We start from the raw sequence: 57,671 nt of genomic DNA on the forward strand, positions 1-57,671 counted from the left end.
GGTGATACCGGGCGGCGTTTGCTCCAGCACGCGGTTCAACACAGCGTGGGGGAAACCGGTTTACGCGTCTCGTGCGAAAGGGCCGCGGTTCTGGGACATCGAAGGACGCGAATTCCTCGACCTGTCCATGAGCCACGGGGCCTCGTTGCTGGGACATGCGCCGCAGGGTTCTGCGATAAAAGGCAAGGTCAGCATCTTGCTGCAAGATGCCCATTTTAAAAAAGGCTGGCCGGTTATCTCTCAACTGGAACATTTCGCACGACTGCAAGGTTTTACAAAACAGGCAGCGCGTGACGAGATTGCCGACTTGCTCAGACAACTCAACAATGCAGACTATGCCGGCAAAAATCCCGAACAATTGAGTTGGGGTCAACGCAAGCGGTTGGGGATAGTGCAGGCTTTTATCGGTCAACCGGAACTGGTTCTGCTCGACGAGCCGACCGCAGGACTTGACCCGCTGGCAGCCTATGACGTAAGAAAATTTATTCGGACATACACAGACAAATCTTCCTTTATTATCAGTTCACATAATCTATACGAGATAGAAGACATCTGTTCTGACGTCGTGATTCTGGATAAAGGCAGGCTTATTGCTTACACTAAAATAACTGAGCTTGCCGGTAAAGATAATAGCTTGAAGATAAGCCTTGATCGGGCGCCTTCAGAAGAATTACTCAATGCATTATCGCAACTACCTGAAATAATTGACCTTAAAACAGATAGCGCCAATCAGGAAAAGATAACGCTGTACTTTGCCAGTAAGCAAGCGGATAAGTTTCAGTTACAGGTACAAACACTGATCATCGATCAGGGCTTCAGTCTCGTGCATCTACATCGCGGCAAGGCGCTGGTTGACGGTGTCCTTGATCTCCTCGCTAAGCACCAGGTGTTCGGGCGTATCGCCGTCACTCAGACGGCCCTGCATGTCATATTGATCCGGTTCCTGCGGGTCCAGATCGTAATCCAGCGGTCTGCGTCTCGCGGCCACCAAGTGGTTTTTGGCGGTGTTGATCGCGATTCGGTACAGCCATGTATAGAAAGCACTATCGCCCCGAAACCTCGGCAAGGCACGATACGCCTTCAAAAAAGCTTCCTGCGCCACATCCAGCGCCTCGGAAGGATCGCGGACATAACGCATGATCACCTTGATCACCTTGTGCTGGTACTTGAGTACCAGCACATCGAATGCCTTCTTGTCGCCTTGCTGAACCTTGACGACCAGCTTCTGGTCCACTTGGCGCTCACTCACGAGGTTCGCTCCGAACCCGGGCAAGCGCTAGCGCAACCAGTGGAATAGACTCGGTCGCGGATAGAAAGTTCTGGCAAAAAGAGCATGATTTCAAGCATTTGAGCATTCGGTCACATCAGGAATGAGACAGTCTGTCGATTTCTTTGCTGCTACGCAATATCCGCCAGTTTCAAACGCACCCGGAACCGGCGAAAGCGCCTCCCGGACCGCCGGGAACGAAAAAAAAGGGCGCTCCTTTTGCTCCCGTTTTCGTCCAGCCAGCACAGCTTGACGCCCCAGAGAAAACGACAGCGGTCAGCCAGCAATACAGCGCTTAGCCAGCAGCCGGATTGAGTCCGCAACCGCCACCGGTGAGTTTCCCAACGCACCTGCCTGACCGAGCCCAGGCCCGTGCCGCTAACGTGGTGGCGCCATTCGCAGCAAAACCCCGCCAGCAGGAATCCTCCTGCCATCAGTTTCGCAATCGCCGGCATGGAACTGAATAACAAACCGGCGCCAGCCAGCAACAAACCCGCGGCTAGCCAGACCGCCATGTGCTGAACCGGTCCCGGTTCAATCGTGAGGACAGGAGAGTATCTGTTCGACGAGTTCTTTGCAGTCAGCATCGGCCGGTACCACGCCGTTGAGTAAAAAGTCCGCCAGTTGCGGGTCCGACAGATTCAGAAAATCCGAGAACACGACTTTTTCCTGGTTATCCATGGCCGCAAACCTGGATTTGAGGAATCTCTCGAGCAGGATATCCAGCTCTTTCATCCCACGGCGGCAGCGCCAACGCGATCTGGCATCATCGTGTTCTGTCATGCCAACCGGTGCCTGTTCAGTGCTGGCGTTCAATCATCATTTTCTTGATTTCGGCAATCGCCCGCGCCGGGTTGAGCCCCTTCGGGCAGGTATTCGTGCAGTTCATGATCGTATGACAGCGATAAAGCTTGAACGAATCTTCGAGTTGATCCAGCCGCTCACCGGTTGCCTCGTCACGGCTGTCGACCAGCCAGCGGTAGGCTTGCAGCAATGTTGCCGGACCGAGGAAACGATCGTCATTCCACCAGTAACTCGGGCAACCGGTCGAACAACAAGCACACAGGATACAGGCCGATGACTCGTCAATCTTTTCCTGGTCTTCCTTCGACTGCAGCCGTTCACGATCCGGCGGTGGCGGCGTGCGACTCTGCAGCCAGGGCTTGATCGATGCATATTGCGCATAGAAATTACTCATGTCCGGGATCAGGTCTTTGATTACCGGCAAATGCGGCAGCGGATAAACCTTGATGTCGCCTTTGACATCAGCTATCGCGCGCATACAGGCAAGGTCGTTAGTGCCGTCGATATTCATCGCGCAGGACCCGCAGATGCCCTCCCGGCACGAGCGGCGAAACGCCAGGCCCGGGTCGATCTCATTCTTGATTTTGATCAGCGCATCCAGGACCATCGGCCCGCAGCTGTCCATATCCACTTCGTAGCTATCCATGCGCGGGTTGTCCCGGTTGTCCGGATCGTAACGATAAACGAGCAAGCGGCGCACATTGCCGGTCGCAGCGGCCGCCGTATGGGTGTCCCCCTTGCGCACTTTTGAATTTGCCGGCAGTGTCAATTGAACCATGAATGCTCCTCGTCAGTCCCGTTTCGGTTTGATCCTTTAGTAGACCCGCGCCATCGGCGGTATCGATTCTATTTCATCGCTCAGCGTCTCGAGCTGAACGGGCCGGTAGTCCAGCCGGACCGTGCCATCGCCGGCCACCCAGCAAAGCGTGTGTTTGAGCCAATTCTCATCGTCGCGCTCGGGAAAATCTTCCCGCGCGTGGGCCCCCCGGCTCTCCTGCCGGTTGGCCGCCGACTCGATAGCCGCCTTGGCTTGCAACAGCAGGTTCTCCAGTTCCATGGTTTCAACCAGGTCGGTGTTCCAGATCAGCGAGCGATCGTGCACGCGAACATCGGCAAAACGCTGGTAAACCCGCTCCATCTTTTCGATCCCTTCCCGCAGGACCTCGCCGGTACGAAAAACCGCAGCATGATCTTGCATGGTTTTTTGCATTTCCAGGCGAATATCGGCCGTCGGCGAACTGCCATTGGCGTTGCGCAAGCGGTCCAGCCGCTCGACTATGTGGCTGCAGGATTTATCCGCCAGCGGCCGGCGCCGCGACTTTGGCTGCACGGTTTCACTGCAACGCCGGGCAGCGGCCCGTCCGAACACCACCAGGTCGAGCAGCGAATTCGAGCCCAGCCTGTTCGCCCCGTGTACCGAGACGCACGCTGCCTCACCGACCGCCATCAGGCCGGGCACCAGCGTATTGGCGTCGTCGCCCGATTTTGTTACCACCTCGCCATGCAAATTGGTGGGTATGCCACCCATGTTGTAATGCACCGTCGGCAAAACCGGGATCGGCGCACGCGTTACATCGACCCCGGCAAACACTCTTGCGGTCTCGGCGATGCCGGGGAGCTGCTCCTCGATCACCTCCGGACCGAGGTGCTCCAGGTGCAGAAAAATGTGATCCTTCTCCGGGCCTACGCCCCTGCCTTCGCGAATCTCGATGGTCATCGAGCGGCTGACCACGTCCCTGCTGGCAAGGTCCTTGGCGTTGGGGGCGTAACGCTCCATAAAGCGCTCGCCATCCGAGTTGGTCAGATAACCACCCTCGCCGCGTACGCCTTCGGTAATCAGCATGCCGGCACCGTACACGCCGGTCGGGTGGAACTGGATAAATTCAAGATCCTGCAACGGCAGACCGGCGCGCAAGACCATGCCACCGCCATCGCCGGTGCAAGTATGCGCGGATGTGCAGGAAAAGTAGGCGCGGCCATAGCCGCCGGTCGCCAGGATCGTTTGCTGGGCAATAAACCGGTGCAGAGTTCCATCGTCCAGGCACCAGGCGACCACGCCTCGGCACTCACCGTCCTCCATGATCAGGTCGATCGCAAAATACTCGATAAAAAAATCGGCGTCGTGTTTCAGCGCTTGCTGATACAGAGCGTGCAGCATCGCGTGGCCCGTTCGATCGGCGGCCGCGCAGGTACGCTGTGCCGTGCCCTTGCCAAAATGCGTGGTCATGCCGCCAAATGGCCGCTGGTAAATTCGCCCGTCTTCGGTCCTCGAAAATGGCACGCCGTAATGCTCAAGCTCGATAACGGCGTCCGCCGCCTCCTTGCACATGTATTCGATGGCATCCTGGTCGCCTAGCCAGTCCGACCCCTTGACCGTGTCATACATGTGCCAGCGCCAATCGTCTTCGCCCATGTTGCCAAGCGCCGCGCTAATCCCGCCTTGCGCCGAGACGGTGTGGCTGCGCGTCGGAAACACCTTGGTGATGCAGGCGGCAGAAAGGCCTTGTTCGACCAGGCCGAATGTAGCCCTGAGGCCTGCCCCCCCGGCCCCGACTACAACTACATCGTAATGATGATCGACGAATTCATAATCCGCACTCACGAAAGCCCTCCGACACTAATGCGCAATATGGAAATCACGCCGGCCATGGCCAGCAGCAAATGTACAAGAACGGATAACGAAAGACCGCCCGTTTTCAACCTGGGCGAACTGACATAGTCCTCGATCACGGCCTCCACACCGAGCTTCGAATGGTAGAGCAAGATCAGCACAAAGGCTGACAGCAACACGGCGTTGAGCGGACGAGCGAGCCAGGCCACTGTGCTGCCATGACCGAGATCGCCGGCAGCGGCGAGGGAAATCATGAACCAAAAGCCCAGCGGGATCAGCACGATCGCGGTGAGCCTCTGCCGCCACCAATGCCCGGTGCCCTTTTGCGCAGAGCCCGGGCCCATGACCTTGCCGAGCAGTGTACGCAGACTCACAGCAGCGCCGCCGGCAGATCGGTGACCGCGGCCCAGAAAGCGGCCCACATCAGCAAAGTGGCGATAAGGACCAGCCAGCCGGTGAGATAGGTACGCGTTAGTTCAAACCCCATACCCAGGTCCCAGAACAGGTGGCGAATACCATTGTTCAGATGATAGAAAAACGCCAGCGTGACACCCGCCAGCACGATCTGCCCGGGAACCGTGGCCAACATCCCCAGCCTCTGCAGCGCTTGCGGACCTTCCGCCAGCAACGCCAACCAGTAAACCAGGCCAACCGCCGAAACAGACAACGCGATACCGCTGAGCCGGTGGGCAAACGAGAGCAGCGAAGTCAATTGGGGTTTGTAGTGATAAAATGGTGACAGAGGCCGGTTGTCTTTCGCCATTAGCTGGTTCCTTTGCTGCTAAAATCGGCGAGTCGATGTCGCCATCTGTACACGACTAAAAATCGATGCAACGCCCCGCCTTTTCCCAGTCGCCGAAGCGCGTGGGTTCGGGGCCATCGCGACCGCCGATTTCTTTTGGCCCGGTTGCCTGCGGCTCATCGACCCGCGCCGCGCCGGTGGTTTCGCTCGCCATACCGGCAACCGGTAATTCCCCCCCCACGTCAGAATTATCAACGCTCGAAGGCCTGTCCTGGTGGCGGCTTGACATGCCCGGATTTTGCCAGAAAGCCATATTGTTTGCACCCTGCAAATGAGCCGTTAGCGACATGATATGGTTAGCTTGTTCATGATCAGGGATCGGCAAACGATGAGTCGAAAAATCAATTCAAACTGGCGCAGCCCGCTGTCCGGGACCAGCATCCTGTCGATCAGCGGCGCCGACACCGTCAGTTTTCTGCAAGGCCAGCTCAGCAACGATATGCATGCGCTGGACGACGCTCACTGCCAGCGGTCCGCTTATCACCAGCCAGACGGCCGCGTACTCGCGGTACCCCTGGTCCTGCTGCAAGGCAGCGAGGCCAGCCTGGTCCTGCCGACCGATATCGTCGAGGATATCCGCGAGCGCTTGTCGCGATACGTGTTGCGCGCCAAAGTGGAGTTCAGCGTCAGCGCCGGCCTGTGCGGCCTGAGCGGAGCGGATCTCACCGCCAAGCTGCCATCCATGCCAATACCCCAACCCGGTTGCGTGACCCGCACCGCCGGCGGACTGCTGCTCGCAGCCTACAGCAGCCAGCGGATTCTTGCCTGCGGGCCACCGGACAATGCGGACTGGCAGCTGATAGACGACGCCCTGGCCGAAGAGCCGGAAGCAGTGTGGCAACTGGCAGATATCCGCGACGGTATCCCGCAAGTGACCACCGCCAACCAGACACGCTATACCGCGCAAATGCTCAACCTCGACCTGATCGGCGCAATCAGTTTCAGCAAGGGCTGTTACGCGGGCCAGGAAATCATCGCCCGCACCCAAAACCTCGGAAAAATAAAACGCCGCCTGTGCCGCCTGGGAAGCGAAACCGAAATCGCCGGCGACGAGGTCAGTCTTGCGAACGGCAACAAGGTCGGTGAAATATTGAACCGCCAGAAATCTACCGGCAACGGCAAGCCCGCCTGGGAATACCTGGCAGTCATTCGCCTCGATCAGCGACAGGCGGGTCTATACAACGACGGCACGCCGTTAAGCCTCCTCGATCTGCCTTACGCCATACCAGACTAGAGCGGGAAAACAGCGGTCCACGAAACCCCAATCTCATGCCGACCACGTTTCCCACCACCATCATTGCCCATCGAGCGATCAAGCCTGACCAGGGCCGCCATCTGCCAGCATCGTTTTGTGGGCCGCTGTATTACCCACAGCTCGATTCGGAACGCAGTTCATCTAGCAGTGGGTAATACAGCGGCCCGCAAAACCCCCAATCTCATCCCGAAGGCGATCCACGATAATAAGCCGACTACGATTCAGGGCGCATATGCGGAAACAACACGACATCGCGAATCGATGCGGAATCGGTCAACAGCATGACCAGCCTGTCGATGCCAACGCCAAGCCCGCCAGTCGGGGGCATGCCGACCTCCAGCGCGCGGATGTAGTCACTGTCATAGAACATGGCCTCGCGGTCACCGGCATCTTTGAGCGCAACCTGCGCCTTGAATCTCGCCGCCTGCTCCTCCGGATCGTTGAGCTCGGAAAATCCATTGGCGATTTCGCGCCCGGCAATAAACAACTCGAAACGGTCCGTGAGGAACGGGTCGTTATCGTCGCAACGCGATAATGGCGATACTTCCGCCGGATATGAAGTGACAAAAGTGGGTTGTCGCAGTTTATCTTCAGCGGTCTTGTCAAAAATTTCAAACAACAGTTTGCCGGCGCCCGCTGCTTCGTCAACGGCGAGACCAAGCTCCGCGCAACGTGCCACCAGGGCATCACGGTTACGGGTCTTCGATTCGAGCAGCGGATTCTCGCCGATCACAGCCTGCTCCACGGTAATCCGCCGGAATGGCTTGCCGATCTCGATGGTCTCGCCCTGGTAGTCGATCTCCTCCTTGCCATGCAGAGCATCGGCGAGGCTGTGTATCAACGTCTCGGTCAGCGCCATGATATCTTCCCAATCGGCATAGGCCTGGTACAGCTCGAGCATCGTAAATTCCGGGTTGTGCTGCGTCGAAAGCCCCTCGTTGCGGAAATTGCGATTGACTTCGTACACCCGTTCGAAGCCGCCGACGACCAGCCTTTTCAGGTAAAGCTCAGGTGCGATCCGCAGATACAGCTCCATATCGAGCGCGTTGTGATGGGTGATAAAAGGACGCGCGACCGCCCCACCGGGGATAGCCTGCATCATCGGTGTCTCGACCTCCATGAACCCGAGGCTGTCGAGAAAATTTCGAATATGGGAGACGACCTTGGTGCGGGTCCGGAAGACCTGCCGCGACCGAGAGTTCATTACCAGGTCGAGATAGCGCTGACGGTAACGTGTCTCCTGATCCTGCAGACCATGAAATTTCTCTGGCAAGGGGCGTAAACATTTGCTGAGGATGCGGCACTCGACCGCCCGCACGCTAAGTTCGCCGGTCTTGGTCCTGAACAGCGGTCCACGGGCCGCGACTATATCGCCGAGATCCCAGCTTTTGAAATCCTGGTAGACGCCATCCGGCAATTCATCGCCCGTGAGAAAAATCTGGATCTGGCCGCTGCGGTCCTGCAGCTTGGCAAAAGAGACCTTGCCAATAACGCGTTTTGCCATCATGCGACCGGCAACAGCGACTTCGATATTTGCTTCCTTCAGTTTTTCACCATCGTGTTCGTCATACATTGCGTGCAACTGGCCGGCCAGCGCATCGCGGCGAAAATCATTCGGATAGGCGGGACCTTTTTCCCGCATCTGCTGTAACTTTCTCCGTCTCTCGGCAATCAGTTCGTGTTCGTTTTCTTCTGTCATCTATTTTGAGCCTTGGTGTTAGAGTCCTTGTTTCAAACTCGCTTCAATGAACTGGTCGAGATCGCCATCGAGCACGGCCTGAGTGTTTCCTGTTTCCACCGAGGTTCGCAAATCCTTTATCCGAGATTGATCGAGGACATAGGAGCGAATCTGGCTGCCCCAGCCGATATCCGATTTTCCGGCTTCGAGTTCTTCCGCGGCCGCGTTCTTTTTCTGCATCTCCAATTCGTAAAGCTTCGCCTTCAACTGTTTCATCGCCGTCGCCTTGTTTTTGTGCTGCGACCGGTCGTTCTGGCACTGGACAACGACTTTGGTCGGCAGATGAGTGATCCGGACCGCCGACTCGGTACGATTGACATGCTGGCCACCAGCCCCGCTCGCCCGATACACATCGATGCGCAGATCGGCCGGGTTGATCTCGATCTCGATTTCGTCGTCTATTTCCGGCGAAACAAAAACAGCGGCAAACGAGGTATGCCTGCGATTACCCGAATCGAAAGGCGACTTTCTGACCAGCCGATGGACACCGGTTTCGGTGCGCAACCAGCCATAGGCATAATCGCCCGAGACCCGGACGGTCGCGCTCTTGATACCGGCAACCTCACCGGCCGACAACTCGATGATTTCTGTCGTGAAACCGTGCGCCTCCCCCCAGCGCAGATACATTCGCAGCAACATATTGGCCCAGTCCTGGGCCTCGGTCCCGCCCGAACCGGATTGTATTTCGAGGAAAGCGTTGCTGACATCCAGCTCGCCGGAAAACATCCGCTGGAACTCCATCGCCGCCAACCGCCGGGTCAGTTCGCCAAGTTCCTCGGTGATCGACGAAACCGTTTCTTCGTCATCTTCGGCAACCGCCATTTCCAGCAATTCGAGATTATCCCGCAAGCCGCTGCTCAGGGCATCCAGGGTGCTGACGACCTCTTGCAGTCTGGCCCGCTCTTTACCCAGGCTTTGCGCCTTTTCGGGGTCGCCCCAGATATCAGGGTTTTCCAGCTCCCGGCTGACCTCTTCCAGTCTTTCTACTTTGTTCTCGTAGTCAAAGATACCCCCTCAGAGCCCGGCTGCGGCTCTGCAGGTCTGCTATCTGTTCCCTGAGCGGATTGATTTCCATGGCGGTCGCCGACTCTCCGGTTTTCAAAGGCGCGAATGTTAGCACGCGCGGGCGCTCTGCTCACTCGAGAGCTTGCATCTGGATCACATTGAGCTGAGCCTCGCGGCGACCACGAAACTCATTGACCTCAAGCCGGTATACCAGGCGCAGCCGGTTGCCGACATTGTCGGGCAAGGACTGGCTGAAGGCGATACCCCCCAGCGATCGTCCGCCCTTGGGTGCACGCAGCGTGAGCCGCAAGTGTGAGCCGCCAACGACCCGCTGCTCGATGAGTTCGAATTCACCGTCAAACTGCGGCTCCGGGAACCCCTGGCCCCACGGTCCGGCGTCTGCCATCAGTTCCGCCAGTGGCAGATCGAGATCACCCGCATCCAATTGCCCGTCGCTGAAGTGGAAGGCCTGTATATCCTCGATCCTGAGTTTCTCCCTGACCACCAGATCGAACGCCTCCGCGAACGACGCATACCGGTCACGCTCCAGGCTGAGGCCGGCTGCCATCGCATGACCACCGAACTTGCCGAGCAACCCGGGATGACTGGTCGCTATTTCATCGAGAACGTCACGTATATGCAGGGCTGGCACCGAGCGCGCCGAGCCTTTTAGTTCATCGCCCTGACCTGGGGCAAATGCGACCACCGGCCGGCTGAATTTCTCGCGAACGCGCGACGCGACCAGGCCAACCACGCCCTGGTGCCAGCCAGGATCGAACAGGCACATTCCCCAGGGGAGTTCGGCGCTTTGCTCCAGGGCCAGCCCATCGACGATAGCCAGCGCTTCCGCCGCCATCTTTTTTTCCAGTTCGCGCCGCTCCCGGTTCAATGCATCGAGACGGGCCGCAAGTATGCGGGCGGCCGGCACCTGGTCCGCCAGCAAACATTCCACGCCGATCGTCATGTCATCCAGCCGGCCGGCGGCATTGAGTCGCGGACCCACCGCAAAGCCGAGATCGCTGGCCCTGGCGCGCGCCGGTTGCCTGCCCGCCACTTCCAGCAAGGCGGTAATCCCCGCGCAACAGCGACCGCCCCTGATCCGCCGCAAGCCCTGCTCGATCAGGATACGGTTGTTCCGCTCCAGCGGGACCACATCGGCAACCGTGCCCAGGGCCACCAGGTCCAGCAGGCCGGCCGCAACGGCGGTGCCCGAGCCCAGTCGCCGTTCACAGGCGGCCAGTAAATAGAACGCGACGCCCACACCCGCCAGTGACTTGCCGCTGAAATTCTCTCCGCGAAGGTTTGGATTGAGAATGACATTGGCATCCGGCAACCGCGGCCCCGGCAGGTGATGATCCGTTACCAGCACGTCGATACCCATTTTTCTTGCCAGGGCAACGCCGTCGATGCTTGAGATGCCATTGTCCACGGTAACGATCAGACCCGGATTCTGCTGGCCGGCTATCTCGACTATTGCCGGCGTCAATCCATAACCGAGCAAAAACCGCTCGGGCAACAGGTAGCTTAGCCTGGCGAATCCCAGTTCCTTCAGGCCTCTCATCAACAGGGCGGTTGCAGTCGCGCCATCGGCGTCGAAATCGCCAACGATCAAAACCAGCGAATTTTTTTGCCGGTGCGCAAGCAACAAGTCGACCGCCTGCCCGGTACCCCCGAGATCACCGACCGGCAACAAGCCGCTCAGCGACAAGTCCAGCTGGCGTGGCTCGCCAACGCCGCGCCCCAGGTAAATACGTTTCAGGACCGGATGCATGTCCGCCGGCAGGAGATCTTCGACGGCAAGCAGGCGGTTTCGAATTTCCATTATTTTAGCTCATCATAAAATCCGGCAGAACAATCCTGCATTGGATAAAATAACCATGCTGTCACCAGGCGGACGGAGCATAGCAGAGGCAACATCGATTGAAGATCGTTCCTGACAACGCTGGCGAAGGCTTGCTGGTGCGCTCATACGAGCGCGGCCGTATCCGTGTCCGCGACCAATACCATGACTGCCCGCTGATTATCGACCGGCAAGGCGTGCAGGCGTGGATCGCCGAGGCCATTGAAACCCTGGACCTGGCGCAACTCGAATCCGCGCTGGCGCACCGGCCGGAGATTATCCTGCTCGGTTGCGGCCCGGTGCGCATCCAACCCCCCCCACGGCTGATTGCCGATCTTGCCGCCCGCGGCATCGGGCTTGAAGCGATGGACAGCGGCGCAGCCTGCCGCACTTATAATATCCTGACCTGCGAAAATCGAAGCGTGGTCGCCGCGTTACTGGCGTAGGAGCCTCTGGCTCAGAAGCGTGGTTGCCAAACCAGCATCAGTCGAACACGGCTTCGCTGCGGATTCCTTCTGATTCCATGGCTTTGCGGAGCGTCGCCAGCGCATCCATCTGGATCTGCCTCGCCCGCTCCCGCGTCACACCGATCTCCGCGCCGACTTTCTCCAGCGTCGTACGCTCGTAACCGTGCAAGCCAAAGCGCCTTTCCACGACTGCCAGTTGCTTGTCGCTCAAGCATTTCAGCCAGTGCTCCAGCACGTCGTGAACATTCTGTTGCTGCACGCTGGCGGACGGATCGATTTTCTCTGCGCTGTCGGGTATGCGCTCGAGCAAACATCTCTCGCCCCCGTTTATCGATGGCAGGCAGGACGAACAGATATTTTGATTGAGCTCCAGCACCCGTTCGACATCCGCCTGCTCTTTGTCCACCGAGGCGGCGATTTCCGCATTGGTCGGCGGCCGGTCCAGATTCTGGGCAAGCCGGTGGGAGGCCCGCAGACAGTTGTTGATTTGCTTGACAATATGAATGGGCAGGCGAATGGTCCGCGTCTGGTTCATCAGCGCTCGTTCGATGGTTTGCCTGATCCACCAGGTCGCATAAGTGGAAAATCGAAAGCCCTTCTCCGGATCAAACTTGCCGACCGCGTGCATTAGCCCGAGATTGCCCTCCTCGATCAGGTCCAGCAGCGGCAAACCCCGATTGATATATCGTCGAGAAATCCTGACCACCAGACGCAGATTGCTTTCAATCATCCGCTTGCGGGCAGCTTCGTCCCCGCGCAGGACACGGCGGCCAAAAAATACCTCTTCCTTGGCGCTCAGCAATGGGGAATAACCAATTTCGCTAAGATACAAGCGGGTTGCGTCTCGCTGTGACCGGGTCATGATCGTTGCCGGCAGCCGCCCGGCCGCCCGCGCTCTTTCCCGGCCAATCGCACCGGCCGTACGCAGGGGGACGCCTCCGGCTAGCGTGGTCAGTGCAGTCCTGCCGCGACACGGGTTCGCCGCCAGTCTGGTGCGTTTTCTCGCCACTATTCCCACCCTGGTATTAATACCAGGCGGCACACCATGGCGCCTGCGGCCGGCCACTATCGAGTTGGCAAGTATCTGGTCGGATCGACCGGTTTGCCATCGATCCGAATCTCGAAATGCAGCATCGGGCGCTTGCCTGGGCCTTTCCCCATGCGGGCAATTTGCTGTCCCTTGCTGACTTTGTCGCCCTGTGAAACGAGCAACTCGGAGTTATATCCGTATGCGCTGAGAAAGGTGTTGTTATGTTTGATGATAATAAGCTGGCCGTATCCTATAAGTCCACTGCCTGAGTAGACCACATGCCCCGCAGCGGCCGCTTTCACTGGCGCACGATCCGTGCCGGCGATATCGAGCCCCTTGCCGATTGCACCGACGGCGCCAAAACTGGACAGAATCCTGCCTTTGACGGGCCATATCCACTCCGGTGTGGCAGCTGCCGGCGGCGGCTTCCCGGGTAGCGGGGATTTTTCCCGTCCGCGCGCCGGCGGCCGCGTTTTTGCCGTGCTGGCTACCGTACTGCCCGGAGGCCGCCTGAGAACCAGGACCTGCCCCGGAAATATGCTATAGCCACCGCCAAGGCGGTTCCAGCGCGCCAGTTCACGGTAATCCAGCCCGTACCGCCAGGCGATCCCGTAAACCGTGTCGCCGGCACGGACCGTGTAACTGTCCCGCTCACGGTTTCGCCATTGCTCGCCGGCACAGCCTGACAACTCCGTAAAAACCAGCACGGCGGCCAACCAGAGGATGATCCGTCGTTTTGTCATCGAAAATAAAAAAACGCCGCTACCACCAGTGCCACGCAGGTCCATCCGATGGTATCAATGTGTCGTCGCAGGCGGCGTTCCATCGCTGGCCCACCCCAGCGGATCAGACCGGCGACCAGAAAAAACCGGCTGCTGCGGCCAGCCACCGATGCCATGACAAAACCGGCCAGCGGCATTCCCGTTGCCCCGGCGGCAATCGTAAAAAGCTTATAGGGAATCGGCGAAAACCCCGCTATCAAGACTGCCCAGAACCCCCATTGTTCAAACCAGTCACGCACCGTCTGATAATTATCCCAGTACCCCAGATCCCGCAGCAGCGGTTCCGCCAGGTCCAGCGCGTAAAAACCGATCGCATAACCGGCCAGGCCGCCGGCCACCGACGCCAATGAGGTGATCAGTGCGAAACGCAGCGCACGATCCGGCCGCGCCAGACTCATCGGCGCAAGCATCACATCGGGCGGTACCGGGAAAAAAGAAGACTCGGCGAAACTCAGACCGGCCAGGTACCACGGCGCGGAATCGTGGCGCGACCAGCGGAGGACGCGATCATAAATCGGCCCAAACAGCCTCACCGAATCTTACCTTCCAGCAAGGGCACGAAGCTCACCAGGCCCAGCGACTGTCTTTCGACCTTGCCATCGTTGCGCCGAGTCAACTGCAGCAACTCCTGCCCACCCCGACCGCCGACCGGGATGATCAGGCGTCCATCGATCGCCAGTTGGTCTATCAGGTCCTGTGGAATGGATGCGGGCGCCGCCGCAACCAGGATTCCATCGAACGGCGCCTCCTCCAGCCATCCATGCCAACCATCGCCGTGCTTGAAGCGGACGTTTTTGATGCCCAGCTCAAACAAGGTTTGCCGTGCTCTTTGCAACAGGGGCGCGAGCCTTTCAATGCTGTAAATCTGACCGACCAGCGGTGCCAGGACCGCGGTCTGGTAGCCACAACCGGTGCCCACCTCAAGAATTTTCTGCAACGGCCCGCCGCTTAGCAGCGCCTCGGTCATGCGCGCGACCACATAAGGTTGTGAAATCGTCTGGCTGTGGCCTATGGGTAGTGCGGTATCTTCGTATGCGCGGCTGGCGAGCGCCTCGTCGACAAACAGATGCCGCGGTACATTGCGTATTCTTTCGAGGACTTCGGTATTGGCAATCCCGCCGGCCTGCAGCCGTTTGATCAACCGGTCCCTGGTCCGCGCCGAGGTCATGCCAATCCCGCTGACATTACGCAAGCTCACGACGTTTCTTCCAGCCACTGACCCAGCTTGTCGAGAGCCGCGTGCCGGGTCAGATCCACCTGCAACGGCGTAATCGAAACCCGACCTGCTGCGACCGCGTAAAAATCCGTACCCGGACCGGCGTCCTGACCGACACCGGGAGGTCCAACCCAGAAAATCTCTTTGCCTTTCGGATCCTTGCTGCGAATCACCGGTTCCGCGCGATGCCGGTAACCCAGGCGCGTCACCACCGAGGATGAGATTTTTTCGTAGGCCAGGTCGGGCACGTTGATATTCAATATGGTATCGGCAGGCAGCGGTTTCTCAGTCAGCCGAATCAGCAAATCCCTGGCGACCCGGGCGGCAGTCTCGAACAAGCGGCTGCCGCCGCCGACCAGCGACAGCGCCATTGTCGGCAAGCCTAGGAAACGCCCTTCCATGGCCGCGGCCACGGTGCCGGAATACAGCACATCGTCCCCGAGGTTGGCGCCATCGTTGATCCCCGAAATGACCATGTCCGGCTCGGTATCGAGCAAACCCGTAATCGCCAGATGCACACAATCGGTTGGCGTCCCCTCGACATAGAACACACCCGGCCCCGCCTGGTGCACACGCAGCGGCATATCCAGCGTCAGCGAGTTGCTGGCGCCACTGCGATTGCGGTCGGGTGCAACGATGGTGATCTCCGCCAGATCGGCAATAGCCTCCGCCAGGCAACGCAGCCCCGGCGCCAGGTAACCGTCATCATTGCTCAGAAGAATATTCAAGCCGCGCGTCCCTTTGCGGTTTCATACGACGAACGCCGGGTGCGTATGGTCATGGTCATTGGCTGCCTACTATACTGGAAAGCACATCGGCCAACTATCAACGGCGGTTGACGGCGGACCGATGACGCCAGTACGGGCACAGGATTCCCAGGTGACACGATGAGCGGACACGATGACGAAAAATCCCGGTTTCACAAAGCGATGCAGGATGTACGTCAATTGGCGGACAAGCAGCGCGTCGAACACGGCAAGCCGAAACCCAAAGCGACCGCCAGATTCACCCGCCGCGACAACGCAGAAGTCATGCGGCAAAGCCTGAGCGGTCCACCGCTGCCCGGCGAGATACAGACCGGCGAAGAAATGATCTATGCCCGCCCCGGCTTGCCAGGCAAAGTCATGCGTAAACTGCGCCGCGGCCAGTATGCGATTGAAAGCGAATGCGATCTGCACGGGCTGACCGCCGAGCAGGCGAAACATGTGCTGGTGGAATTTATCGACGAGTGCCTGACCATGGGTTCGCGCTGCGTGCGCGTTGTCCACGGCAAGGGGCGCGGTTCAGGCGCCGCCGGCCCGGTGATCAAGCCACTGGTGGGTAGTTACCTGCGTCGGCGGGCCGAGGTTCTGGCCTATGCCACAACACTGCCGGCCCACGGAGGCAACGGCGCAGTCTACGTACTGCTGAAATAACCATTGACGTATCACGGCTGTCGGGGTCGCCATCTGTCAGTATAGTCTCATGTCGACCGCGGGTTACCCCTTCTTCTTGGCAAGCGAAGAAACCAGCTCACCAAGGACCGTCTGGGTCTCCTCGCTGAACCAACCATCGGTGATCGCCTCGACCATGCTTTCATCCAGCCGATCAAAAATATCCAGTAATGGCTGACGGGCGATCTTGCGGGTCACCAGCATCGCGCGCCTGGGCACACCGAGCATCCTGCGTAACCTGCCAAGCGCAGTCGCCACCACATCGTCGGGTTCGACGAGCTCATCGACCAGCCCGCAGGCGAGCGCTTCAGCGGAGCTGATCAACTCGCCGACCACGACCAGCCTTTCCGCCTCTCGCTGGCCGAGCAGCAAACGATAGGCATAAAAAATCAACGGCGGCAGGGCCAGCCCGACCGCCACCTCATTGAGCCCCATCCGAAAATCGCCCTTGGCTGCGATGCGCCGGTCACAAAAAATTGCGAGAACCGTGCCTCCAGCCGGATTGTGGCCGCCGATCGCGGCGAAAACCGGTACCGGAAAACCCGCCAGCGTTTTCAGAACGCGAAAAAAACTCCGCCAGAATTCCGCGATCGCCTGCCGCTCCAGCAGCAACAGGGACGGAATATCGAGCCCGGCCGAAAACAAACCCTGCCGCCCGGACAGCACGACTCCCGAGACCTCGTCATCGGCTGCTTTTTTCAGCGCGGCGTGAATCGCCAGCATCATCGGCGCGTCGATCGCGTTGACCGGCGGCCGCGCCAGGCGGATTTCCCGAATATCGTCGTGATCAATCTGTTCCAGCATTCTTGGCTCCCCTTATCACCAGCCGCCGGTAATTTCTGCGCCCCGCGACACAAAGAATTATCGCCGAACAATCAGACCTCGGCATCGGTTTTTCTGCGCAACAGCACGACCGCGTGCGCCGCAATGGCCTCGCCCCGACCGACCGCGCCGACCCCTTCCGCGGTCGTCGCTTTGACATTGATCCGGTCAACCGTGACCCCCAGATCTTCGGCAATGCGCTCGCACATTCTGTTGCGGTAAAGGCCGATCCGCGGCGCTTCGCAGATCAACGTCAGATCGGCATTTTCCAATTCGTAATTCTGGTGGCCCATCAGTTCCGCGATCAAGCACAGAAACTCCCGGCTCACGGTATCGCGCCAGTGTTCAGCCTGGTCCGAAAAATGCTGCCCGATATCGCCCTGGCACATTGCACCCAGCAAGGCATCGCACAAGGCATGAATTAAGACATCACCATCAGAATGCGCTATAATCTGTTGATTATGTGGCATTTCTACACCCGCTAATCGAATGCTGACGGCCGTCCCGACCGCGCCAAAGCGGTGTAAATCATAACCATGACCGATCCGCATCAATTCCTCCCTTGTCCGGCCAGTATGGCCTGCGCCAATGCCAGGTCCGCGGGCTCGGTCACCTTGATATTGTCGCGGCGGCCTTCGACCAGCAACGGCCGATGACCGGCCAGCTCCATCGCGGCAGCCTCATCGCCCAGCACTTTTCCCGCTTTCCGCGCGGCTTCCAGCGCCCGACGCAGCAGGCCATACGGGAAAACTTGCGGGGTCATCGCCTGCCACAAACCCTGGCGGTCCATCGTCGACACCGCCCGCGCCTGGCTGCCGACGCCGGATGCTTTTTTCAGCGTGTCCATGACCCGGCTCGCCAGCAAGCCACCGGTGCCGTCAGCCCCGGTCGATTCGGTCAGTAGTCTACGCAAATCGTCCACGCAAAGGCAGGGCCTCGCCGCATCGTGGACCAACACCCAGTCATGCTCACTGGCCTCATCTTGCAAAGCCTGTACAGCATTGATCACGGAATGCATTCTCTCGGCGCCACCGGCAACCGTCCTGACCGGCAACGGCAGTTGCCCGCTGATGCCGGCAAACCAGCGGTCGCCGTCATCGATCGCCAGCACCGTGCCAGACAGGTTGCCCCAATCGGCAAAGGCCTGCAACGCATGCGCAAGCATGCAGCGGCCGCCGATCTCCCGGTATTGTTTCGGCAGCTCTGCGCCGAGTCGCCGGCCGGTCCCGGCCGCGGGCACCACCAGCCAAAAACGCGGCTCGTTCATGGTTTTTCATCCGCCGCGTCCGCATTGCCCGTTGCGGGCTCTGTGGCCGGGTATTCATCGCCGACGATCTGAAAAAAGGTTTCCTGATCGCGAATCATGCCCAGATCGCTGCGCGCCCGTTCCTCGACCGCGTCCTTGCCTTGTCGAAGATCGCGCACTTCCGCTTCCAGCGCGTCATTGCGTCGTTCCAGCTCGATGTTGCGTGCGGCTTGTTCACTGACCAGTTCCCGCAACCGCCACATTTCCTGCATGCCCTCATCGCTGATCCACAGGCGATACTGAAGCAACAAGAACAGCACCAGCAGGATTACTAAGAGATAGCGCATAAATCCCACGCCGCCGGCTTACTACGCCCGGAAAGCGGCGCGCCCCGGATAGTGCGCCCGCTCACCGAGTTCTTCCTCGATACGCAACAACTGGTTGTATTTTGCCATCCGGTCGGACCGGCACAGCGAGCCGGTCTTGATTTGCGTGGCCGCCGTCGCCACCGCGATATCGGCGATCGTGGCATCGGCGGTCTCACCCGAGCGGTGAGAAATCACCGCTGCGTAGCCGGCATCGTCCGCCATGCGGATTGCCGCCAGCGTTTCGCTAAGCGTGCCTATCTGGTTCGGCTTTATCAGGATCGCATTGGCAATACCCCGTTCGATACCCTGCGCCAGAATTTTCGTATTGGTCACAAAAATATCGTCGCCGACCAATTGAATCTTCCCGCCCAGCGCCGCGCTGTGAATTTTCCAGCCGTCCCAATCGCTCTCGGCCATGCCGTCTTCAATGCTGATGATGGGGTAGCGGTCCGCGAGACCAGCGAGATAATCGGAAAATCCGGCCGCATCGAATTGCCGGTTTTCCGATGCCAACGTATACACGCCGTCGGCAAAAATCTCGGAACTCGCCACATCCAGACCCAGGAAAATATCCTTGCCGGCCTCGAACCCGGCTTGTTCGATTGCCTGCATGACGATTTCCAGGGCCGCCTCGTTGGATGGCAGGTCGGGCGCAAAACCACCCTCGTCGCCGACCGCGGTGCTCAGTCCCTTGCCGTGCAATACCGACTTCAGCGTATGAAAAACTTCGACGCCATAACGCAGCGCCTCGGCAAAAACGGGCGCCCCCAGCGGCAGAATCATGAATTCCTGGATATCCACGCTGTTATCCGCATGCGCGCCACCGTTGATGATGTTCATCATCGGCACCGGCATGCCGCAAGCCTCATCGCCGCCCAGGTAACGGAACAGCGGCAGGCGAGCGCTGTCAGCAGCGGCTTTTGCCGTGGCCAGCGAGACGGCCAGCAGCGCGTTAGCGCCCAGGCGCGCCTTGTTCACGCTGCCATCCAAAGCGCACAGGCAATCGTCTATCGCCTGCTGGTCACTCGCCTCGGCGCCGTTCAGCGCAGCGGCAATTTCACCATTCACATGGGCCACCGCCGTCAACACGCCTTTACCGAGATACCGGTTCTTATCGCCGTCGCGCAATTCGACTGCTTCCCGGGCGCCGGTCGAAGCGCCCGATGGCACAATCGCCCTGCCAAAGCCGCCGTCGTCCAGGCGGACATCGGCCTCGACCGTGGGATTGCCACGTGAATCAATGACTTCGCGTCCGCGAATCTCAACGATTTTGCTCATTGATCAGCCTTTTCCGAATCTCACTATGCGCCTGGCTATCAGGCTGGATCCGATCGACCCCTAACACCGGAGCAGCGGTTGCTCCTCCATCGGCGTCGCTTTGACTACCCGATCCAGTTCCGTCAGGACCGCGAGCAAAGCCTCCATCCGCTCCAGCGGCCAAGCATTGGGACCATCGCTAAGCGCTTTATCCGGATTGGGATGGGTCTCCATGAACAGACCGGACACCCCGGCCGCAACCGCGGCGCGTGCCAGCACCGGGATAAATTCTCGCTGCCCGCCGGATGCACTGCCTTTGCCACCGGGTAACTGCACCGAGTGCGTTGCGTCAAAAACGACCGGGCAGCCGGTGCCGCGCATTACCGCCAGTGAGCGCATATCGGACACCAGGTTGTTATAACCGAAACTGAAGCCGCGCTCACAAACCATGATGGCTTCGTTACCGGTCGAGCGCGCCTTTTCCACAACATTGACCATTTCCCACGGCGACAGGAACTGCCCTTTCTTGATATTCACCGGCTTGTTCTGGCTCGCAACGTTTACGATGAAATTGGTCTGCCGGCACAGGAAAGCCGGTGTCTGCATCACATCCACGACCGCGGCCACTTCATCCAGCGGCGTATCTTCGTGCACATCGGTCAGTACCGGCACTTTGAGCTGGTCGCGTATTTCGGCAAGAATCCGCAATCCTTTCTCGATACCCAGCCCACGGTAGCTGCCCACCGACGTGCGGTTCGCCTTGTCGAAAGACGATTTGAAAATAAACGGCACCGACAGCCGCTTGCAGATTTCCTGCATGCGCCCGGCGGTTTCAAGATTGAGCTCCAGGCTCTCTATTACGCAGGGCCCGGCGATCAAAAACAGCGGTTGGTCTATGCCAACCTTGAAATCGCAAAGCTTCACGCGTGTACAGCCTCGGGCATCTGTTCAAGGTGGAAGCTACGCGCGGCTTTGACAAAGCCGGCGAACAGTGGGTGCCCGTCGCGCGGCGTCGAGGTAAATTCCGGGTGAAACTGACAGGCGACGAACCAGGGATGTTCGGGGATTTCGATCATCTCAACGAGGCCGTCGATCGACAGGCCGGAAAACAACATGCCCGCGTCTTCCAGTCGTTGCATATAGTTGTTGTTGAATTCGTAGCGGTGGCGGTGGCGCTCCATGATGGTTTCGCTGCCATAGATGAGCTGCACCTGCGAACCGGTCTTCAGCCGGCATTCCTGTGCGCCCAGACGCATGCTGCCGCCGAGGTCCGAATCTTCGTCGCGCTCCTCGATCTGGCCACCCAGGTCCTGCCATTCAGTCAGCAATGCGATTACCGGATGCGGCGTGCCCGGTTTGAATTCAGAGCTGTGTGCGTCGTCCAGCCCGGCGACGTTCCTGGCGAATTCGATCACGGCAACCTGCAAGCCCAGGCAAATGCCCAGGAAAGGGACGCTGTTTTCGCGCGCGTACTGTGCCGCGATGATTTTCCCTTTGACACCGCGCTCGCCAAAGCCGCCCGGAATCAGGATCGCATCCATGCCCACCAGCGCAGACACCTCACCATCGTCCAGCCTGTGTGCCTCGATGTAATGAATATTGACTCGCGTGCGGGTTTTTAACCCGGCGTGGGTCAGCGCCTCGCTAAGCGAAAGATACGAATCCTTGAAATCCACATATTTGCCAACCAATGCAACGCTGATTTCAGCCTCCGTGTTTATCTTGGCGTCGACAACCGCCTGCCACTCGCTGAGGTCGACCGGACCTGCATCGAGCCCCAGTTTTTTGGCGACGATCTCGTCCAGACCTTGTTCATGCAGGAGCATCGGGATCTTGTAGATGTCATCCGAATCCACGCAGGAAATAACCGCTTTTTCAGCAACATTGGTAAACAACGCGATCTTGCGCCGCTGCTCACCCGAGATCGGACGGTCTGAACGGCAAATCAGCACATCGGGCTGGATACCGATAGAACGCAGCTCCTTGACCGAGTGCTGTGTGGGTTTGGTTTTCATTTCCGATGAGGTTGCGATGTACGGGACCAAGGTAAGGTGCATGTAGAGCACATGCTCCGGCCCCAGCTCCACACCGAGCTGACGAATGGCTTCCAAAAACGGCAGCGACTCGATATCGCCAACGGTACCACCGATTTCCACCATGCAAACATCGGCATCGCCGGCGCCGCGCAGCACGCATTCCTTGATCTCGTCGGTGATATGAGGAATAACCTGGACGGTCGCGCCCAGGTATTCGCCACGCCGTTCCTTGGCGATCACGGACTCATAGATCTTGCCGGTGGTAAAATTGCTGTCGCGGGTCGTGGTCGTGCGCACAAAACGCTCGTAATGGCCGAGATCGAGATCGGTTTCCGTGCCATCGCGGGTGACAAAAACCTCACCGTGCTGGAAAGGGCTCATGGTGCCTGGATCCACGTTGATATACGGGTCCAGCTTCATCATGCTGATTTTCAGCCCGCGCGCTTCCAGGATCGCGCCCAGTGAAGCCGCCGCAATTCCTTTACCCAGAGAGGAAACTACACCACCAGTAACAAAAACAAATCGGGTCATAAATAAATCCACTGCAGAAAAAAATTGGAGCCCTGTGCGGACTCCTACAGCGAGACCTGCGATTGTTCTCGGCGGATCCCGAACCGGTCATGTGGTCGGTACTAGAAAATACCAGAAGCCGGCCTGCGCGACAATCAGGAATTCACATCCGGCGCCCGCAACCAGCGAATAACCCGGCCATCTTCACCCGCTCTTGCCAGCCATTCTTCGGCGCAGCCTATACCCGGCACCCAGACCAGCCGATCCGCGCAAAAAACCAGGGGCAGCCGGGACCTCATCCATGGCGGAATCCCTTTTTCCTGCAGCCATTTTTTCAGCGGCTTCCGCCTGCCGCCCGCGGGCCGGAAGCGCTCGCCGCCGGCCCGGAAACGCACCGTGCAGTGACGTTCGAGTAAGTGTTTCGCTATTACACCATTGCCGCAAGCCGAGTCCGCCGGAGCCAATTCGAGTTGTCCCATGGTTCCTGGCAGGGACAGCGGTTTGTCCGTATCCCAATCCAGCGCCTGGTCCGGCGCTTCGCCCAGGGAAGGCATCAGGTAAAGCCTGTCGCGATAGCGCCTGAGTTCCGTATCGCGCCACCGCACCACCGGCTCGGCATCGGCCCTGGCGGGAACCACACTATCGATGATTTCGGCCAGGCGACCGTGACCCGGCACCGGGTAGCCCTCGGTCCTGATCCAGTAACGCAGCAGGTTGCGTATCCGACCGGCACTGAGTCCGGCGAATTTTTCGGTCGGCAGCACGGCAGCGAGGTAAGCGGTCTCGGCCAGCGGGTCGCCAAGATCCTGCTTGGCCAACTCGGCCAGCACAGACTCAGCCTCGGCACAATGCGCCGCACTGCGGGCCGCGCTACCGGCAACCGCTGGCCAGCGTTCCCGCAGCAAGGGCAGGATCCGGTGACGCAGGTAATTGCGGTCAAACTGCTGGTTCTGGTTGCTGCTGTCTTCGCACCAGCTCACCGCGTTCCGCCGTGCCCAATCGCACAGTTCATCCCGGCTGACTGACAACAGCGGCCGCAGCAGCAGGCCCGGGCCCAGATCGCGAACCACCGGCATCGCGGCCAGCCCCGCCGGGCCGGCGCCGCGCATGAGTTGCAGCAGGAAAGTCTCCAGTTGGTCGTCGAGGTGGTGTGCGCAGACCAGGACTTCGCCGTCAGCCATGGCGTCTGCCAGCGCACGATAACGAGCGTCGCGAGCCGTGGCTTCCAGACCGCCTGGCGCATCCTCTGCAACAGTAATTCGGATCGCCGAAAAATCCACTGCCAGCTTTTGCGCAACAGCCTGCGCCGCCGACTGCCACCGGTCAGCGTCGGCGTACAGTCCGTGGTTGACATGTATGGCTCGCAATGCGGCATCCGGCCATTCCGCGATGATCGATGTCATCAACGCCAACAACACGCTGGAATCGAGACCGCCGCTGAAGGCAATGCAATACCGGCTGCGCCGGGGATCGGCCAGATGCGCGGCGAGCACCTGGCGTAACCGGGCGGCCAGGTTTTCGCTGCCGGGGGTCATGATTGGCTAATCCGCGGTTTCCTTGTAGAGGCCGAAGTTCATCAATCGCCGATACCGCTGCTCCAGTAATTCGTCCGTGTTATGACCGGTTAGTGCCTCGAGGTTGTGCAACAGGGAATTTTTCAAGGCTTCGACCATCGCATCGGGATCCCGGTGTGCGCCACCGAGCGGTTCGCCGATAATTTCATCGACCAGGTCCAGCTTGGCCAACCGGTCCGCGGTGATGCCCATGGCTTCCGCGGCAACCTCCGCCTTGTCCGCGGTCTTCCAGAGTATGGACGCACAGCCTTCGGGAGAAATCACCGAGTAAATGCTGTATTCGAGCATCAACAGGCGATCGCAAACGCCGATGGCCAAGGCACCGCCAGAGCCCCCCTCGCCGATGACAACCGCCAGGATGGGCGTACGCAGGCCAGCCATTTCATACAGGTTGCGCGCGATCGCGTCGCTTTGCCCGCGCTCTTCGGCGCCGACGCCCGGATAGGCGCCCGGCGTATCGATCAGCGTAATGACCGGCAGCGAAAATCGTTCGGCCATGCGCATCAGGCGCAAGGCCTTGCGATAACCTTCGGGCTTCGGCATGCCGTAGTTACGATACACCCGCTGTTTGGTGTCGCGGCCTTTTTGATGGCCAATGACCATGACCGGCCGGCCGTCCAGCCGCGCCAAACCGCCAACAATCGCGGGATCGTCCGCAAACATACGGTCACCGGATAATTCCTGAAAATCGGTAAATATTTTTGCCAGGTAATCGTTCGTGTACGGCCGTTGCGGATGGCGCGCAAGCTGGGTGACCTGCCAGGCGGTCAACCCGGAAAAAATCGACTGGGTCAGCGAACGGCTCTTTTCCTCAAGCCGGTTTATTTCCTCGCTGATATTAATATCAGCGTCGCTGCCGACATGGCGAAGTTCTTCGATCTTCGCCTCGAGCTCGGCGATCGGTTGCTCAAAATCGAGAAATCTCAGATCCATGCTGTACACCGCAAAAAACAGACACCCACATTACCGATACAGCTAGGCCCGTACAAGCCCGGCTGGCGGGTCCGTTTTCCGGGCCAGCCCGGCCCTTTGAGGGTGTCCTACAACGGTGGCGGATAGACCAGCTTCAGGTGTTCCCCGCCAACCAGTTTATCCAGTTTGTCCAGCAATTCACGGGTTGGCCGGATCTGCCAGTCGTCGCCGAGCGCCAGCAAGGCCTTGGCGCCGCTACCGGTATATCTCACCCAGACACCGCAATGGCCATCAAGATAGGGCCGCAACGTCCCCTTCAGTTCATGCACGAACTGCTGTCCGTCCTGCTGCCCCTGCCACTCGATGATCAACTTTTTCGCCATTTGCTCCCTGGCTGCGTCGATATCCTGAATTTTCTTAGCGCTAATCTGCCAGCTATTGCTGAAATCGTCGTACCGCAGGCCGCCGTGAATCAACAGCACTGCCTTGACCTGCAAGAGATGCCCGAACTCCTGGTAAGCCTCTTCGAAAAGGGTTACTTCCACCCGCCCGCTACGATCATCCAGCTGCAAGGTAACCCGGTTGCCGCGCTTGCCCATTTTCAGCACCACCCCCGCGACCGTGACCTTGCGGACGATTGCGTATTGATGGCGGCCGTTTCCCACTGGCTGGCCATCGCCCAGGTCGGCAATCCGGCTGCCGACCAACTGCGGCAAGTCTCTTTCATAGCGCGTGATCGGGTGACCGGTGAGATAAAGACCCAGGGTGTCAAATTCGCCATCCAGCCGCTCTTTCTCGCTCCATTCAGGTGGGTGGTCCTGCTGATGCCTGCCAATCAGCGGAACCGGCAGCTCGTCGATTTGCGGGCCCGGCCCGCTGAACCCGAACATGTCGTCCTGACCGGCTGCGCTGGCTTTGGCATCCTGTACGGCGAGCTTCATCGCGGCCGGCAATTGCGCCAGCAGCGCGGCGCGGCCGACCCCCAGGCTATCCATCGCGCCCGAGCGGATCAGTGCCTCCATAACGCGCCTGTTGAGCTTTTGCAGATCGACCCGCTGGCACAGATCGACGATACCGGCAAACGCGCCACCTGCCGATCGTTCCGCAATCAGGCCCTCGAGCGCGCCGCGCCCAACGCCTTTGATCGCGCCCAGGCCATAGCGGATGGTGCGCGGGCCGGAGACCACGAAGGCATAACCGGAATGGTTGATGTCAGGTACCGCGACTTCGATATCCATGGCTGCGCATTCATCGATCAGCGTCACCACTTTGTCGGTGTTGTCCATGTCCGTCGACAGCACCGCGGCCATGAATGCTGCGGGGTAATGCGCTTTCAGCCACGCGGTGCGATAAGCAAGCACGGCATAAGCGGCCGAATGGGACTTGTTGAACCCGTAACCGGCAAATTTCTCCATCAGATCGAATATGAATGTGGCGAGTTCCGTATCGACCCCTGCCTGCTCGGCGCCACGCAGGAAAACTCCCCGTTGCTTGGCCATTTCTTCCGGCTTTTTCTTGCCCATCGCGCGCCTTAAAAGGTCGGCTTCACCCAGGCTGTAACCGGCCAGCACCTGCGCGATCTGCATGACCTGTTCCTGGTAGAGAATTACGCCATAGGTGGGCTCGAGTATGGGCTTCAGGTCGGGGTGGAAATAATCGATCTTGGTCTTGTCGGCGGCGTGCTTGCGGTTGATGAAGTCATCGACCATACCCGACTGAAGCGGCCCCGGCCTGAATAAGGCCACCAACGCCACGATCTCGCCAAAATTATCGGGCTGCAAGCGTTTGATGAGATCCTTCATGCCGCGAGACTCGAGCTGAAATACAGCCACGGTCCGACATTTCTTGAGCAAGTCGTAGGTCGCGGAATCCTGCAGGTCGATCGCATCGATATCCAGCGGCGGCTCTCCCGACTCCCGCCGCTGACCGTTAATTATTTTGACCGCCCGATCGATGACGGTCAGCGTACGCAAGCCGAGAAAATCGAACTTGACCAACCCGCAGGCTTCGACGTCGTCCTTGTCGAACTGGGTAACCACATTGGCGCCGCCTTCTTCGCAATACAGCGGCGCGTAGTCGGTCAAGGGTCTGGGTGCAATCACCACGCCACCGGCGTGTTTGCCGGCATTTCTCACCAGGCCTTCCAACTGGCGCGCCAGGTTGATCAGGTTGTGCACCTCGTCATCGTTTTCGTAGAGATTCCGCAGTTCGTCATCCTGCTCCAGCGCCTTTTCCAGGGTAATGCCCAGTTCGAAGGGAATCAGTTTCGCGATTCGATCGACAAAACCGTAGGGATGACCCAGGACCCTGCCCACATCCCGGACCACCGCCTTGGCCGCCAGGGTTCCGTAAGTGATGATCTGCGAAACCCGGTCCCTGCCATAGCGACCGGCGACATAGTCGATCACCCGGTCGCGGCCTTCCATGCAGAAATCAATATCGAAATCCGGCATCGAAACGCGTTCGGGATTGAGAAATCTTTCGAACAGCAATTCGTGCACTATCGGATCGAGATCGGTAATCTGCAATGCGTAGGCAACCAGGCTGCCGGCGCCCGAACCGCGACCTGGCCCGACCGGTATACCGTTCTCCCTGGACCAACGAATAAAATCCGCGACAATCAGGAAATAGCCGGGAAAACCCATTTCACAAATGACGTCTATTTCATGATCGAGCCGCTGCTGGTACACATCCGGCAAGGCGCCGGATTCGGTCAGCCCGAGCCGCCGACGCAGACCCGCCATTGACGCGCCACGCAAATACCCAGCCGTGCTCTGACCATCGGGGATCGGAAAGTCGGGCAGATCGCTGCCCCCGAGTTTTAACTGGAGGTTACAGCGTTTTGCGATTTCGACGCCGTTTTCCAGCGCTTCCGGCAGATCGGCAAAAAGCTGCTGCATTTCTTCGGAACCGCGCAAATATTGCTGTTCACTGTAACGCCTTGGCCGGCCCGGATCGGTCAGCACCTGGCCGTCGTGTATACACACTCTTGCTTCGTGCGCACCGAACTCGCTGGCGCTGATAAAGCGGACGTCGTTACTCGCCAGCAACGGCGCGCACTGTTCGGACGACAGTTGCACCGCTTGTTGCAAATAATCTTCTTCGCCCGGGCGACCCGTCCGGGTAATCTCAAGATAAAATCGGTCACCGAAAACTGTCCGCCATTCCGCCAGGCGCCTGTCCGCCAGATCGGTGTGACCCGCCAGCAAGGCCCTGCCGATATCGCCCTCGACGCCTCCCGAAAGGGCAATCAGGCCAGCGCAGTTTTCGCTGCTCAGCCAATCCGGGTCCAGCATCGGCACGCCCCGGTACTGGCCTTCCAGATAACTGCGGCTTACCAGGCGCGACAGGTTCCGATAACCAAGCTGGTTCTGACACAACAGCGTCAGGCGGCTGGGACGGGCCGGTTGGTCGATATCGCGCAGCAAGACATCGGCGCCGATGATGGGTTTGATCCCGCGGGCGAGCGCGGCCCGGTAGAACTTCACCATTGCAAAAAGGTTGCACTGGTCGGTCAGCGCGACAGCCGGCATACCCATCTCCGCCACCGCGGCCATCAGCGGTTTCACCCGCACGACGCTGTCGGACAAAGAATATTCGGTATGCAAATGCAAGTGTACGAAACTGGCGCTCATCAGGTCTATTTTTACAGGCTGGCCACGGCATTGTCATTGTCAGTATCTGTTTTTTTCGCCACTACGACACTGCGCACGGGTGCAAACGAAACCCTGTGCAAGGGACAGGCGCCGTGGCGTATCAGAGCTTGCCGATGCTCGGCGGTCGGGTAGCCCTTGTGGCGGGCGAAATTGTATTGCGGGTAAATCTGGTGCAGGCGCGTCATAAAGCCATCGCGCGCGACTTTGGCCAGGATCGACGCAGCACTGATGGCCGGGACCCGGCCATCACCGCCGACCAGCGCCTCGCTGCTGCAATCGAGTCCGGTGCCCGCGAATTCCGGACAACGATTGCCATCGATCTGCAGGTGAACCGGCCGGATATGCAAACCGAGCGTCGCCCGGCGCATCGCCAGCAGGGTCGCCCGCAGAATATTCAACTGGTCGATTTCCTCCGGGTCTGCCCAGGCGATCGCGTAACTCAGTGCGCACTTTTTGATTTCCATCGCCAGCACGGTTCGCTGCCTGGCCGACAATTTCTTGGAATCCCTCAATCCCGCGATCGGCCGCGCTGGATTCAGCACTACCGCCGCGGCAACCACCGGGCCTGCCAGTGGCCCGCGGCCTGCCTCGTCGATGCCCGCGACCAGCATCGGCATACTACTCATCGATGCGTCCCGCCGCGAGATCCAGGATCGCGGCCGCGGCGCGCTCCGCCGCGTTGCGTCTCAACATCCGCTGTATTTCCCGAAACCGGCCATCCAGATATTGCCGGCGCCCGGCATCGTCCAGTTCACGCAGTATGGCCTGGCCAAGCGCCTCCGCGCTGATGTCGTTTTGTAAAATTTCGGGCACCAGGTCCTCGCCGGCAATCAGGTTTGGCAGGGCAAACCTGTCGGTCGTCAGCAAGCCCGGCCATTTCAACAGCAACCGGCTCGCCGGCGCCAACCGGTAGGTCACGACCATCGGCCGGCCTATCAACGCGGCCTCGAGGGTCGCAGTTCCCGATGCCACGAGGAGTACATCGGCCGCAATCATGACCTCATGCGATCGCCCCCGGATCATATGAATTTCGATCGGCGGCGCAATACGCCGGATCGCTTCGCGAAAAATCTTTTCGCATTCCGCGGTTGCCATCGCGGCGACAAAACGCATGGCCGGCCGGCGGTCCCGCAGCCAGGCTATGGTTTCGGCAAAATCATTCGCCAGCCTGGTTACCTCGCCATTGCGACTGCCCGGAAGCAGCGCGAGCCACTCGCCATCATCGGCCAGCCCGAGTTGTCGCCTGGCCGTGGAAGTATCCGGCTGTTGGGTTATCCGCTCGGCCAGGGGATGCCCCACAAACACCGCGCGAATATTGTGGTCGTCGTAGAACTGCTTTTCGAATGGCAACAGGCAAAGCACCAGGTCGGCGCTGCGCGCGATTTTTTTGACCCGCCCGCTGCGCCATGCCCAGACCGACGGGCTGACATAATGGACCGTCGGGATACCCAGTCGGCGTAACCGGGATTCCAGGCCAATATTAAAATCCGGTGCGTCGATACCGACGAAGACATCCGGCCGCCAGGCTGCAAACTGGCTTGCCAGATTCCGTCTGAGCCTGAGCAGCCGCGGTAAATGCGAGATCACTTCGACCAGGCCCATCACCGCCAATTCACTCGCGTGAAACAGCGGCTGGCAACCTGCGGCTATCATTTCCTCGCCGGCCACGCCGATGGCATGGATGCGGGGTGCCCGGATGCGCATTGCCTGCAGCAAGCTGCCCCCGATCATATCGCCGGATGCTTCGCCGGCGACAAGGCCAACTTTTACGCCGGGCTCGTGCGCCATCAACGCCTCCGGTATCAGCGCGCGATGCCGCGCGTACTGGATTTCAGGGACTCGACCAACGGCAACAGAACCGGCTGTTCGCCCAGTCGCTGCTCGAGTTCGGCGATCGCGTCTGCAAGTTTCAATCCCTCACGATATATCAGCCGATACGCTGCCTGAAGTTGACGCAGCTGATCGCGGTCGAAACCACGCCGCTTGAGCCCTTCCTTGTTGATGCCTCTCGGTTGCACCGGATTGCCGGATACGATGAGGTACGCCGGGATATCCCGGGCGACCACGCTGTACATCGCCATGAAACTGTGTTCGCCGATATGGCAGAACTGATGTACCCCGGAGAAACCGCCAAAAATCGCGTGGTCGCCAACCAGCACATGACCGCCCAGGGTCGTACAATTGGCAAAAATCGTATGGTCGCCAATGACACAGTCATGCGCAATATGCACATAAGCCATCAGCCAGTTGCCATTGCCGATTCGGGTCAGGCCCTGTTGCTGCGCCGTGCCCCGGCTGATCGTGCAGAACTCGCGAATGGTGTTGCCATCGCCTATTTCCAGCCGCGTCGCCTCACCGCCATACTTTTTGTCCTGCGGGGCCTCGCCTATGGACGAGAACTGGTAGATCCGGTTGTTGCTGCCGATCCGGGTTTCACCTTTGATGACCGTATGCGGCCCAATCGTCGTGCCATTACCAATTTCGACATCGCCCTCGATAATCGCATATGGACCCACCTCGACATCGTCCGCAAGGCGGGCCGACGACGAGACGATTGCGGTTTCGTGAATCACTCTCAAACGCCTCCGGGCGCACACATCAACTCGGCGCTGGCCACCACTTTCCCATCGACCTCGGCGCGCGCCGAAAATTTCCAGATGGTGCGTATTTTTCGAATCAGTTCAACTTTCAAAATGAGTTGATCGCCAGGTTCGACCGGTCGGCGAAAACGCGCCTTATCGATACCGACGAAATAGAAAATATTGTCTTCCGCGGGGGTGACGTTTGCGGTGACAAATGCCAGTAATCCGCATACCTGGGCCAGCGCCTCGATAACCATTACGCCCGGCATCACCGGCTTTATCGGGAAATGCCCCTGAAAATACGGCTCGTTCACGGTCACGTTCTTATAAGCCACGATGTTTTGGCCAGGCTCGCAACTGATCACCCGATCGACCAGCAAAAACGGGTACCGGTGCGGCAGATAGCGCATGATTTTTTCGATGTCCATTTGATACTCGTTACTCATTAGCTTTCGTCCTTTTCGCGTGCGCTGTTCGCAGTCTCATTTTTAGCAAGCTTTTCTTCCAGAACCCGCACTTTTTTCGCCAATTCATCCAGATGGCGCAGGCGTACCGCATTCCGGCGCCACCGGGCTGCCTGATCCACCGGCATCGATCCGGAATAAACCCCGGCTTGGCTGAGCGAGTGGCTGACAAAAGTAAACGCGGTAACGACCACGTCGTCGCCCAGCTCGATATGACCAACGATGCCCGCGGCACCGCCGATCATGCATCGTTTGCCAATCGTTACACTGCCCGCAATCGCAACGCAGCCAGCGATCACCGTATGTTCTCCGATCCTGACATTGTGGCCAACCTGCACCTGGTTATCGAGCTTGACGCCGTTGCCGATGACTGTGTCTTCGATCGCGCCGCGATCGATCGTGGTGTTGGCGCCTACGTCTACATCGTCGCCAAGTCGCACGCCGCCAAGCTGGGGCACCTTGATCCAGCGATCATCGTCCCTGGCAATGCCGAAGCCATCGGCGCCGAGAACCGCGCCCGCATGAATCACCACCCGGGCGCCGATCCTTGTATCCGCGCAAAGGGTGACATTGGCGGTCAGACGCGCGTTCGCGCCGAGTTCGCAGCGGTCACCAATGACGCATCCCGGGCCGATAAAAACACCCTGGGCGAGCCTGACGCCGGAGCCAATGCAAACGTTTGCGGAAATACGGACACCCGAGGCTATTTCTGCGTCTTCGCCAACCACCGCACTGGCATGAACGCCTGGCGGCGCTTCGCTCGACGGATTCAAATCCGCCGCGACGCGGGCGTACAATGCATAAGGATTGTCGGTAATCAGGCAACTGACCGGGCACTGTGCAGCATCTTCCGGCGCCAGGATGACAGCCGCGGCGTGCGTGGCGGCCAATTGTTTGCGGTACGCGGGATTGGCCAGAAAACTGATCGCCTCGCCAGCGGCGTTGAGCAAGGTGCCAACCCGGCTGATGCGCACATCCGGATCACCTTCCACGGTGCATCCGTATCTGACCGCGAGCTCCCCCAGCGTCGTGGTCATCCCGACATATGCCTTATTGTCCCGTATCGGATGCCTGGAAGGCAGCTTCCAGCGCAGCCAGGACGGCTTCGGTGATGTCTATCGCCTCGCTGACAAACAGAATGCCCGGCTCGCCGACGATCAGGTCGTAGTTACGTTCACGGGCGTGCGCCTGCACCTGTTCGACCAGGGTTCGCTGCAGGATCGTCAGCTCTTCGTTCTGCCGAAGATTGAAATCCTCCAGAAACTCATCCTGCCGTCTTTTGAGATCACGGCCGCCCTGGTTGAGGTCGCGCTCGAGGTTCCTGCGCTCCTGCTCGCCCATCAGCGCGCCATCGCGCTCCAGCCGCTGCGCCAACCCCTGCAAGGTCTGCTGTTCTGCGAGTATCTGACGTTCGCGCGGCGCAAACTCATCCTGCAACTGCTGGCGAATCCGATTGGCCTGCGGAGCTTGCTGCAAAAGCCTGGGCAAATTGACAAAACCGATTTTTGTTTCCTGCGCCAAAGCGGGGAAGGACAAAAACAGAGATGCCAGCAGCAACGCACTCCATCGATAAATCACGTGTTTTTTCATTAATACACCTTTAAAAAGCAGAACCAATAGAAAATTGCAGTCGTTCGGTCTCGTCGCCATAAAAACGAAGTGTTGCCTTTTCCGAATTCAGCGGGATCGCGTAACTGAACTTGAAAAGGCCAATCGGAGCCAGCCACTCGACTGCCAGACCCGCAGAGTGCTTCAATCGGTTGGCATCCCATTCATACTTGATTGGGTCGCCAAGCTTGTCTACAAAACTCACATCGCCGGTAGAGAATACATTACCAATGTCATAGAAAACACTCAGCCTTGCGGATCCCTTGATGGCCTCGGGGACCGGGACCAACAATTCGAACTGGGTCGCGACCTTCAGATTGCCGCCATAAGGACGGCCAAAAGTGTCCTTTGGTCCGAGCCTGTTCTCCTTGTAGCCACGAACGGTGTTCGGACCGCCGGCGAAGAAATTCCGGAAAGGCGGAATAGACGTCGTATCGCCAATCGCCTCACCAAGCCCGACATCCGCACTGATGCTGAATACCCACTCCCCCGAAATCGGAAAATATTTCTGGAAATCGTAATTTAAAAACCAGTACTCGACATCGCTTTGCGGCAAGGTATAACTGACCGTTACCCGACTACGCGACCCGCGATCGGCAAACAGAAAACGGTTGCGCGAGTCGTATGTCCAGCCAAGCAGAATCTCAAAGGTTTTGAATGCCGTTTTGGAGAAAATAATGCCGTTGATGATTTCGACCGAAGAATCGCCATTGTTCTGCACCCATTCCTGGGACTGCAGGGTCTGAAAGCTGTTTGATGACAATTCCGAATCGCTGGCTGAAAAGCCGAATCTGAATCGCTGGAACTCGCTGATCGGGATTCCATAATCGATCGAGGCATTGGTCGTCAGGGTGCTAAAATCGGAAGCGCCGGAGGTAAACTGACTGAAATCCCGCAGTCCAACGGCAAGGGTTCGGCTGATCCCGTCCGGCGTTGCATACGGATTCGTGTGGGAAATACTGTAAATCTTGCTGAATCTCCCGGATGACAGATCCATGGCAATCCGATTACCGGTCCCCATGAAATTCGTATGCACGAAATTTCCGTTGAGGATCAGCCCCTGGGCGTCGGAAAAACCGACCCCGCCACCGAACGATCCGGGCAAGCCTTCCTTGATCGTGTATTCGACATCCACCATGTCGGTAACTCCCGGCACCGGGATGGTTTCCATTTCGACGCTCTCGACGAAAGGCAGCCTCTGGAGGCGCTGCTTGGACCGCTCTACGCCCGAGCTCGACAACCATGCCTGCTCCATCTGCCTCATCTCGCGACGAAATACATAGTCGTCGGTGGAGTGAGTGCCGGCGAATTTGATTTTCCTGACATAGACTCTGTTGCCAGGCTCCACATAAAAGGTCAGGCTGACCGTATTGTCATCCTCGTTGATATCGGGAATGACGTCGATGATAGCCAGCGAATAACCGCGTTCACCCAGCGCATAGGCCATCATTTCCGTGCTTTGGGTAATCCGCCTTTGTGAGTACGTGTCCCCGTCCTGCAAAAAGATCAGCTGCCGCAGCACGTCGGGCTCCAGGATAGTCTTGCCAGCCAGCTCGACACCGGACACTTTGTAAAGGTCTCCTTCATCGATGTTGATCGTCAAAAAAATATCGTTGCGATCCGGCGAAATCGCAACCTGCGTCGAACGGACTTCGAATTTGACATGGCCGCGATCCAGATAAAATGAACTCAGCGCCTCCAGATCCCCGAGCAATGTTTCCTTCGAGTACCGGCAATCGCTCTTGATGAAACAGGTCAGGTGCGGTTGCCGCAAAGACATCTCCTTGCGCAATTCCTTATCTGAATATTCATTGTTGCCGACGATATTGATCTGGCGAATCGTCGCCCGTTCGCCTTCGACGATGGTGATATCGATTTGCACCCGGTTCTTGCCGACCGTGGAAACCTCTGTAGTCACCGTCGCGCTGTATTTGCCCTGGCTGAAATACTGCTCGGTAATCGCATCGGTAACGCCTTCGAGTACCGACCGATCGAAGGTCTTGCCCTCCGCCAGGCCAATCCGGCGCAACTCGGCTTCCAAGTCCTCGGTCTTGATGCTCTTGTTGCCGGAGATACTGAAACTTTCTATAGATGGCCTTTCCAGGACTACGATCAGCAACACGCCGTCATCGATCCTGAGCTCAACATCATCAAAAAACTTGGTTTCGTACAATGCACGGATCGCTTCCCGCACCCGCTGCTGATCGATGACGTCACCGACATTGATCGGCAGGTAATTAAATACCGTGCCATCGGTTATGCGCTGGTTGCCTTCAACCCGCATGTCACGCACCAGGAAACCATCCTCTTCGGCGCCAGCCAGGCCAGTCAGAAAAATAGCCAGCGCCAAGAACATCCATATTCTTCTAATCATACTGACGGCAGCCCTCAGCCAAACAGCCGGTTGAAATCGTTATAGAAAGCAAGACCCATTATCATGATCAGCATTGCAATGCCGAGTTGCTGTCCGAGCAACTGGACTTTTTCAGACAGCGGCTTCCCCCTGATGCCTTCCGCCGCGACATAAACCATCTGACCGCCATCAAGAAGCGGAATCGGCAACAGGTTGACAATGCCGAGACTGATACTGAGTATCGCAAGCAGGCCGAGAAATTCTTCCAGACCAAGTGTGGCCGCGGCGCCGGCGTAGACGGCAATGCTGATCGGGCCAGAAATATTTTTCGCGGAAATCTGGCCGCTTATCATGCGCCCGACCAACCGCAGCGTCAGTATCGAAGTGTCCCACGTTCTCACCATGCCATGGCCCAGCGCGCTGAAAACCGAATAACGCTCAACCATGCGCAGGTCGGCGTAAAGGTCTCCCGGCGGCACCCGAACCGAAGCGCCGATGCGCCCGATAACGCCCTGCTCCGTTTCAACACGAGCGATGGTCATCGGCATCGTCAGGCGCCGGCCATCGCGCTCTATTTGCATGCTGATGTCCGCGCCTGGCCGCGCCCGGATAAACTCCACCCAGCTACGCCAGTCATCGATTCGCACGGCATCGGCAGATATCACGAGATCACCGGTTTTCAGTCCCGCCTGGTCCGCCGCCCCGCCGGGCGTAATCTCGTCGAGCAACGGCGGGATCAGCGGGAACCAGCGATTAAATCCCAGACCGCTGAACAGCAAGGATGGATCGCTGAGCTCGTTTTCGCGCCCGCGCACATCGATAGTCAGGCTTCGCTGATAGCCATCCGCACCGATGACGCTGATCGGGAGGTCACCCGAATCCAGCAACACCTCGATCAGGCTGAGCGGTACCTGCGCCCAGGACTTAATCTCCTGATCGCCGATCGATGTAATAATATCCCCTCTTTCCATGCCCGCCGTCGCGGCAGGCGAGTCCACGGCGATATCCCCGACCATCGGTTTAAGACCGCTGATGCCGATCACAAAAAGCAACCAGTAAATGAGCACGGCAAAAAGAAAATTGAACGCCGGCCCCGCGGACAATACCACCAGCCGGCTGGCGACAGGCTTGCGGTTATAAGCGCGATGCAAGTCTGCCGGCGCCACCGGGCCTTCCCTCTCGTCCAGCATCTTGACATAGCCGCCCAGCGGAATAGCCGAGATCATGAACTCCACGTCATCGCGCCCTTTGTATACCCACAGTGGCCGGCCAAAGCCGATCGAGAATCTGAGTACCTTGAAACCCAGTTTTCTGGCGACCCAGAAATGCCCGAACTCATGTACCGCAACCAGCACCGAGATCGCCGCGACAAAAGCTACAATAGTGATTAGCAACTGGGTCATACCGCGATACTCACCTCATTGACTGTCCGGCCCGCTTTTTCGCGTGCCCATTGATCGGCCTTAATGACCGTCTCCAGGGATTCGACCACCCCTACGCTATGGCATTCCATCGTATTACCGATTACCGCGGCAATTTCCGTATAGGGCAGGCGCCGGTCGAGGAACGCCTGTACCGCAATTTCATTCGCGGCATTCAACACCGCCGGGGCCGTACCGCCTCGTTCCGCAGCCGCCCTGGCGAGCGCCAGGCACGGAAAGCGATCCATGTCGGGCGCTTGAAACTCAAGCTTTGCGATTGCCACCAGGTCCAGCGCTTTCACCCCGGATTCCATACGCTCCGGCCACGCAAGAGCGTGGGCGATGGGCGTACGCATATCCGGGTTGCCCAGTTGCGCCAACACCGAACCATCGCGATATTCGACCAGCGAATGCACGATGCTCTGCGGGTGGATCAGAATTTCAATGTCATCCGGCGACATTGCGAACAAATGGCTGGCCTCGATCAGCTCAAGACCCTTGTTCATCATCGTCGCCGAATCGACCGAAATTTTATCCCCCATGTCCCAGTTCGGGTGTGCGCAAGCCTGTTCCGGCGTCACTTTTTCGAGCTCACAAACCGGCGTATTCAAAAACGGACCACCCGATGCTGTCAACCATAATTTTCGAACCCCGTGTTTCGAGCGCCGGCCGCCGGGATCGGGCAGACACTGGAAAATCGCGTTGTGCTCGCTGTCGATCGGGATCAAGGTTGCGCCGTTGTCTGCTACGGCCTCCATCAATAAATGCCCGGCGAGGACCAGCGATTCTTTGTTGGCAAGCAACACCCGCTTGCCGGTCTGTGCAGCGGCCAGGGTCGGCAGCAACCCGGCGGCGCCGACAATCGCGGCCATGACAAAATCGGCCTGCGGAATCCTGGCCGCTTCGACCAATGCATCGGCGCCGGCGAGCAGCGCTGTTTTCAGGCCAGCTTGTTGCAGTCCTTCCCGAAGAACATCGGCCGCCCCGTTATCCGTCATTACCGCCAGCTCCGGCTCAAAACGGAGGCACTGTTGCAACAGGCGCTGGTGATTGCTCCTGGCAGTCAGCGCAACCACACGAAATGCATCGGGGTTGCGGGCGATCACGTCCAGCGTGCTGCAACCGACGCTCCCGGTCGACCCCAGGATACTGACGCCTTTCATCAGACCAGTCCCTGCCAGCTCAGCCCCAGTACAAACACCGGGGCCGCCGCGCAAATACTGTCGATGCGATCGAGCATGCCGCCGTGACCCGGGAAAATTCGTCCACTGTCTTTCAGGCCATTATGTCTTTTGAAAATACTGACGATCAGATCCCCGACCACAGAAATCGCCGACACGGCGACACACAAGGAAACGAAACTCAGCGGGTCTTGTTGGAAATACATTGCGCCGGCAAAGCCAACGATTGCGGCCAGCACAATGGCACCGATCACGCCTTCCCAGGTTTTCCCCGGGCTGACCCTGGGTATCAGTTTGATTTTGCCAAACAGTTTACCCACGGCAAACGCGCCGATGTCGGTTGCCCAAACCAAAAGCAGCACAAAAACAACCCAGACTACGCCATCATCCGCGACCAGCAGGCGGCTCAACGCAAGCCAGGCTGGCGCCAGCACCAGGATTCCCGATAAAACGCCAACCGCCACCGGGATCGCGGTCGGATAACGCATGACCCACACAAAAGCCACCAGCCACCAGGCCAGCGTAACCTGCAGTATCAGTTGCAACGCCCCGGGGTGAAAGCTGTAAAACCACACGGCAACCATCGACGCCAGCACCATGACGACGTATAGCAACCGCCACGCCAAGGATTTTACGCCAAGGAACTGGCTCCATTCCCAGATGCCCAGACTTATTACCAGGGTCAGGGTAATCAATCCGGCCGGCGGCGGCAGGAGAAAAAACACGCCGGCGAGCACTGCCAGCAAGACCACGGCGGTGATGATTCTTTGCTTAAGCATGGTCGCCGCTCACCTGTGCCGATGTTTTCCCGAAACGCCGTTCCCGCCCATGAAAACTGCCGACCACTGCTGCCAGTTCCTTTGGCTCAAAATCAGGCCACAGCGATTCACTGAAATGCAGCTCCGTATATGCCAGGTTCCAAAGCAGGAAATTGCTGATGCGGGAATCGCCGCCGGTTCGAATAAAAAGATCCGGATCGCCAAGACCGGCCAGCTGTATCTGTGCCGCCAGGCGGTTTTCGTCTATATCCTCGGCCGACAGTTCGCCATCGGCAACCTGCCGCGCCAGGTATTTGCATGCGTTGACAATATCCCAACGACCCCCGTATGCGACCGCGACGACCAGGTTTAACCGGTCGTTGTCTGCGGTCATCGCTTCCGATTCCTCTATCTGCCGAACCAGATCGGCGGGCAACTGCTCCCGGTCGCCGATTATTTTCAGCCTGACCCCTTGCTCATTCAACTCCGGAACCTGTTGGTTCAGGGCCTCGATAAACAAGGCCATCAATTGTTGTACTTCATCCCTGGGCCTGCCCCAGTTTTCACTGCTAAAGGCGAATAGGGTCAGGGTGCGGATCCCCAGCGCACCGCAGGCCTCGACGGTGCGCCGCGCTGCCTTGACACCGGCCCGGTGACCCGCGTGCCGGGGCAACATCCGTTGCTTCGCCCAGCGACCGTTGCCATCCATGACGATCGCAACGTGGTGGGCGGCCATGGTGTCCTGATGCTGGCTGGTTTTGTCTGCCTGGTCCGCCATGGTGACTCATCGGATACGGTTTATTGCTCCGGCACAAGTACCGAACCGTCGTGCCGAAGTCCTTATACCTCCAGCAATTCAGCTTCTTTTTTCGCGAGGATCTTGTCGATCCTGCCAACATGATCGTCGGTCATCTTCTGCACCTCGTCGTGCGCCCGATGATCATCGTCTTCGGTGATCATTTTTTCCTTGAGGAGCTCCTTGACGTCATGCAAGGCATCGCGGCGAATATTGCGTACCGCCACCCGCGCGTTCTCCGCCTCGTGACGCACCACACGAGTCATGTCCTTGCGTCTTTCCTCCGTCAGCGCCGGTAACGGGACTCGAATCACGGTGCCGGCAGTGGTCGGGTTCAAACCCAGATCCGCAGTCATAATGGCTTTTTCGACGGCCTGGATCATGGATTTCTCCCACGGGTTTACGGCCAGGGTGCGCGCATCCTCGACCGTGATGCTGGCAACCTGGGTGAGTGGAACCTCCGATCCGTAATACTCGACCGTAATGTGTTCCAACAGGCTGGTGTGCGCGCGTCCGGTCCGGAGTTTTTTCAGTTCCTGGACAAACGCTTCAACACTCTTGCCCATCCGAGTCGATGCGTTTTTTTCGATATCCTTAATCACTGACTGCCTCCTGCATCTGCTCCAGGCCATTATCTACCAAGGTCCCCAGCGTCTCCCCGCGCATGATGCGCAGTAAGCTACCCACCTTCGTCAGATTGAACACGCGCAGCGGAATATTGTTGTCGCGACACATAACGATCGCGGTCGCGTCCATGACCTGCAACTTGCAGCGAAGCACCTCATCATAGCTGATCTGCGTATAACGCCGCGCGGAAGGGTCCTTGAGCGGATCGGCAGAATAGACACCATCCACCTTGGTCGCCTTGAGCAGCACATCCGCGCCAATTTCAATCGCGCGCAAACTGGCTGCCGTATCGGTCGTAAAAAAGGGGTTCCCGGTACCGGCGGCGAAAATCGCTACCCGGCCTTTTTCCAGGTGCCGGATGGCCCTGCGCCGAATATAGTCTTCGCAAACCGCATTGATTTGCAGGGCCGACATGACGCGGGCCTTGACCCCCTCTCTTTCCAGGGCGTCTTGCAAAGCCAGGCTGTTGATCACCGTCGCCAGCATGCCCATCTGGTCGCCGGTGACCCGGTCCATTCCGGATCTGGCGAGGCCAGCCCCCCGAAAAATATTGCCGCCACCGAGCACCACGCCGATCTGCACATCCATGTCCCTGACTTCGGCGATCTCTGCTGCAATGCGACGAATCACCTCCGGGTCCACGCCGTAATCCAGTTGACCCATCAGCGCTTCGCCGCTGAGCTTTAGCAAAATTCGCCTTTGCACCGGTTCTGAATCGCCCATAAAGCCCCTTTATTTTCCAGGTTCTGCGGATACAAAGAACCCCGCGCTCGCGGGGTTCCCGATATTACCCGATTTTGCGGCTTTGCCTGCATATTTTAGCCAGGATGGCGGATTCCTGGTGAGGGGGCGGGCGGCCAAGGCCTCAAAATACCTGATCCTTCAGTTCCCGACATCCCGGCGTCTACCGCCTTGGGTATATTGCAGGCTATGCCCCCTTCACCTGGGCCATTACCTCGTCTGCAAAATTCTCCTCGGCCCTGTCGATGCCCTCGCCCACCTCGAAACGAACAAAACGGGCAACCGTGGCATTGTTCTGCTTCAGCAGTTTGCCGACGGTCAGATCGGGGTCCTTGACGAAGGACTGTCCGGTCAGCGTAATCTCAGCCAGGAATTTGCGCATCCGGCCATCGACCATTTTCTCCACGATCTCCTCTGGCTTGCCCTCGGTCCGTGCCTGTGCGGCGAGGATTTCCCTTTCCTTCGCCAGTTTCTCTGCCGGTACGTCGGCGTCCGACACGCACTGCGGGTTGAGCGCCGCAACATGCATCGCGATATCCCGAGCGAGATCCACGTCCCCACCCTCGGCGCTGACGACCACACCAATCCGGATGCCATGCAGATACGACGCCATCACGCCAGCGCTTTCGACCAGCTCGAACCGCCTGACCTGGACATTCTCACCGATCCTGGCGACCAGGCTGCGGCGCGCCTCCTCGATGCTTTGGCTGCCGACCGACAGCGTCATCAGCGCATCCATGCTGTCCGGCTTGCCAACCAGCACGGCATCGGCGACCGCATCGACAAAGCCGCGAAAGTCATCGCCACCAGAAACAAAATCGGTCTCGCAATTGATTTCGAGTATTGCCGCGAACTGATTGTCCGCGGATTGACGCACGATAACAGCGCCCTCGGCGGCCACCCGGCCCGCCTTCTTGTCCGCCTTGGCCAGACCGCTTTTGCGCATGGCATCGACCGCGGCTTCCATATCGCCACCGGTTGCGACCAGCGCTTTCTTACACTCCATCATGGCAGCGCCTGTGCGCTCGCGTAATTCCTTCACCTGTGTCGCAGTGATGCTCATTAAATCTTTCCTCAATATGAAAAAGCGCGGGCCGCGCAAACGCCAGCCCGCCTTGCAGATCGTGCCTTACCACGCTAACTCCTGGCGCGGACTTTTCATGAATGCTCCGCGCTAGCTGTCTTTCGCTTTCTTGGCTGCAACAGCTTTCTTGGTCGCGGTTTTCTTGCTCGTGGCCTTTTTCGCCGCCGCCTTCTTGGCAGGCGCTTTCTTCGCTGCAGCTTTCTTGGCCACCGCTTTTTTTGTTGTGGCTTTCTTGGCCGCTGCTTTTTTTGCCACCGGCTTTTGGGCGGGCGCCTTGGCATCCGCTTTTTTGACGGCCGGTTTATTGTCGGCCGCCTTGGCATCCGCTTTTTTGACGGCCGGTTTATTGACGGCCACCTTGGCATCCGCTTTTATAACGGTCGGCTCTTCCGCCACCGGCGCCGTTGCAGTATCGGTGCTGGCCTGCGCGGGCTCTGGCTTGGTTGCCACTGCTGCATCCGCGACGATCTCTACCGGTTTGGCCTTCGCTGCCGGTTCGGCTACGTCCGCGACCGGCTCCGCCGGTTCTGTCTTGGCCTCCCTGCCCAGATCGGCCTCCTTTGGATCCGCTATTTTGGCGACCGGCTTTTGCGCTTGTCCGGCCCTCCCAAGTGTCGTTACGATGACCTTTTTACCCGTTCTTTTGGGCGCAGGTTTCCCGGCTACGGCCTTTTTCCGGGGCTTGCCTTCGTCATCGAGCTCGACGAATTCGTCATCGCCGAGGTTAATTTCAGGCAACGAGGCTTTGCCGTCGAGAACCGCTTCCGCTACGCCGTTCGCATATAGCTGGATCGCACGCATTGCGTCGTCGTTGCCAGGAATTATGTAATCGACGCCATCCGGCGAGCAATTGGTATCCACGACGGCGATTACCGGTATCCCCAGTTTGACCGCTTCCCGTATCGCAATATTTTCGTGGCCAACATCGACGATGAACAATGCGTCGGGCAGGCCCTTCATGTTTTTGATGCCCCCCAGGCTGCGGAACAGTTTGTCCATATCGCGCCGCAGACCAATGACCTCTTTCTTGGTCAGCGTATCAAACGCACCGCTTTCTTCCATCGCCTCCAGGTCTTCGAGCCGGCGGATCGATGCGGTGATGGTCTTGAAATTGGTCAGCATGCCGCCCAGCCAGCGATGATTGACAAACGGCATGTCGCAGCGCGTTGCTTCCGTTTTGATCGCTTCGCGTGCAGAACGCTTGGTGCCGACAAACATCACCGTGCCGCGATTGGCAACTATGTTCTTTACGAACGCGGCGGCTTCGCTGAACAACGGCATTGTCCGCTCGAGGTTGATGATATGGATTTTGTTGCGCTCCCCAAAGATAAAGGGGGCCATTTTTGGGTTCCAGAACCGAGTCTGATGACCGAAATGCACGCCAGCTTCCAGCATCTGGCGCATTGATACGTTAGCCATGTTGTCTCCTAAGGGTTAAGCCTCCATGTACCCCATACGACAACCCCAGAGGGCACCCAGCCGTATGTGCCGGTACATGTGTGGATTAAGGAAGCTCCGATGCATTCATGAACTCGCATCTTGCGTCCAAAATGTCCAGCTTCCGCGTTGCAAATCTTCGCAATAGCCAGCTATTACGTGCGATTCGCGCCTTGAATCTGAACATTCTGGCTCACAACCTGCTTCGCCCATGAATGCATCAGAACTTCCATTTGCGAAAAAAGCGCGCGCTTTATACCATAAAATGGCCTGGCGCAACAATCCCGCCGCTGGAGTATTTTCCGGCCATCAGGCAGGCACGCCTGGACCGGGCCCTGGCGCGCCGGCCACCGACTCACGGAGTATTACGCATCTTATGACAGTAACCATCAAATCGCCCGCCGAGCAGGACCGGATGCGGGTGGCGGGACAGGCCGCAGCCGAGGTGCTCGATATGATAGGCGCACACGTCGTGCCCGGTATTACCACCGGCGAACTGAACCGCCTGTGTCACGAATATATCGTCAACCAGCAGCAGGCGGTCCCCGCGCCCCTGAATTACCGGGGATTTCCGAAATCCATCTGCACCTCGGTCAACCATGTGGTTTGCCACGGTATCCCGGGCGAAAAAAAGCTGAAAAACGGCGATATCGTCAACATCGACGTTACCGTCATCAAAGATGGCTTCCATGGCGACACCAGCCGGATGTTCATGGTGGGAAAACCCAGTGTCATGGGCCAGCGGGTAAGCCAGGTTGCGCACGACGCCATGTATCTCGGTATCGAAATGGTTCGCCCGGGCGTGAGGCTGGGCGATATCGGCGAGGTCATCCAGCAGCATGTCGAGACTCACAACTGCTCGGTGGTGCGGGAATACTGCGGCCACGGCATCGGCCGCGAGTTTCATGAGGATCCGCAGGTCCTGCATTATGGTAAATCGGGAACCGGGCTCGAGTTGTGCGCGGGCATGACCATCACGATCGAACCGATGGTCAATGTCGGGCGCCGGCATGTCCATCTGCTGCCGGATGGCTGGACGGTCGTCACCAAGGACCACTCCCTTTCCGCCCAATGGGAACACACGGTGCTGGTCACCGACAACGGCTATGAAATCATGACCCGGGATCATACCGGCGACTGAAAGTGAGCCATCCGCCCGCTACTGCCGCGCAGCCTGTGCCAGACAATGCCGCAGGGAAATGGACGTTTCTGGCGGGATTGGAAGCCCGCCTGGCGGCCACCTCCGCGCCGCAAAAAACCTTTCTTGAGTCCCTGCGCCTGGGCGACGAGGAACTCGCGCGCCGCTTCGACGACGGCGAGCAGGTGTCGAACCTGGTCCATGATCGCGCCCGGCTGGTCGATGCGCTGGTCGTCTCGGCATGGCAACGGCACATTGGCAGTGAAGGCGAGGCGCTCGCGCTGGTCGCCGTGGGTGGCTATGGCCGGGGTGAGTTACACCCTGGATCGGATATAGACCTGCTGATCCTGTTGCCGGAGGGCGCCGGCTTCGCGGGCGATTCGCTCAAGGATTTCCTGGCGTTTTTGTGGGATATCGGCCTGGAGCCCGGCCACAGTGTCCGCACCGTAAAGCAGTGCATCGATGTGGCTGCGGACGACATCACTGTCGCCACAGCACTGATGGAATCGCGGTTATTGTCCGGCACGATGCGCTTGTTCGAAGAAATGCGGAGCAAAACCGGGCCGGCCGGCGTCTGGCCATCGCGGGATTTCTTTGCCGCCAAACTGGCGGAGCAGGAAAAACGGCACCACCGCTACCACGACACCGCATACAACCTGGAACCCAACATCAAGAGCGGTCCGGGTGGTCTGCGCGATATTCAGATGATCGGCTGGGTGGCAAAACGCCATTTCAAGGTTGACGACCTGCAACAGTTGGTGCCCCTGGGTTTTCTGACCACCGGTGAGTACCGACGCCTGCGGGCTGGCCAGGCTTACCTTTGGCGGGTCCGGTTCGCTCTCCACAAGCTGACCGGCAGGCGGGAAGACCGGCTGCTGTTTGACCACCAGGTCCAGCTCGCCAAACAGTTTGGCTTTAGCGATGGCCCGCAGAACCTGGCGGTCGAGAAATTCATGCAGCGTTACTACCGAATGGTTATGCGGCTGAGCCGGCTCAACGAGATGCTGTTGCAGTTTTTCCAGGAGGCCATACTGCTGCCGCCGGATCCGCAACCGAAGATCATCAACCCACGTTTTCAATCCCGCAACGGCTTCCTGGAAGCCAGTTCAGCGGAGGTTTTTGTCCGCCAACCGTCCGCCCTGCTGGAGATATTCCAGATCCTCCAGCAACAAACGGGGCTGCGCGGAGTGAGCGCAACAACCATCCGCCTGATCCGTCGCAACCTGCGCCTGGTAGACGTTGGCTTCAGGGCCAACCCGGCGCACCGAAAGCTGTTCATGGACATCATCAGGGCGCCGGCCGGCGTGACCCACGAGCTCAGGCGCATGAACGACTACGGGATTCTCGGCCGCTATATCCCGGCTTTTGGCCGGATCGTCGGGCGCATGCAATACGACCTGTTTCATGCCTATACCGTCGATGCCCACACCTTGTTCGTGGTCAGCAATCTGCGGCGCTTTGCGCTACCCAGATTCGATCACGAGTTCCCCGACTGTAGCCGGATCATGCAAGCGCTGGAATACCCGGAGATCGTCTATCTTGCCGGCCTCTTTCATGACATTGGCAAAGGCAGGGGCGGTGACCACTCGACGCTCGGCGCCGCAGAAGCGGAAGCATTCTGTACGGCGCACGGGATGAGTGAGTATCAGTCGCAGCTGGTCGCCTGGCTGGTGCGCCATCACCTGTTGTTGTCGGTCACATCGCAGAAAAAAGACATCTCCGATCCGGCAGTCATTCACCAGTTCGCCCGCCAGGTAGGCGATCAGCTGCACCTGGATTTTTTGTACCTGCTGACCATTGCCGATGTACGCGGAACCAATCCCAAGCTCTGGAATTCCTGGAAGGACAGCCTGTTCAGGGAGTTCTATTTGCGCGTCAGCCAGGCCTTGCGCAGTGGTCTGGAAACCCCGCAGGACCAGGGGGAACTGGCGGCGGGCCACCGTCAGGAAGCCCTGGCCATACTGCGCGACCTGGGCAACGTCCACTTGCCCGCGGACTCCACGCCGCTGCCATGGGACCTGCTGGACGATGAGTATTTCCTGCGCCACTCGCCGGCAGAAATCGCCTGGCACACCAGCGTCCTGCTGCTGGCCGGCGACACCGCCAGCCTGATCACCGCGGTGGGTGAAAAAGAGATGCGCGGCGGCACGCCCTTGCTGGTACGCGCCACCCGGCGGCAGGACAGTTTTGCGCTGGCCACCGCCGCACTGGATGACATGGGCCTCAATATCGTCGATGCGGTAATTTCCCCAACCGGCGACAATGGCACGCTGGATTCCTACCTGGTGCTGGATCACGACGGCCGGCCGTTAACCGATACCCACCGCCGGCAGGAAGTGGCGAACCGGCTGCGGCGGGTGCTGGGCAGCGACCAAACCAGGCCGCGGGTATCGCGCAAGGCGCCGCGGCAGGTACGCATGTTCAGCACGCCGACCGAACTGCGTTTCTTCGCTGACAGCCGGGGCGACGGCACCATCATGGAACTAACCACCGGCGACCGACCTGGCTTATTATCCGAGGTGGCGCAGTCGTTGCAGGCAGTCGGCGCCCATATTCGGACCGCGAAAATCATGACCATCGGCGAACGCGCCGAAGATGTTTTTTATATCACCAGCGTGGGCGGCGGACCCCTCAACGAAGAAAAGCAGGAACAACTGAAAAAGCAACTTACCACCGCGCTAAACCGGCACTAGACAAACAAAGGACATCGGGACCTTGAACCCATACCTGGAAAAATTGCACCGCTATCCGTTTGAGCGCCTGGCGCTGCTCAAGGATGGCCTGCAACCGCCCGCCAAGCCGCACATTGCGATGTCGATCGGCGAGCCGCGGCATGAGCCGCCCGCGTTCATCGCCGAAGCGCTGGTCGGCAACCTGGACAAGCTGGGGAGTTACCCGGTCGCCCTGGGCCTGGCCGAGTTACGCGTGGCCGCCGCCGGCTGGCTGGAGAGGCGTTTCGGGCTTGGGGAAAATGCGGTCGACCCCGAGACCATGGTGTTGCCGTTGAACGGCACCCGCGAAGGGCTGTTTGCCTTCGTGCAGTCGGTAGTCGACGGCCACAGCGAATCGCTGGTCGCGATGCCGAACCCGTTCTACCAGATCTACGAAGGCGCGGCGCTGCTGGCCGGTGCGCAACCGTTCTATCTGAACACGCTGGAGGAAAACGGCTTTCTGCCCGATCTCGAAGCCGTCAGCGCCGATACCTGGCGCCGAACCGCGATCTTGTTCCTTTGCTCGCCGGGCAACCCGACCGGCGCGGTCATGGATCTGCCCTACCTGGAGCGGGCCTTGGAACTGGCGGAAAAACACGATTTCGTCATTGCCGGTGACGAGTGCTACGCCGATCTGTATTTCGATGAAGACCGCCCGCCCGCCGGGCTGTTGCAGGCCTGCCAGGCCATGGGCCACGATCGTTTCCAACGCTGCGTGGTTTTTCACAGCTTGTCGAAGCGCTCCAGCGTGCCCGGCATGAGATCGGGATTCGTGGCCGGCGATCCCGAACTGATCAAACCATTCCTCCTCTACCGGACCTACCACGGCTGCGCGGTGCCGTTGTTCATCCAGCTCGCCAGCGTACCTGCATGGCAGGACGACCGGCACGCGGCCGAGAATCGCCACCGGTACCAGGCCAAACTCGCAGCCGTATGGCCGATCCTCGAACCGGTCATGGATCTGCCCAGGCCGCAAGCGGCGTTCTACCTGTGGCCGCGTACCGAGCAGGATGAGGAAAGTTTTACCCGGGAGGCCTACCGGCAGCAGAATCTGACGTTGTTGCCCGGCAGTTACCTGGCCCGCGATACCGCGGAGGGCAACCCCGGCAAGCACCGGGTGCGCATCTCGCTGGTCGCCCCGCTTGCCGATTGTGTGGATGCGGCCGAACGTTTGCACCATCTCGTGAATCAACTTTAATATTAAACATTAACTTTATGATAAATTTAGAGAAAATTATTAATGCCGCTTTCGATCATCGGGAATCCCTGGGTGCGGATACCCCGTCTTCCGAGCTCACGCAGGCGGTCGAATTGACCATCGACAGGCTGGATTCGGGAAAGTTGCGGGTGGCGGAGAATTTTGGCGGCGACTGGCTGGTCAACCAATGGGTCAAGAAGGCTGTCTTGTTGTCTTTTCGCCTCAACCGCAACGTCGTTTCGGATGGCGTGTTTACCCGCTACTACGACAAAGTGCCGATGAAATACGTCGACTACGACGAACAAATGTTCATCGATGACGGCGCCCGCATCGTGCCGCACGCGCTGGTCCGCAAAGGCGCTTTTGTCTCCCCCGATGTCGTGCTGATGCCCTGCTATGTCAACATCGGCGCGTGGATCGGTCCGGGCACGATGGTCGATACCTGGGCGACGATCGGTTCCTGTGCGCAGATCGGCAGCAATGTGCATATCTCCGGCGGCGCCGGGATCGGTGGTGTACTGGAACCGCTGCAGGCCGCACCGACCATCATCGAAGACGACTGTTTTATCGGTGCGCGCTCGGAAATCGTCGAAGGGGTGATCGTCGAGAAAGGCGCGGTGATCTCGATGGGCGTGTTCATCGGCCAAAGCACGCGAATCTATGACCGTGAGCGCGACCAGGTCAGTTACGGGCGGGTTCCCGCCGGTGCCGTCGTGGTGCCGGGCAGCCTGCCGGCGAAGAACGGCAAATATCAGCTGGCCTGCGCCGTGATCGTCAAACGGGTGGACCAAAAAACCCGGGAGAAAATCGGCATCAACGAATTGTTGAGAAACGCAAGATAAATGAGTGAGCGGCAGGTGACGCAGCTTTTACCGGATAAAGAATTGCGCCAAAAAAACCAGCGATGAACCAGGCAAGCAAAAAAACAATTGAGTTGTGCCGGCAACTGGTGCGGCGGCCATCGCTGACGCCGGACGATGCCGGTTGCCAGGGCATAATATCGACTCGCCTGGAGCATCTTGGATTCAAGACAGAGCCGATGAACAACGGCGAGGTAAGCAATCTATGGGCAACCCGCGGCAATGGCGGGCCGCTTTTTTGTTTTGCCGGTCATACCGACGTCGTTCCTCCGGGCGACCCGGGAAATTGGTCGACCGACCCTTACTCTGGCGAAATCAGGCACGGATTTTTATTTGGTCGTGGCAGCGCCGATATGAAAGGCGCACTGGCGGCGATGGTGACTGCCACCGAAGCGTTCGTTGCGGAAAATCCGTCCCACCGGGGAACGATCGCGTTCTTGCTGACCAGCGACGAAGAAGGCCCAGCAATAGACGGTACAGCGAAGGTCATGGAAACATTGGTGGACAGAGGCATCGCCATCGATTATTGCCTGATCGGGGAGCCGTCGAGCCAGGAAAAACTGGCGGACAATATTCGCACCGGCCGGCGAGGATCGTTAACCGGGAAACTGACTGTCGTTGGCGAACAAGGTCATGTGGCCTATCCGGAACTGGCGCGCAACCCGATCCACCACGTCGCCCCGGTGCTGAGCGAACTGCTTGGCCTGGTATGGGACGACGGCAACAAGGACTTCCCGGCGACCAGTCTGCAGATTGTTGCCATTGACGCCGGCAGCGGCGCCAGCAACGTAATCCCCGGTCGATTGGAGCTGCTGTTCAACTTTCGTTACTCGCCGGAAACAAACCGGCAAAGCCTGGTTGCACTTTGTGAGGAGATCCTCGATCGCCACGGTTTGAATTACCAACTGGAATGGGAGCACGGCGGAGCGCCGTTCCACACCCGGGGCGGCAAACTCATTGAGGTCGTTTGCGAAGTTATCGAAAAAGAGACCGGGCGGGCGCCGCGGACATCCACCTGCGGCGGGACGTCGGACGGTCGTTTTATCGCGCCGCATGGGGTCGAGGTCGTCGAGCTTGGCTTGCTCAACAAGTCGATCCACAAAGTCGATGAATGTACGCCGGTTGACGACCTCGAACGACTCAGCAATTTCTATCGCCAGATCCTCGAAAGAATTCTACTTGAGACCACGTTGAAGGACCTTCAGGCCCGATAAAATTTGCCGCCACCGCCAAATTCGCTTATTCAAAATCCAACGATATTCTGAGCTGAAAAATATTCGGCGTCTCATCGCCATTGATGCCGTTTTCAATATCCGCGCGGACATAATTGGCCATGAATCGCAGCTGCGGATTGACGTAATAATTAACGCCCAGCGTAATATTCTTCTCTTCGCCGCCATTGAACACGCCGTCATCCAGATCGATGCTGCTGAAACGGATCCCGAACTCCCAGGCCCTGGTCGCCTTTGCCCGGCCGAAAGTCCCGTTTTTGTATGGCCGGAATTCGCCGCCTGGAAACCAGCTGAGGTGGGCGTAGTAACCGCTGAAACCCGGATCGCCGATGCCCGCTGCCACCTGGTCCACGTCGACCGAGATGAATTCCGCCTGGGCCGACAAGCCGCCCCAACGGGCCGCCAGCTCGATGCCCAGGCTGGTCGATGAGCTGGCCTGGGTGATCGTGGTGTCAACCAGGCGCGCGCCGGCGACATGCGACTCGGGACGTACCCGGTATCGAAAGGTGTCGTCTTCGGTGCTCGGGGGTTCCAGCCACATAGCGGCCAGGCCGACATGATACAAAGTCGAATCGGTCTGGGTGTTCCAGGCCCCCCGGCTGGCAAAACCGATCCCCTGGTCGCCATTGATACTCTGGTTGGCTTCCTTCCCGAACAACATGGCTGACAGCGTCCAGTGCGGTATCGTGCGGTCCCAGCCGATCCCGATGCGTCTGCCCGGGGCAAAACCTGTCGGCGCCATCGCCCGTTCCATAAAAGGGATTAAATTGCTGCTGGTCAGCACGGCCAGGCTGAACGGCGGTCTTTTGTTGCCGATGGTCAACGACCCCCAGTCCGCCGAATACTTTATCCAGGCATCCTTTATGTCTGAGTTACTGGCGAAATCGTACTCAGCCTTGTAGCTCCATTTCTCATCGATTTCGCCACTGACACCGAGACGAGCCCGACGCAATTCGGTACCGCTGTCCAACGCGGTGACATCTTCGTCGAAGATCGCTGCATCGACATGGACTCTGCCGAAAGCACTGACGGTCATTTCCCCTGCATGGCCGGCAACGGAAAACGCGCATAACATGACGATCCCGAACCATCTCGGGAAGCAAAACCCTTTGTTCACTCATTTATCCTCAAAAGACAGTTCGTCTCGAACCGCGTTTCGGATGCGGAATGGGCGGCATTTTCTCCCAATACCGCAACAATTGCATCAGTATTTTCCGCAACCGGCAGCTTACCGAGTACTCGGGCGCAAGTTGTTAAAGGTCCCTGCCGCACCCAGAAAAAGGAGGGAAATCAATACCCATGCGGGCATGCTCAGGCCAGCAAAGCTCCAGTCCACGACCGCGCATTCGCCCGATCCTTCAAAGATCATCGACAAAGCCTGGGTTAACGGAAAGGCATCAAGAATGTATTCCAGGCCGGGGCCGCAGACAGGCACCTGATCGGGTGGCAGACTTTGCAGCCACAGGTGTCTGCTCGCCACCCCAATACCACTCCCCGCAACCACTACGATCATCGCGGCATAAATTCTTTTTCCCAGGCGGCCAGGGTCATGGATTGCCGCGGCAAGAAAAACCAGGCCAACGCCGATCACCGCGAAGCGCTGGAAAGCGCACAGCGGACAAGGATTCAGGCCATCGACATACTGGCTGTAAAGGGCAAAAGCCATCATCGATAGGCAGGCTGAAAACCCCACCAGGTTTAGCAATCTCTGACTCACCGACATTCTCCAGTCAACCGGTAACCTTGTCGCGCAAATAAACCGGCAAGGCCTGCTCGGGTCTTAGCGGCTCCTGATGCCCAACCAGGGCAACCGCCAGCAGCGCTATTTCCGCGGCCCGCGGCAGGCAATCGGCATCTTCGCCGGCCAGTTTTTTGCGTACCGCGCCAAGCTCGGCGACATAGGCCGAAAAACCATTCCCCGCACCATACCAGTCAGCTTCCTCGGGTACCTTGACATCCGCCGGAAGGTTGACCGATTCCTGCCCCACCAACTCGACCAGGTCCTGCTCAGCAGAAACCCGGTAGCTAGCCTGATAGACCTCTTGCATCCTTGCATCGGTCAACACCAGCACTTTGTCCCAACCATGTTTTTTGCCTGCTTGCAGTGCCAGCGCTGCCAGGTCGGATACGCCAAACACCGGGATATCCTGACTCAGCGCAAGGCCCTGTACCACGCCGGCCGCAATACGAACGCCGGTAAACCCACCCGGCCCACGACCGAAGGCCAGGTAGTCCAGCTGTTTTAGCTGGACGCCGGAGGCAGACAACAACTCGTCGATCATCGGCAGGATCAGCTCGTTGTGGCGGCGTGGCGCAACGACATAACGATCGGTGATTTCCCCATCCAGCAGCAAAGCCGCCGAACAGGCTTCGGTCGCTGTATCGAGCGCAAGAATTTTCACGATCCGGCTTCTCCTTCTGCCAGCAAATTAATGGCTCGTTCGATATCCTCGGTCACCGGCATATCGGGCAGACTTTTCAGGAACAGTTTACCGTATGGCTTGCTTTGCAATCGCGGATCCCCGAGCACCACGACGCCGGTGTCGGTTTCCGAGCGTATCAACCGGCCGACGCCTTGCTTGAGTGCGAGTACGGCCTGCGGTAATTGATGCTCGAAAAAAGCGTTGCCGCCCGCTTCGGTGATTGCCGCGATGCGTGCCCGCGTCAGCGGATCGTCCGGTGAGGCAAACGGCAGCTTGTCGATTAGCACCAGGCCGAGCGCCGGCCCGCGCACATCGACGCCTTCCCAGAAACTGGCCGCACCCAGCAACATCGCGTTGCCCTGGCGTCTGAATTCCTGCAGCAGCAGGTTACGCGGCATCTGGCCCTGGACGAGTACCGCCCGCTCAGGATTTTCTCCCCAGCGCTCCTCGAGCAACGCTGCCACCTCGCGTAATGCGCGGTGGCTGGTAAACAGGAAAAAGACCCCGCCGCGGCAAGCATCGATCAGCGGCAGACACTCCTCCAGCAATAACCTCGTAAACTGTGGATCAGCAGGAACTGGCAGGTCTTTTGGCATAAAAATCAGAGTATTGTGCTGATAATCGAAAGGACTTTCCAATTTCAGGTCGCTGGCCTCTTCGAGCCCCAGCCGACCCTTGAGATGAGAAAAATCGTCACCGACGGCCAGCGTCGCCGAGGTGAAAATCCAGCCGCAATCGAGGCTGTTTACGAAGCGCCCGAGGCTCTCCGACACATCGTACGGGGTCAGGTTCAGGCTAAATCCACGCGCCGTGGTTTCCAGCCAGCGGATGCCTTTTTGATCGCTTTTGCGGATCGTCTCGATGCGTTCCAGCGAGACGACCAGCCGCTGATAGCACTGCGCCAGCCCCGGTGTTTTTTCCGCTATTTCATCCAGCTTCGCAATCAACTCGCCGAGCCTGTCATCGAGCCTGCCCAGTGCCAGTTCGCTTTCGGTATCCAGGTTTTCGTAATCGCTGCGTCCTTTTTGCAAAGTCAGGCGAAGATCGGCGAGCCGCGCAGGCAGGCCGTCGAGCAAGGATTCGGTTTCAGCATCGTGAATCGCCGCCGCCAGTAATTCGGCGCGGGTATCGCGGGCGATATTTTCCAGTTGCCTGCTGCTGACGCTGAGCCCGAAAAACTGGCCGGCTATTTTTGGCAACTGGTGCGCTTCATCGACGACCACCGCATCGACACCCGGCAACAATTCACCGAAGCCTTCTTCTTTCAACACCATGTCGGCCAGCAACAAGTGGTGATTGACGATAACGATATCCGCGTCCATCGCCTCGCGTCTGGCCCTGGCCACGCAACAACCGGAATACACCGGGCACTCCTGGCCCAGGCAGTTCTCGCTGGTCGAGGTTACCTGCGGCCAGACCGGCGATTGCTCCGGCAAGCCGGACAATTCGGCAATGTCTCCGCTTTGGGTACTCAGCGCCCAGGCCCTGATTTGCTGCAAGTGGCGCCCCGGCCTGCCCCGCATGTCCTCCGCCAGGGACAAGCGGTGATGGCACAGGTAGTTGGCTCTTCCTTTGAGGATCGCCACTTTGACCGGCCGGCCGAGCGCGCGCGACAGTTCGGGCATGTCCTTGTCGAAAAGCTGGTCCTGCAGATTGCGCGTGCCGGTCGAAATAACGATGCGGATACCGGACAGCAGTGCGGGCACCAGGTAAGCGAAAGTCTTGCCGGTACCGGTGCCGGCTTCGACCAGCAGCCGTCCGCAGGAAGCCAGCGCAGCGCTGACCGCCATCGCCATTTCCTGTTGCGCCGGGCGCGGCGTGTAGCCTTCTATGGCATTCGACAACGGGCCATCGGCGGCAAAAATGTCGCTAAGATCCTGCATAAGTTTCTATGCGCATTCAAGCATCGCCTGTGAATCTGAACCAGTGGAATTTCCCAGCGATATATCTGCTTACAAATACTCGCGGATTGAATGATGCGGATTGACTGCTATTAGCGCAAGCCGGTAGCGCTTTGTTTTAACCCTCGTTTCAGCCAGTCTTTCAGCGAATCCTGGTCGAGCTTGATGCGGAACTTGAGGTACGGCCCCTGCGCCGTGTAACGGGCTTCGGTGAAATCTGCGTCGTGGAAACCGATGATGTTGTAGCCGATGCTGAGCCAGGCGTTCTTCATCACCATGTGACCGATATCCGCGCCGAGGCCATATTTCACGACCTTCGACTTCCATGTATGCAGGACACTGGCATGCAGGCCCCAGTCCCATTGCGGGTCAATGTCCCGGCGCATGCCGATGCCAAGCAGATCGGTAAAGCCGGTGTAACCGGTATCCGAATAATTACTGCGCACGTATTTTGCGGCGTACTGGAACGAGAACTGGACATCCAATGCCGGCTTCCAGTTGGCATTGAAATTGTTGACGACTTTCCAGCTACGCTGGTCGATGCTGCCCAGGTGCTGTTCCTCGTAAATCAGATCGAGCCGGTCAAATATGATCCAGCGGCTCAAGTCGGGCCGGTAAGCCCAGTTCAGCCGCAGATCACTGGTCGTCGTGCGCCCGCCGGCGGTCGGTTTGTCGCTGAACAAATGCAGACCGACCGAGAAACCATGACCCGCGATTTCTTCCCGGTACAAGCCGCCGAGAATGCCGAACCGTTCGCCGCTGTCGGCGTTACGATATTCAACCCGTCCGGTCGCCGACCAGACTTCCGCCCGGTAGGTCGCGCCGGCCCAGGTCGCGACGAAGTCGTCATTGCTGCCGGAAGCCAGCGGGAAATCGCTTTGCAGCGGCTGCACGCTCGCGCCGGCGATGGTGTTGGCATGGTCAACGCCGAAATCCAGCAACAGCTTTTCGGTCAGTTGCACGCCCTGGGTCAGTCCCAGCGTCGCGAAAGTGCGCGGCCCGTACTCGCTCGACTGCTGGTTGAGCGTGCTGCTGAATTCAGCCTGGTTCCACGGCTTGGCCCTGATCCCGACGCGCGTCATGTCGGTTTCGATATCCGCACCTTTGGTAGTCTCATATTCGGTGAACACCGTGATGCTGTCGCGCAGCTTGAAATCGACGCCCAGCGTCTTGCGCTGCGGGAAATCGGCATTGGCGTCGTTATCAGAGAGGACGATTTCGGTCGAGCCGCGCAAGGTCACCCGCCGGTCCAGCACATCGATCGACCCGCCCAGGTAAAGCTGCTGCGAGTCCTGGGTGTTGCCGAGGGCGTCCTTGTCGGACGCGTCGATAAAGCCAATCGTCGCGCTCCGGTTGCTTTGCCGATAAGTCAGTTCGGTCAGAATCGCGTCCCGGGTAACGCCGGACTGCAGGTTTTTCTGGCGGAACACATCGGCGGTCAGATCGAGATGCTCGTTGAGCTTGTAACGGCCGTCGAAACCGGTTTTCCGGGTGCCGCTTTCGCTGGCAAGCTGATGGCCCAGGCCGAATCCACTTTCCTGTTGGCGGAAATACGCGCGACCGGTAAGACCTGCGCTCTGGTGGCTCAACTCAGCCAGGTAAGCGTCGCCACCGACATCGATACCCGCACGGGTTCCATCGCTGCGCGCGACCTCCAGCTTCAGTTGGGTCGCTTCACCCATCTGCCAGCGCAGATCGACGGCGCCGAGGTCGCCTTCGTTACCACTGTCGCCCTGGTGAATATAACTGGCGCCGATTTCGATCAGGCCATCCGCCGAGCGCAGTGATGCGCGCCCACCGCCGCTGGTGTCTGTACCATTTGCGTTGCGGCTTTCGTACTCGACGATGATGAATAACGGGTTAAAGAGTTCGTCTCGGCTCGGTACCGGTTTCTTGAAGTAGACCGTACCCGCCAGGTAGTCGATGTTGTAATCGAGATAGCGGGTCAGCGTTTTCGTGCTGATGATCTGTTCGCTGCGGAAACGATCGCGCACCACCAGCCTGATTTGTTCGCTGTTGAGCACGATGTCTGCCGCGCTGAGCCGGTACAGGCCCGAGGTCCCGTTACCCTGGATCTCGTCTTTGACAAAAATCTGATCGGTCCGCGCGGCAAACGCGCTGTAGGCGAGCGTGCGCCCGCGATACTCGGAGCGAACACCATTGAGACGGCGGTTGTAACGCGCCAGCTCGGTGACCGTCAGAGCGGTTTCGTAATCGCCGAACAAGGCATAGAACTGGTTTCTTTCCAGCTTGAGGTAGAGTTTTTCCTGGCTGGATGCTTCGTAGCCTTGCTCGGTGCTATCGCCGTACAGGGTATAGAACTGCCGCGGGTCGATGGTGCCGAACAATTTCCGGCGGGCTTCGTCTTTATCTTTTGCCGTGTCATAAGCCATCGTCAGCAGGTATTCACCCTTGATGCGGCCCTTGGCAAAGAATGCGATGCGGCCATCCTCATAGAAATCGTCTTCAATCCCGCTCAGGTCAGCGAGTTGTGCGTTGTCCTTGATGTCGTTGTAGCCCAGCGT

54 protein-coding genes (1 of these 54 running past the window's edge) are annotated in these 57,671 nt (G+C 58.8%); 8 read left to right on the forward strand and 46 right to left on the reverse strand.

The genetic code is table 11. From position 1 onward, the window contains the following. Positions 1–829 precede the first annotated feature (829 nt). The 8 genes from IIA05_07410 to IIA05_07445 all read right to left on the reverse strand — a co-directional run bounded on the left by IIA05_07410 (position 830) and on the right by IIA05_07445 (position 5,638). A complete protein-coding gene (locus IIA05_07410; protein ID MCH9026927.1) occupies positions 830–1,249 on the reverse strand; it encodes a sigma-70 family RNA polymerase sigma factor in 420 nt (139 codons plus the stop codon). Positions 1,250–1,398: 149 nt separating this feature from the next. Beyond that, complete coding sequence (locus IIA05_07415) at positions 1,399–1,782, reverse strand: hypothetical protein (GenBank protein MCH9026928.1); 384 nt, start codon at positions 1,780–1,782, stop codon at positions 1,399–1,401. 19 nt (positions 1,783–1,801) lie between these two features. Then, the gene (locus IIA05_07420; protein MCH9026929.1) at positions 1,802–2,050 is read right to left on the reverse strand and encodes a succinate dehydrogenase assembly factor 2; all 249 of its coding nucleotides are present in this window, start codon (positions 2,048–2,050) and stop codon (positions 1,802–1,804) included. A gap of 16 nt (positions 2,051–2,066) precedes the next feature. Next, on the reverse strand, positions 2,067–2,849 hold the full coding sequence (locus tag IIA05_07425; GenBank protein ID MCH9026930.1) for a succinate dehydrogenase iron-sulfur subunit: 783 nt from the start codon (positions 2,847–2,849) through the stop codon (positions 2,067–2,069). A 36-nt stretch (positions 2,850–2,885) separates the two neighbouring features. Continuing rightward, on the reverse strand, positions 2,886–4,673 hold the full coding sequence (locus IIA05_07430; GenBank protein ID MCH9026931.1) for a succinate dehydrogenase flavoprotein subunit: 1,788 nt from the start codon (positions 4,671–4,673) through the stop codon (positions 2,886–2,888). Further along, positions 4,670–5,056: a succinate dehydrogenase, hydrophobic membrane anchor protein gene (gene sdhD, locus IIA05_07435; protein MCH9026932.1), complete on the reverse strand. Its 387-nt coding sequence runs from the start codon at positions 5,054–5,056 to the stop codon at positions 4,670–4,672. The genes IIA05_07430 and sdhD overlap by 4 nt, the downstream gene beginning before the upstream one ends. Continuing rightward, positions 5,053–5,445, reverse strand: a complete 393-nt coding sequence (gene sdhC, locus IIA05_07440; protein ID MCH9026933.1) for a succinate dehydrogenase, cytochrome b556 subunit — start codon at positions 5,443–5,445, stop codon at positions 5,053–5,055. The genes sdhD and sdhC overlap by 4 nt, the downstream gene beginning before the upstream one ends. Positions 5,446–5,500: 55 nt before the next feature. Beyond that, a complete protein-coding gene (locus IIA05_07445; GenBank protein ID MCH9026934.1) occupies positions 5,501–5,638 on the reverse strand; it encodes a DUF1674 domain-containing protein in 138 nt (45 codons plus the stop codon). A 174-nt stretch (positions 5,639–5,812) separates the two neighbouring features. On the opposite strand from IIA05_07445, the gene IIA05_07450 reads away from it, so the two are divergent. Next, positions 5,813–6,718 (forward strand): folate-binding protein YgfZ, encoded by a 906-nt coding sequence (locus IIA05_07450; GenBank protein MCH9026935.1) that lies wholly within the window; start codon positions 5,813–5,815, stop codon positions 6,716–6,718. A gap of 235 nt (positions 6,719–6,953) precedes the next feature. On the opposite strand, the gene lysS is transcribed toward IIA05_07450, so the two are convergent. From lysS to recJ, 3 genes are all read right to left on the reverse strand, one after another. Beyond that, the gene (gene lysS, locus IIA05_07455) at positions 6,954–8,438 is read right to left on the reverse strand and encodes a lysine--tRNA ligase (protein MCH9026936.1); all 1,485 of its coding nucleotides are present in this window, start codon (positions 8,436–8,438) and stop codon (positions 6,954–6,956) included. Positions 8,439–8,456: 18 nt separating this feature from the next. After that, a protein-coding gene (gene prfB / locus IIA05_07460; GenBank protein ID MCH9026937.1) for a peptide chain release factor 2 occupies positions 8,457–9,552 on the reverse strand; the annotation gives its coding sequence in 2 pieces (ribosomal slippage) (positions 8,457–9,479 and positions 9,481–9,552; 1,095 coding nt in all). A 60-nt stretch (positions 9,553–9,612) separates the two neighbouring features. After that, positions 9,613–11,304 carry a single-stranded-DNA-specific exonuclease RecJ gene (recJ, locus tag IIA05_07465; GenBank protein MCH9026938.1) on the reverse strand — a complete coding sequence of 564 codons (1,692 nt, stop codon included), beginning with the start codon at positions 11,302–11,304 and terminating at the stop codon, positions 9,613–9,615. A gap of 104 nt (positions 11,305–11,408) precedes the next feature. Here recJ and IIA05_07470 point away from each other — a divergent pair, with 104 nt between their 5' ends. Further along, on the forward strand, positions 11,409–11,768 hold the full coding sequence (locus IIA05_07470) for a hypothetical protein (protein MCH9026939.1): 360 nt from the start codon (positions 11,409–11,411) through the stop codon (positions 11,766–11,768). A 37-nt stretch (positions 11,769–11,805) separates the two neighbouring features. Here IIA05_07470 and rpoS read toward each other — a convergent pair whose 3' ends face one another. The 5 genes from rpoS to surE form a co-directional block, all read right to left on the reverse strand. Then, complete coding sequence (gene rpoS, locus IIA05_07475; GenBank protein MCH9026940.1) at positions 11,806–12,651, reverse strand: RNA polymerase sigma factor RpoS; 846 nt, start codon at positions 12,649–12,651, stop codon at positions 11,806–11,808. Positions 12,652–12,854: 203 nt separating this feature from the next. Beyond that, on the reverse strand, positions 12,855–13,562 hold the full coding sequence (locus tag IIA05_07480) for a peptidoglycan DD-metalloendopeptidase family protein (protein ID MCH9026941.1): 708 nt from the start codon (positions 13,560–13,562) through the stop codon (positions 12,855–12,857). Then, complete coding sequence (locus IIA05_07485) at positions 13,559–14,134, reverse strand: DedA family protein (protein ID MCH9026942.1); 576 nt, start codon at positions 14,132–14,134, stop codon at positions 13,559–13,561. Before IIA05_07485 ends, IIA05_07480 begins: the two co-directional genes overlap by 4 nt. Next, complete coding sequence (locus IIA05_07490) at positions 14,131–14,769, reverse strand: protein-L-isoaspartate(D-aspartate) O-methyltransferase (protein MCH9026943.1); 639 nt, start codon at positions 14,767–14,769, stop codon at positions 14,131–14,133. The genes IIA05_07485 and IIA05_07490 overlap by 4 nt, the downstream gene beginning before the upstream one ends. Before the next feature lie 26 nt (positions 14,770–14,795). Next, a complete protein-coding gene (surE, locus tag IIA05_07495; GenBank protein MCH9026944.1) occupies positions 14,796–15,545 on the reverse strand; it encodes a 5'/3'-nucleotidase SurE in 750 nt (249 codons plus the stop codon). A 159-nt stretch (positions 15,546–15,704) separates the two neighbouring features. Here surE and IIA05_07500 point away from each other — a divergent pair, with 159 nt between their 5' ends. Further along, positions 15,705–16,232: a Smr/MutS family protein gene (locus IIA05_07500; protein MCH9026945.1), complete on the forward strand. Its 528-nt coding sequence runs from the start codon at positions 15,705–15,707 to the stop codon at positions 16,230–16,232. Between the two features lie 63 nt (positions 16,233–16,295). On the opposite strand, the gene IIA05_07505 is transcribed toward IIA05_07500, so the two are convergent. The 25 genes from IIA05_07505 to rpsB form a co-directional block, all read right to left on the reverse strand. Then, on the reverse strand, positions 16,296–17,054 hold the full coding sequence (locus IIA05_07505) for an enoyl-CoA hydratase/isomerase family protein (protein MCH9026946.1): 759 nt from the start codon (positions 17,052–17,054) through the stop codon (positions 16,296–16,298). A gap of 71 nt (positions 17,055–17,125) precedes the next feature. Next, positions 17,126–17,623 (reverse strand): 2-C-methyl-D-erythritol 2,4-cyclodiphosphate synthase, encoded by a 498-nt coding sequence (gene ispF, locus IIA05_07510; protein MCH9026947.1) that lies wholly within the window; start codon positions 17,621–17,623, stop codon positions 17,126–17,128. After that, positions 17,623–18,339 (reverse strand): 2-C-methyl-D-erythritol 4-phosphate cytidylyltransferase, encoded by a 717-nt coding sequence (locus IIA05_07515; protein MCH9026948.1) that lies wholly within the window; start codon positions 18,337–18,339, stop codon positions 17,623–17,625. Before IIA05_07515 ends, ispF begins: the two co-directional genes overlap by 1 nt. After that, positions 18,336–18,665, reverse strand: a complete 330-nt coding sequence (ftsB, locus tag IIA05_07520; protein MCH9026949.1) for a cell division protein FtsB — start codon at positions 18,663–18,665, stop codon at positions 18,336–18,338. Before ftsB ends, IIA05_07515 begins: the two co-directional genes overlap by 4 nt. Before the next feature lie 21 nt (positions 18,666–18,686). Then, positions 18,687–19,964: a phosphopyruvate hydratase gene (gene eno / locus IIA05_07525; protein ID MCH9026950.1), complete on the reverse strand. Its 1,278-nt coding sequence runs from the start codon at positions 19,962–19,964 to the stop codon at positions 18,687–18,689. 60 nt (positions 19,965–20,024) lie between these two features. Continuing rightward, the gene (kdsA, locus tag IIA05_07530; protein MCH9026951.1) at positions 20,025–20,867 is read right to left on the reverse strand and encodes a 3-deoxy-8-phosphooctulonate synthase; all 843 of its coding nucleotides are present in this window, start codon (positions 20,865–20,867) and stop codon (positions 20,025–20,027) included. Beyond that, positions 20,864–22,510: a CTP synthase gene (locus IIA05_07535; protein MCH9026952.1), complete on the reverse strand. Its 1,647-nt coding sequence runs from the start codon at positions 22,508–22,510 to the stop codon at positions 20,864–20,866. Before IIA05_07535 ends, kdsA begins: the two co-directional genes overlap by 4 nt. 134 nt (positions 22,511–22,644) lie before the next feature. Beyond that, positions 22,645–24,024 carry a tRNA lysidine(34) synthetase TilS gene (tilS, locus tag IIA05_07540; protein MCH9026953.1) on the reverse strand — a complete coding sequence of 460 codons (1,380 nt, stop codon included), beginning with the start codon at positions 24,022–24,024 and terminating at the stop codon, positions 22,645–22,647. Positions 24,025–24,030: 6 nt separating this feature from the next. Beyond that, positions 24,031–24,996: an acetyl-CoA carboxylase carboxyltransferase subunit alpha gene (locus tag IIA05_07545; protein ID MCH9026954.1), complete on the reverse strand. Its 966-nt coding sequence runs from the start codon at positions 24,994–24,996 to the stop codon at positions 24,031–24,033. Positions 24,997–25,103: 107 nt separating this feature from the next. Next, a complete protein-coding gene (gene dnaE / locus IIA05_07550) occupies positions 25,104–28,610 on the reverse strand; it encodes a DNA polymerase III subunit alpha (protein ID MCH9026955.1) in 3,507 nt (1,168 codons plus the stop codon). 11 nt (positions 28,611–28,621) lie between these two features. After that, positions 28,622–29,257, reverse strand: a complete 636-nt coding sequence (rnhB, locus tag IIA05_07555; GenBank protein MCH9026956.1) for a ribonuclease HII — start codon at positions 29,255–29,257, stop codon at positions 28,622–28,624. Further along, a complete protein-coding gene (gene lpxB, locus IIA05_07560; GenBank protein MCH9026957.1) occupies positions 29,250–30,419 on the reverse strand; it encodes a lipid-A-disaccharide synthase in 1,170 nt (389 codons plus the stop codon). Before lpxB ends, rnhB begins: the two co-directional genes overlap by 8 nt. A 14-nt stretch (positions 30,420–30,433) precedes the next feature. Beyond that, positions 30,434–31,204 carry an acyl-ACP--UDP-N-acetylglucosamine O-acyltransferase gene (gene lpxA / locus IIA05_07565; protein MCH9026958.1) on the reverse strand — a complete coding sequence of 257 codons (771 nt, stop codon included), beginning with the start codon at positions 31,202–31,204 and terminating at the stop codon, positions 30,434–30,436. 2 nt (positions 31,205–31,206) lie between these two features. Further along, positions 31,207–31,641, reverse strand: coding sequence for a 3-hydroxyacyl-ACP dehydratase FabZ (gene fabZ / locus IIA05_07570; GenBank protein MCH9026959.1), 435 nt, complete (start codon positions 31,639–31,641; stop codon positions 31,207–31,209). Positions 31,642–31,658: 17 nt separating this feature from the next. Beyond that, entirely contained in the window at positions 31,659–32,714 is a 1,056-nt protein-coding gene (gene lpxD, locus IIA05_07575; protein MCH9026960.1) for a UDP-3-O-(3-hydroxymyristoyl)glucosamine N-acyltransferase, read from the reverse strand. Between the two features lie 13 nt (positions 32,715–32,727). Next, positions 32,728–33,267 (reverse strand): OmpH family outer membrane protein, encoded by a 540-nt coding sequence (locus IIA05_07580; protein ID MCH9026961.1) that lies wholly within the window; start codon positions 33,265–33,267, stop codon positions 32,728–32,730. Between the two features lie 10 nt (positions 33,268–33,277). Further along, complete coding sequence (gene bamA, locus IIA05_07585) at positions 33,278–35,659, reverse strand: outer membrane protein assembly factor BamA (GenBank protein ID MCH9026962.1); 2,382 nt, start codon at positions 35,657–35,659, stop codon at positions 33,278–33,280. 14 nt (positions 35,660–35,673) lie between these two features. Then, a complete protein-coding gene (gene rseP / locus IIA05_07590; GenBank protein ID MCH9026963.1) occupies positions 35,674–37,041 on the reverse strand; it encodes an RIP metalloprotease RseP in 1,368 nt (455 codons plus the stop codon). Further along, positions 37,038–38,222, reverse strand: coding sequence for a 1-deoxy-D-xylulose-5-phosphate reductoisomerase (locus IIA05_07595; GenBank protein MCH9026964.1), 1,185 nt, complete (start codon positions 38,220–38,222; stop codon positions 37,038–37,040). Before IIA05_07595 ends, rseP begins: the two co-directional genes overlap by 4 nt. Then, complete coding sequence (locus tag IIA05_07600; protein ID MCH9026965.1) at positions 38,222–39,019, reverse strand: phosphatidate cytidylyltransferase; 798 nt, start codon at positions 39,017–39,019, stop codon at positions 38,222–38,224. The genes IIA05_07595 and IIA05_07600 overlap by 1 nt, the downstream gene beginning before the upstream one ends. Next, the gene (uppS, locus tag IIA05_07605; protein MCH9026966.1) at positions 39,012–39,734 is read right to left on the reverse strand and encodes a di-trans,poly-cis-decaprenylcistransferase; all 723 of its coding nucleotides are present in this window, start codon (positions 39,732–39,734) and stop codon (positions 39,012–39,014) included. Before uppS ends, IIA05_07600 begins: the two co-directional genes overlap by 8 nt. 104 nt (positions 39,735–39,838) lie before the next feature. Further along, positions 39,839–40,396 carry a ribosome recycling factor gene (gene frr, locus IIA05_07610; protein MCH9026967.1) on the reverse strand — a complete coding sequence of 186 codons (558 nt, stop codon included), beginning with the start codon at positions 40,394–40,396 and terminating at the stop codon, positions 39,839–39,841. Further along, complete coding sequence (locus tag IIA05_07615) at positions 40,389–41,144, reverse strand: UMP kinase (GenBank protein ID MCH9026968.1); 756 nt, start codon at positions 41,142–41,144, stop codon at positions 40,389–40,391. The genes frr and IIA05_07615 overlap by 8 nt, the downstream gene beginning before the upstream one ends. Before the next feature lie 205 nt (positions 41,145–41,349). Further along, on the reverse strand, positions 41,350–42,225 hold the full coding sequence (locus IIA05_07620) for an elongation factor Ts (GenBank protein MCH9026969.1): 876 nt from the start codon (positions 42,223–42,225) through the stop codon (positions 41,350–41,352). Positions 42,226–42,336: 111 nt separating this feature from the next. Continuing rightward, a complete protein-coding gene (gene rpsB, locus IIA05_07625) occupies positions 42,337–43,665 on the reverse strand; it encodes a 30S ribosomal protein S2 (protein MCH9026970.1) in 1,329 nt (442 codons plus the stop codon). A 394-nt stretch (positions 43,666–44,059) separates the two neighbouring features. On the opposite strand from rpsB, the gene map reads away from it, so the two are divergent. From map to dapE, 5 genes are all read left to right on the forward strand, one after another. Next, positions 44,060–44,824 (forward strand): type I methionyl aminopeptidase, encoded by a 765-nt coding sequence (map, locus tag IIA05_07630; GenBank protein MCH9026971.1) that lies wholly within the window; start codon positions 44,060–44,062, stop codon positions 44,822–44,824. Between the two features lie 2 nt (positions 44,825–44,826). Then, on the forward strand, positions 44,827–47,514 hold the full coding sequence (glnD, locus tag IIA05_07635; GenBank protein MCH9026972.1) for a [protein-PII] uridylyltransferase: 2,688 nt from the start codon (positions 44,827–44,829) through the stop codon (positions 47,512–47,514). A gap of 22 nt (positions 47,515–47,536) precedes the next feature. After that, positions 47,537–48,730, forward strand: coding sequence for a succinyldiaminopimelate transaminase (gene dapC, locus IIA05_07640; GenBank protein ID MCH9026973.1), 1,194 nt, complete (start codon positions 47,537–47,539; stop codon positions 48,728–48,730). Between the two features lie 17 nt (positions 48,731–48,747). Beyond that, a complete protein-coding gene (gene dapD / locus IIA05_07645; protein MCH9026974.1) occupies positions 48,748–49,572 on the forward strand; it encodes a 2,3,4,5-tetrahydropyridine-2,6-dicarboxylate N-succinyltransferase in 825 nt (274 codons plus the stop codon). A gap of 62 nt (positions 49,573–49,634) precedes the next feature. Next, a complete protein-coding gene (gene dapE / locus IIA05_07650; GenBank protein ID MCH9026975.1) occupies positions 49,635–50,804 on the forward strand; it encodes a succinyl-diaminopimelate desuccinylase in 1,170 nt (389 codons plus the stop codon). 25 nt (positions 50,805–50,829) lie between these two features. Here dapE and IIA05_07655 read toward each other — a convergent pair whose 3' ends face one another. The 5 genes from IIA05_07655 to IIA05_07675 form a co-directional block, all read right to left on the reverse strand. After that, the gene (locus tag IIA05_07655) at positions 50,830–51,939 is read right to left on the reverse strand and encodes a porin (GenBank protein ID MCH9026976.1); all 1,110 of its coding nucleotides are present in this window, start codon (positions 51,937–51,939) and stop codon (positions 50,830–50,832) included. Between the two features lie 111 nt (positions 51,940–52,050). Continuing rightward, positions 52,051–52,545, reverse strand: coding sequence for a disulfide bond formation protein B (locus IIA05_07660; GenBank protein MCH9026977.1), 495 nt, complete (start codon positions 52,543–52,545; stop codon positions 52,051–52,053). 7 nt (positions 52,546–52,552) lie between these two features. Then, positions 52,553–53,227 (reverse strand): tRNA (adenosine(37)-N6)-threonylcarbamoyltransferase complex dimerization subunit type 1 TsaB, encoded by a 675-nt coding sequence (tsaB, locus tag IIA05_07665; protein ID MCH9026978.1) that lies wholly within the window; start codon positions 53,225–53,227, stop codon positions 52,553–52,555. Then, a complete protein-coding gene (locus tag IIA05_07670) occupies positions 53,221–55,128 on the reverse strand; it encodes an ATP-dependent DNA helicase (GenBank protein MCH9026979.1) in 1,908 nt (635 codons plus the stop codon). Before IIA05_07670 ends, tsaB begins: the two co-directional genes overlap by 7 nt. A 110-nt stretch (positions 55,129–55,238) precedes the next feature. Further along, positions 55,239–57,671: the 3' portion of an OmpA family protein gene (locus IIA05_07675; GenBank protein ID MCH9026980.1), read on the reverse strand. The gene runs 3,333 nt beyond the window's last position; the window shows 2,433 of its 5,766 coding nt (coding positions 3,334–5,766); its start codon lies off the right edge, out of view — the gene reads right to left on this strand; it ends in the stop codon at positions 55,239–55,241.

The organism is Pseudomonadota bacterium (genome assembly GCA_022572885.1).
Lineage (GTDB): Bacteria > Pseudomonadota > Gammaproteobacteria > Steroidobacterales > MnTg04 > MnTg04.

Bases quoted from the DNA above. Each gene is read 5' to 3' on its own strand.
- dapE (MCH9026975.1), top strand. From the start codon at position 49,635: ATGAACCAGGCAAGCAAAAAAACAATTGAGTTGTGCCGGCAACTGGTG.
- IIA05_07500 (MCH9026945.1), top strand. From the start codon at position 15,705: ATGAGCGGACACGATGACGAAAAATCCCGGTTTCACAAAGCGATGCAG.
- fabZ (MCH9026959.1), bottom strand. From the start codon at position 31,641: ATGGACATCGAAAAAATCATGCGCTATCTGCCGCACCGGTACCCGTTT.
- lpxB (MCH9026957.1), bottom strand. From the start codon at position 30,419: ATGGCGCACGAGCCCGGCGTAAAAGTTGGCCTTGTCGCCGGCGAAGCA.
- IIA05_07600 (MCH9026965.1), bottom strand. From the start codon at position 39,019: ATGCTTAAGCAAAGAATCATCACCGCCGTGGTCTTGCTGGCAGTGCTC.
- IIA05_07480 (MCH9026941.1), bottom strand. From the start codon at position 13,562: ATGACAAAACGACGGATCATCCTCTGGTTGGCCGCCGTGCTGGTTTTT.
- ispF (MCH9026947.1), bottom strand. From the start codon at position 17,623: ATGCGGATCGGTCATGGTTATGATTTACACCGCTTTGGCGCGGTCGGG.
- bamA (MCH9026962.1), bottom strand. From the start codon at position 35,659: ATGATTAGAAGAATATGGATGTTCTTGGCGCTGGCTATTTTTCTGACT.
- IIA05_07620 (MCH9026969.1), bottom strand. From the start codon at position 42,225: ATGAGCATCACTGCGACACAGGTGAAGGAATTACGCGAGCGCACAGGC.
- rseP (MCH9026963.1), bottom strand. From the start codon at position 37,041: ATGACCCAGTTGCTAATCACTATTGTAGCTTTTGTCGCGGCGATCTCG.
- sdhC (MCH9026933.1), bottom strand. From the start codon at position 5,445: ATGGCGAAAGACAACCGGCCTCTGTCACCATTTTATCACTACAAACCC.
- dnaE (MCH9026955.1), bottom strand. From the start codon at position 28,610: ATGAGCGCCAGTTTCGTACACTTGCATTTGCATACCGAATATTCTTTG.
- IIA05_07450 (MCH9026935.1), top strand. From the start codon at position 5,813: ATGAGTCGAAAAATCAATTCAAACTGGCGCAGCCCGCTGTCCGGGACC.
- IIA05_07425 (MCH9026930.1), bottom strand. From the start codon at position 2,849: ATGGTTCAATTGACACTGCCGGCAAATTCAAAAGTGCGCAAGGGGGAC.
- IIA05_07580 (MCH9026961.1), bottom strand. From the start codon at position 33,267: ATGAAAAAACACGTGATTTATCGATGGAGTGCGTTGCTGCTGGCATCT.
- IIA05_07670 (MCH9026979.1), bottom strand. From the start codon at position 55,128: ATGCAGGATCTTAGCGACATTTTTGCCGCCGATGGCCCGTTGTCGAAT.
- IIA05_07660 (MCH9026977.1), bottom strand. From the start codon at position 52,545: ATGTCGGTGAGTCAGAGATTGCTAAACCTGGTGGGGTTTTCAGCCTGC.
- IIA05_07490 (MCH9026943.1), bottom strand. From the start codon at position 14,769: ATGACCTCGGCGCGGACCAGGGACCGGTTGATCAAACGGCTGCAGGCC.
- lysS (MCH9026936.1), bottom strand. From the start codon at position 8,438: ATGACAGAAGAAAACGAACACGAACTGATTGCCGAGAGACGGAGAAAG.
- IIA05_07595 (MCH9026964.1), bottom strand. From the start codon at position 38,222: ATGAAAGGCGTCAGTATCCTGGGGTCGACCGGGAGCGTCGGTTGCAGC.
- uppS (MCH9026966.1), bottom strand. From the start codon at position 39,734: ATGGCCGCCCACCACGTTGCGATCGTCATGGATGGCAACGGTCGCTGG.
- dapD (MCH9026974.1), top strand. From the start codon at position 48,748: ATGATAAATTTAGAGAAAATTATTAATGCCGCTTTCGATCATCGGGAA.
- IIA05_07445 (MCH9026934.1), bottom strand. From the start codon at position 5,638: ATGGCGAGCGAAACCACCGGCGCGGCGCGGGTCGATGAGCCGCAGGCA.
- rpoS (MCH9026940.1), bottom strand. From the start codon at position 12,651: ATGACCCGGTCACAGCGAGACGCAACCCGCTTGTATCTTAGCGAAATT.
- IIA05_07420 (MCH9026929.1), bottom strand. From the start codon at position 2,050: ATGACAGAACACGATGATGCCAGATCGCGTTGGCGCTGCCGCCGTGGG.
- tilS (MCH9026953.1), bottom strand. From the start codon at position 24,024: ATGACCCCCGGCAGCGAAAACCTGGCCGCCCGGTTACGCCAGGTGCTC.
- map (MCH9026971.1), top strand. From the start codon at position 44,060: ATGACAGTAACCATCAAATCGCCCGCCGAGCAGGACCGGATGCGGGTG.
- IIA05_07615 (MCH9026968.1), bottom strand. From the start codon at position 41,144: ATGGGCGATTCAGAACCGGTGCAAAGGCGAATTTTGCTAAAGCTCAGC.
- lpxD (MCH9026960.1), bottom strand. From the start codon at position 32,714: ATGACCACGACGCTGGGGGAGCTCGCGGTCAGATACGGATGCACCGTG.
- IIA05_07545 (MCH9026954.1), bottom strand. From the start codon at position 24,996: ATGGATCTGAGATTTCTCGATTTTGAGCAACCGATCGCCGAGCTCGAG.
- rnhB (MCH9026956.1), bottom strand. From the start codon at position 29,257: ATGAGTAGTATGCCGATGCTGGTCGCGGGCATCGACGAGGCAGGCCGC.
- IIA05_07505 (MCH9026946.1), bottom strand. From the start codon at position 17,054: ATGCTGGAACAGATTGATCACGACGATATTCGGGAAATCCGCCTGGCG.
- IIA05_07535 (MCH9026952.1), bottom strand. From the start codon at position 22,510: ATGACCCGATTTGTTTTTGTTACTGGTGGTGTAGTTTCCTCTCTGGGT.
- rpsB (MCH9026970.1), bottom strand. From the start codon at position 43,665: ATGGCTAACGTATCAATGCGCCAGATGCTGGAAGCTGGCGTGCATTTC.
- IIA05_07415 (MCH9026928.1), bottom strand. From the start codon at position 1,782: ATGGCGGTCTGGCTAGCCGCGGGTTTGTTGCTGGCTGGCGCCGGTTTG.
- ftsB (MCH9026949.1), bottom strand. From the start codon at position 18,665: ATGCGCTATCTCTTAGTAATCCTGCTGGTGCTGTTCTTGTTGCTTCAG.
- IIA05_07515 (MCH9026948.1), bottom strand. From the start codon at position 18,339: ATGAACGAGCCGCGTTTTTGGCTGGTGGTGCCCGCGGCCGGGACCGGC.
- eno (MCH9026950.1), bottom strand. From the start codon at position 19,964: ATGAGCAAAATCGTTGAGATTCGCGGACGCGAAGTCATTGATTCACGT.
- recJ (MCH9026938.1), bottom strand. From the start codon at position 11,304: ATGGAAATTCGAAACCGCCTGCTTGCCGTCGAAGATCTCCTGCCGGCG.